The sequence below is a fragment of the Novosphingobium aeonii genome (assembly GCF_052279045.1).
GTDB lineage: Bacteria > Pseudomonadota > Alphaproteobacteria > Sphingomonadales > Sphingomonadaceae > Novosphingobium.
In genome coordinates, this window is record NZ_CP176833.1 from 479109 (window position 1) to 536779 (window position 57671).

Annotated in this window: 52 protein-coding genes (2 of these 52 cut by a window edge); 36 read left to right on the forward strand and 16 right to left on the reverse strand. The window is 60.9% G+C overall.

Annotated elements, in window-relative coordinates; all coding sequences use genetic code 11:
• The 4 genes in view from ACLIMP_RS17830 to ACLIMP_RS17845 are tightly spaced (at most 52 nt apart) and all read right to left on the reverse strand, a layout consistent with a single transcriptional unit that may run on beyond the window.
• A protein-coding gene (locus tag ACLIMP_RS17830; RefSeq protein ID WP_236549401.1) for an SDR family oxidoreductase crosses the window boundary here: on the reverse strand, positions 1–264 show its 5' end (the start). Its footprint begins 489 nt before the window's first position; only the first 264 of its 753 coding nucleotides appear in the window; its start codon is at positions 262–264; the stop codon falls past the left edge of the window.
• Positions 265–284: 20 nt separating this feature from the next.
• Positions 285–1025 carry an alpha/beta fold hydrolase gene (locus ACLIMP_RS17835; protein WP_443478704.1) on the reverse strand — a complete coding sequence of 247 codons (741 nt, stop codon included), beginning with the start codon at positions 1023–1025 and terminating at the stop codon, positions 285–287.
• A 5-nt stretch (positions 1026–1030) separates the two neighbouring features.
• On the reverse strand, positions 1031–1987 hold the full coding sequence (locus ACLIMP_RS17840; RefSeq protein WP_443478705.1) for a VOC family protein: 957 nt from the start codon (positions 1985–1987) through the stop codon (positions 1031–1033).
• 52 nt (positions 1988–2039) lie between these two features.
• Positions 2040–2891: a fumarylacetoacetate hydrolase family protein gene (locus ACLIMP_RS17845; RefSeq protein ID WP_133085045.1), complete on the reverse strand. Its 852-nt coding sequence runs from the start codon at positions 2889–2891 to the stop codon at positions 2040–2042.
• 130 nt (positions 2892–3021) lie between these two features.
• On the opposite strand from ACLIMP_RS17845, the gene ACLIMP_RS17850 reads away from it, so the two are divergent.
• Complete coding sequence (locus ACLIMP_RS17850) at positions 3022–3729, forward strand: GntR family transcriptional regulator (RefSeq protein WP_443478706.1); 708 nt, start codon at positions 3022–3024, stop codon at positions 3727–3729.
• A gap of 7 nt (positions 3730–3736) precedes the next feature.
• On the opposite strand, the gene ACLIMP_RS17855 is transcribed toward ACLIMP_RS17850, so the two are convergent.
• Entirely contained in the window at positions 3737–4519 is a 783-nt protein-coding gene (locus ACLIMP_RS17855) for an SDR family NAD(P)-dependent oxidoreductase (protein WP_443478707.1), read from the reverse strand.
• Between the two features lie 29 nt (positions 4520–4548).
• Positions 4549–6213, reverse strand: coding sequence for a class I adenylate-forming enzyme family protein (locus ACLIMP_RS17860; protein WP_443478708.1), 1665 nt, complete (start codon positions 6211–6213; stop codon positions 4549–4551).
• A gap of 157 nt (positions 6214–6370) precedes the next feature.
• Here ACLIMP_RS17860 and ACLIMP_RS17865 point away from each other — a divergent pair, with 157 nt between their 5' ends.
• Genes ACLIMP_RS17865 through ACLIMP_RS17885 form a run of 5 tightly spaced genes read left to right on the forward strand, consistent with a single transcriptional unit; the run spans position 6371 to position 12654 of the window.
• Positions 6371–7573, forward strand: coding sequence for an acetyl-CoA C-acetyltransferase (locus ACLIMP_RS17865; RefSeq protein ID WP_133085048.1), 1203 nt, complete (start codon positions 6371–6373; stop codon positions 7571–7573).
• 47 nt (positions 7574–7620) lie between these two features.
• The gene (locus ACLIMP_RS17870; protein ID WP_443478901.1) at positions 7621–9780 is read left to right on the forward strand and encodes a 3-hydroxyacyl-CoA dehydrogenase NAD-binding domain-containing protein; all 2160 of its coding nucleotides are present in this window, start codon (positions 7621–7623) and stop codon (positions 9778–9780) included.
• Positions 9777–10934 carry an acyl-CoA dehydrogenase family protein gene (locus ACLIMP_RS17875; protein WP_133085049.1) on the forward strand — a complete coding sequence of 386 codons (1158 nt, stop codon included), beginning with the start codon at positions 9777–9779 and terminating at the stop codon, positions 10932–10934. The genes ACLIMP_RS17870 and ACLIMP_RS17875 overlap by 4 nt, the downstream gene beginning before the upstream one ends.
• A gap of 17 nt (positions 10935–10951) precedes the next feature.
• Positions 10952–11830, forward strand: a complete 879-nt coding sequence (locus tag ACLIMP_RS17880) for a MaoC family dehydratase (protein ID WP_443478709.1) — start codon at positions 10952–10954, stop codon at positions 11828–11830.
• Positions 11827–12654: an SDR family NAD(P)-dependent oxidoreductase gene (locus tag ACLIMP_RS17885; protein WP_133085051.1), complete on the forward strand. Its 828-nt coding sequence runs from the start codon at positions 11827–11829 to the stop codon at positions 12652–12654. Before ACLIMP_RS17880 ends, ACLIMP_RS17885 begins: the two co-directional genes overlap by 4 nt.
• A 131-nt stretch (positions 12655–12785) precedes the next feature.
• On the opposite strand, the gene ACLIMP_RS17890 is transcribed toward ACLIMP_RS17885, so the two are convergent.
• Together ACLIMP_RS17890 and ACLIMP_RS17895 are read right to left on the reverse strand one after the other, a co-directional pair.
• Positions 12786–13562 carry an SDR family oxidoreductase gene (locus ACLIMP_RS17890; RefSeq protein WP_443478710.1) on the reverse strand — a complete coding sequence of 259 codons (777 nt, stop codon included), beginning with the start codon at positions 13560–13562 and terminating at the stop codon, positions 12786–12788.
• Positions 13559–14560, reverse strand: a complete 1002-nt coding sequence (locus tag ACLIMP_RS17895; protein ID WP_133085053.1) for a quinone oxidoreductase family protein — start codon at positions 14558–14560, stop codon at positions 13559–13561. Before ACLIMP_RS17895 ends, ACLIMP_RS17890 begins: the two co-directional genes overlap by 4 nt.
• A gap of 228 nt (positions 14561–14788) precedes the next feature.
• Here ACLIMP_RS17895 and ACLIMP_RS17900 point away from each other — a divergent pair, with 228 nt between their 5' ends.
• From ACLIMP_RS17900 to ACLIMP_RS17960, 13 genes are all read left to right on the forward strand, one after another.
• Positions 14789–17470, forward strand: a complete 2682-nt coding sequence (locus tag ACLIMP_RS17900) for a winged helix-turn-helix domain-containing protein (RefSeq protein WP_443478711.1) — start codon at positions 14789–14791, stop codon at positions 17468–17470.
• 82 nt (positions 17471–17552) lie between these two features.
• The gene (gene kce / locus ACLIMP_RS17905; RefSeq protein ID WP_395335235.1) at positions 17553–18482 is read left to right on the forward strand and encodes a 3,5-dioxohexanoate:acetyl-CoA acetone transferase; all 930 of its coding nucleotides are present in this window, start codon (positions 17553–17555) and stop codon (positions 18480–18482) included.
• Positions 18482–19588, forward strand: coding sequence for a CaiB/BaiF CoA transferase family protein (locus tag ACLIMP_RS17910; protein WP_443478712.1), 1107 nt, complete (start codon positions 18482–18484; stop codon positions 19586–19588). The genes kce and ACLIMP_RS17910 overlap by 1 nt, the downstream gene beginning before the upstream one ends.
• 201 nt (positions 19589–19789) lie before the next feature.
• Entirely contained in the window at positions 19790–22171 is a 2382-nt protein-coding gene (locus tag ACLIMP_RS17915; protein ID WP_443478713.1) for a TonB-dependent receptor, read from the forward strand.
• A gap of 54 nt (positions 22172–22225) precedes the next feature.
• Positions 22226–24565: a 5-amino-6-(D-ribitylamino)uracil--L-tyrosine 4-hydroxyphenyl transferase CofH gene (cofH, locus tag ACLIMP_RS17920; protein ID WP_443478714.1), complete on the forward strand. Its 2340-nt coding sequence runs from the start codon at positions 22226–22228 to the stop codon at positions 24563–24565.
• Positions 24562–25392, forward strand: coding sequence for an SDR family NAD(P)-dependent oxidoreductase (locus ACLIMP_RS17925; protein WP_133085059.1), 831 nt, complete (start codon positions 24562–24564; stop codon positions 25390–25392). The genes cofH and ACLIMP_RS17925 overlap by 4 nt, the downstream gene beginning before the upstream one ends.
• Positions 25389–26048, forward strand: coding sequence for an NADPH-dependent F420 reductase (gene npdG / locus ACLIMP_RS17930; RefSeq protein WP_133085060.1), 660 nt, complete (start codon positions 25389–25391; stop codon positions 26046–26048). Before ACLIMP_RS17925 ends, npdG begins: the two co-directional genes overlap by 4 nt.
• Positions 26049–26057: 9 nt before the next feature.
• Positions 26058–26795, forward strand: a complete 738-nt coding sequence (gene cofE, locus ACLIMP_RS17935) for a coenzyme F420-0:L-glutamate ligase (RefSeq protein ID WP_133085061.1) — start codon at positions 26058–26060, stop codon at positions 26793–26795.
• A gap of 58 nt (positions 26796–26853) precedes the next feature.
• Entirely contained in the window at positions 26854–27429 is a 576-nt protein-coding gene (cofC, locus tag ACLIMP_RS17940) for a 2-phospho-L-lactate guanylyltransferase (protein WP_443478715.1), read from the forward strand.
• 88 nt (positions 27430–27517) lie between these two features.
• A complete protein-coding gene (locus ACLIMP_RS17945) occupies positions 27518–28438 on the forward strand; it encodes a TIGR03619 family F420-dependent LLM class oxidoreductase (protein WP_133085063.1) in 921 nt (306 codons plus the stop codon).
• A gap of 67 nt (positions 28439–28505) precedes the next feature.
• Positions 28506–30164, forward strand: coding sequence for an FAD-dependent oxidoreductase (locus ACLIMP_RS17950; protein WP_443478716.1), 1659 nt, complete (start codon positions 28506–28508; stop codon positions 30162–30164).
• 810 nt (positions 30165–30974) lie between these two features.
• Complete coding sequence (locus ACLIMP_RS17955; protein ID WP_443478717.1) at positions 30975–32129, forward strand: oxidoreductase family protein; 1155 nt, start codon at positions 30975–30977, stop codon at positions 32127–32129.
• 2 nt (positions 32130–32131) lie between these two features.
• On the forward strand, positions 32132–32944 hold the full coding sequence (locus tag ACLIMP_RS17960) for an SDR family NAD(P)-dependent oxidoreductase (protein WP_236549397.1): 813 nt from the start codon (positions 32132–32134) through the stop codon (positions 32942–32944).
• Positions 32945–33030: 86 nt separating this feature from the next.
• On the opposite strand, the gene ACLIMP_RS17965 is transcribed toward ACLIMP_RS17960, so the two are convergent.
• Positions 33031–35469 (reverse strand): TonB-dependent receptor, encoded by a 2439-nt coding sequence (locus tag ACLIMP_RS17965; protein WP_443478718.1) that lies wholly within the window; start codon positions 35467–35469, stop codon positions 33031–33033.
• 384 nt (positions 35470–35853) lie between these two features.
• Here ACLIMP_RS17965 and ACLIMP_RS17970 point away from each other — a divergent pair, with 384 nt between their 5' ends.
• Genes ACLIMP_RS17970 through ACLIMP_RS17980 form a run of 3 tightly spaced genes read left to right on the forward strand, consistent with a single transcriptional unit; the run spans position 35854 to position 38200 of the window.
• A complete protein-coding gene (locus tag ACLIMP_RS17970) occupies positions 35854–37095 on the forward strand; it encodes an acyl-CoA dehydrogenase family protein (RefSeq protein ID WP_443478719.1) in 1242 nt (413 codons plus the stop codon).
• A 22-nt stretch (positions 37096–37117) separates the two neighbouring features.
• Entirely contained in the window at positions 37118–37486 is a 369-nt protein-coding gene (locus tag ACLIMP_RS17975; protein ID WP_443478720.1) for a hypothetical protein, read from the forward strand.
• 6 nt (positions 37487–37492) lie between these two features.
• The gene (locus ACLIMP_RS17980) at positions 37493–38200 is read left to right on the forward strand and encodes a TetR/AcrR family transcriptional regulator (RefSeq protein ID WP_133085066.1); all 708 of its coding nucleotides are present in this window, start codon (positions 37493–37495) and stop codon (positions 38198–38200) included.
• Positions 38201–38552: 352 nt separating this feature from the next.
• Here the strand turns inward: ACLIMP_RS17980 and ACLIMP_RS17985 are convergent, their stop codons facing one another.
• From ACLIMP_RS17985 to ACLIMP_RS17995, 3 genes are all read right to left on the reverse strand, one after another.
• Positions 38553–39632, reverse strand: coding sequence for an LLM class flavin-dependent oxidoreductase (locus ACLIMP_RS17985; protein WP_443478721.1), 1080 nt, complete (start codon positions 39630–39632; stop codon positions 38553–38555).
• A 61-nt stretch (positions 39633–39693) separates the two neighbouring features.
• Complete coding sequence (locus ACLIMP_RS17990) at positions 39694–40773, reverse strand: aromatic ring-hydroxylating oxygenase subunit alpha (protein WP_443478722.1); 1080 nt, start codon at positions 40771–40773, stop codon at positions 39694–39696.
• Between the two features lie 14 nt (positions 40774–40787).
• A complete protein-coding gene (locus ACLIMP_RS17995; RefSeq protein WP_133085068.1) occupies positions 40788–41726 on the reverse strand; it encodes a Rieske 2Fe-2S domain-containing protein in 939 nt (312 codons plus the stop codon).
• Positions 41727–41806: 80 nt separating this feature from the next.
• Between ACLIMP_RS17995 and ACLIMP_RS18000 the strand changes: the two genes are divergently transcribed.
• A complete protein-coding gene (locus tag ACLIMP_RS18000) occupies positions 41807–42460 on the forward strand; it encodes a TetR/AcrR family transcriptional regulator (RefSeq protein WP_236549394.1) in 654 nt (217 codons plus the stop codon).
• A gap of 25 nt (positions 42461–42485) precedes the next feature.
• Here ACLIMP_RS18000 and ACLIMP_RS18005 read toward each other — a convergent pair whose 3' ends face one another.
• The 3 genes from ACLIMP_RS18005 to ACLIMP_RS18015 all read right to left on the reverse strand — a co-directional run bounded on the left by ACLIMP_RS18005 (position 42486) and on the right by ACLIMP_RS18015 (position 44639).
• Complete coding sequence (locus ACLIMP_RS18005; protein ID WP_133085070.1) at positions 42486–42989, reverse strand: ester cyclase; 504 nt, start codon at positions 42987–42989, stop codon at positions 42486–42488.
• A gap of 44 nt (positions 42990–43033) precedes the next feature.
• On the reverse strand, positions 43034–43351 hold the full coding sequence (locus ACLIMP_RS18010) for a 2Fe-2S iron-sulfur cluster-binding protein (RefSeq protein WP_133085071.1): 318 nt from the start codon (positions 43349–43351) through the stop codon (positions 43034–43036).
• 91 nt (positions 43352–43442) lie between these two features.
• Positions 43443–44639, reverse strand: a complete 1197-nt coding sequence (locus ACLIMP_RS18015; RefSeq protein ID WP_443478723.1) for a sulfotransferase family protein — start codon at positions 44637–44639, stop codon at positions 43443–43445.
• Positions 44640–44880: 241 nt separating this feature from the next.
• On the opposite strand from ACLIMP_RS18015, the gene ACLIMP_RS18020 reads away from it, so the two are divergent.
• The 12 genes from ACLIMP_RS18020 (at position 44881) to ACLIMP_RS18075 (ending at position 55900) form a co-directional block, all read left to right on the forward strand.
• The gene (locus ACLIMP_RS18020; protein ID WP_443478724.1) at positions 44881–45750 is read left to right on the forward strand and encodes a helix-turn-helix transcriptional regulator; all 870 of its coding nucleotides are present in this window, start codon (positions 44881–44883) and stop codon (positions 45748–45750) included.
• Between the two features lie 119 nt (positions 45751–45869).
• Complete coding sequence (locus tag ACLIMP_RS18025) at positions 45870–46655, forward strand: SDR family NAD(P)-dependent oxidoreductase (RefSeq protein ID WP_133085074.1); 786 nt, start codon at positions 45870–45872, stop codon at positions 46653–46655.
• A gap of 63 nt (positions 46656–46718) precedes the next feature.
• Entirely contained in the window at positions 46719–47231 is a 513-nt protein-coding gene (locus tag ACLIMP_RS18030) for a VOC family protein (RefSeq protein ID WP_443478725.1), read from the forward strand.
• 4 nt (positions 47232–47235) lie between these two features.
• Complete coding sequence (locus ACLIMP_RS18035; protein ID WP_133085076.1) at positions 47236–48000, forward strand: tyrosine-protein phosphatase; 765 nt, start codon at positions 47236–47238, stop codon at positions 47998–48000.
• Positions 47936–49303, forward strand: coding sequence for a DUF1214 domain-containing protein (locus ACLIMP_RS18040; RefSeq protein ID WP_443478726.1), 1368 nt, complete (start codon positions 47936–47938; stop codon positions 49301–49303). Before ACLIMP_RS18035 ends, ACLIMP_RS18040 begins: the two co-directional genes overlap by 65 nt.
• 12 nt (positions 49304–49315) lie before the next feature.
• Positions 49316–49771: a nuclear transport factor 2 family protein gene (locus ACLIMP_RS18045; protein WP_133085078.1), complete on the forward strand. Its 456-nt coding sequence runs from the start codon at positions 49316–49318 to the stop codon at positions 49769–49771.
• A 61-nt stretch (positions 49772–49832) separates the two neighbouring features.
• Complete coding sequence (locus ACLIMP_RS18050) at positions 49833–50915, forward strand: TIGR03857 family LLM class F420-dependent oxidoreductase (protein ID WP_443478727.1); 1083 nt, start codon at positions 49833–49835, stop codon at positions 50913–50915.
• A gap of 2 nt (positions 50916–50917) precedes the next feature.
• Positions 50918–52045, forward strand: coding sequence for a phosphotransferase family protein (locus ACLIMP_RS18055; protein WP_133085080.1), 1128 nt, complete (start codon positions 50918–50920; stop codon positions 52043–52045).
• A gap of 76 nt (positions 52046–52121) precedes the next feature.
• Entirely contained in the window at positions 52122–53309 is a 1188-nt protein-coding gene (locus ACLIMP_RS18060; RefSeq protein WP_443478728.1) for a sulfotransferase family protein, read from the forward strand.
• Positions 53310–53331: 22 nt separating this feature from the next.
• Positions 53332–54108: an SDR family NAD(P)-dependent oxidoreductase gene (locus ACLIMP_RS18065; protein WP_443478729.1), complete on the forward strand. Its 777-nt coding sequence runs from the start codon at positions 53332–53334 to the stop codon at positions 54106–54108.
• Positions 54105–55370 carry a hypothetical protein gene (locus tag ACLIMP_RS18070; protein WP_443478730.1) on the forward strand — a complete coding sequence of 422 codons (1266 nt, stop codon included), beginning with the start codon at positions 54105–54107 and terminating at the stop codon, positions 55368–55370. The genes ACLIMP_RS18065 and ACLIMP_RS18070 overlap by 4 nt, the downstream gene beginning before the upstream one ends.
• Positions 55370–55900, forward strand: coding sequence for a VOC family protein (locus tag ACLIMP_RS18075; protein WP_443478731.1), 531 nt, complete (start codon positions 55370–55372; stop codon positions 55898–55900). The genes ACLIMP_RS18070 and ACLIMP_RS18075 overlap by 1 nt, the downstream gene beginning before the upstream one ends.
• 74 nt (positions 55901–55974) lie before the next feature.
• Here the strand turns inward: ACLIMP_RS18075 and ACLIMP_RS18080 are convergent, their stop codons facing one another.
• Entirely contained in the window at positions 55975–56247 is a 273-nt protein-coding gene (locus ACLIMP_RS18080; protein ID WP_133085085.1) for a PRC-barrel domain-containing protein, read from the reverse strand.
• Between the two features lie 146 nt (positions 56248–56393).
• On the opposite strand from ACLIMP_RS18080, the gene ACLIMP_RS18085 reads away from it, so the two are divergent.
• Positions 56394–57671, forward strand: partial view of an MFS transporter gene (locus ACLIMP_RS18085; RefSeq protein ID WP_443478732.1) — the 5' portion only. Its footprint extends 42 nt past the window's final position; only the first 1278 of its 1320 coding nucleotides appear in the window; the start codon lies at positions 56394–56396; the stop codon falls past the right edge of the window.

The following is a 57671-nucleotide window of genomic DNA, read 5'->3' on the forward strand; positions in this document are numbered from 1 at the left end:
ATTGTTGACCAGGATATGAAGCGCATTCTCGGCTTCACTCACGCGGGCGACGAGAGCGTCCACTCCCTCCAGGGATGAGACATCAGCGGTTAGCCCGATGCATTGACCCCCGGTCGAGGTGCTGATTTCCCGGGCGGCATCGAGCACTTTGGCCTCGGTCCGCGCGCAGATATAGACCTTGGCGCCGGCGGCCGCGAAGCCGGTCGCTATATGGCGCCCGATGCCGCCGGAGCCGCCCGTCACGACGGCGATGCGGTCCTTCACCGAGAACAGTTCTGCGGGATTCATGCTTCTACCTTCAATCCGGCGATTTTAAGGATCAGGCCGGTGGTGCCTTCGGGATCGCCCACCAGCAGAGCATGGTCGCCGGGATGTTCGTGAATGTTCCAGCCGAGCGCGCGCGCGCGCTCGTGCATCGCCGTCATTACGGTCACGGCGGCGGCGATATAGTCCACCGGTCTTGCGATGGTTTCGCTGCCCTTGGCGATGGCGCCCGCTGTCGCCTTCATTGGCTGGTCAGAAAGGTTGTCGAGCAGCCACTTTTCCCGTGCGGGATCCATGAGGTGCGGATGCTCCTTGGCAGCCGCACGCTGCATCTCGTCGACGCCCGAACCGATCGGTCCCTCGCCGGCTTCAAGCAATGCATCGAGCTGTGCGACTTGTTCCTCGGGTACATAACCCATCAGCGAGGCGATGCGCTCGCCCGAATGGGCGATAATGGCGTCGAGGTAGATGATGCTGGCGATGCGGTCGCCCACCTCTGCTATGATACCCGGCGCCACGGTGCCTGCATAGCTGTGCGCTACCAGCACGACGTCATGCAGATCTTCGAATTTGAAGACGTTGACGATGTCGCGCACGTGGGTCTCGTTGCCCACATCGCGGCCGATGAGATGGCTGCGCTCGCCAAAGCCGGTAAAGGTCGGTGTGTAGACCTTGTGCCCTTGCGCTTCGAGAATCTCCCGGACGTATTTCCAGGTCCAGCCGCCCATGCCGCCGCCGTGAAGAAGAACGAATGTGGTCATGGCAATCAGGCCTCCGCTGGTTCGGTGTTCTGGATAAATTCGGGGAATGGGTCGGGCCCCCAAAGGAACATGCTGTCGTCAGGGGCGTGGTTGGCCGAGGGCCAGTCCACATCCGCAGGAATGAAATCGATGTCGGCGGAATACTCGCTGAAGCTGCCCCAAGGATCGCGCACGTAGTAGAAGTAGTTCGCACCCAGCACGTGCTGGCCGAGGCCCCAGTTGGGTCCGTAGCCGGCGCGCGCCATGCTTGCGCCGCCGAGACCCACTTCCATGACGGAACCCACGTCCCAGCTGTTGTGATGCATACCGCGGCGGTCGGAGAGCACGAGTGCGAGCAAGTGGTGATCGCTCCCATGGACACCATGGAGAAAGGCAACAGCGGGCTCGCTCTTGTCGGAGAGCCGCAGGCCAAGCGTCCGCTCATAAAAGTCGATCGCGGCGTTCACGTCGGTGGTGAAGATCGCAAAGTGCGAAAGACGGCGGGGGTGGACCTTGGGTGCCTTGCTGTTGGGAATTGCGCCGGACTTGCCGGGTTCTGAACTCGTGAAGCTGAAGCGGCTTTTTTCGGCAGGCGTCGCCTTTTCCGCAACGCGCACGTTGATGGGAAGGCCGTCGAAACCTCTGAACCAGATACCCTTGGCTTCTGCGTTGTCAGGTGCCGGGATGAATTCCACACCGGCGCGCTCGAGGTGGCCGCGAAACGTCTCCTCCTCATCCGCGAATATCCCGAAGCTGAGATAACGCAGCCGCTTGGCATCGCCTGCCTGGCTGAGGACTGCCCACCTGTGCGGATGACCCTGCGCATAGAGTTCGAGCCGGCCATCCGCCTCGCGCACGTCCAGACCGAAGAGCGTGTAGAAGCGTCGTGCCTCGTCGAGGTCGGGCACTTCCACCGCAAAGTGATCGATGGAATGGACACCAAGTACATTGGCGCGGCGACTGGCGATGCTTTTCTCGTTCATCCTGTCCTCCATGGCGGCCGAGCGATGTTCTGGCGCATCGCTCGGCCCGAAATCACGCTGCCTTGATGGGATTGACCAGCAAGCCGATTTTTTCGATCTCCACTTCGCACACATCCCCGTCCTTCATGAAGAGCGGAGGATTGCGGGCAAGTCCGATGCCCGACGGCGTGCCCATGACCAGCACGTCGCCTGCTTCCAGCGTGAAGCATGTGGAAAGCAAGGACACCGTATCGACAACGTCGAAGACCATGTCAGAGGTATTGGCGCTCTGAACGACCTGCCCGTTCAGCCTGGTCTCGATCTTGAGCCCAGCGCCGCCCGCGGGCAGTTCATCGGCCGTGACCAGCCATGGGCCGAAGGCACCGGTATCGTCGAAATTCTTGCCCACGGTCCATTGCGGCGTCTTGAGCTGATAGTCGCGCACGGAGCCGTCATTGAACACCGAGTAAGCGACGATGTGGGACAGCGCGTCTTCCTTTCCGATGTTCTTTCCGCCCTTGCCGACGATTGCGACCATTTCAGCCTCGTAATCGAGCTGGTCCGATGTGGCCGGCTTGATGATCGGCGCGCCGTGGCCGATCAGGCTCGAATTGAACCGTCCGAAAACTGTCGGGAATTCGGGAACCTGGAAGCCGCCTTCGGCAGCGTGATCCTTGTAGTTGAGACCAAGGCACAGGATTTTCGGCGCCTTGATAAGCGGCGGCAGAAATTCAAGGTCGTCTTGCGCGACGCTCTCTCCCTGGGCCAGGACTTTGCCGCCCGCCTTTGCGAGCGCTTCGCCGCCCTGAGCGACAAGGTCGTCCAGATCGTAGAGTGCCGCGTCGCCGAAAATCGCCTTGATGCCGGAGCCAGTGTCCACCGCAACGCCGATGCGACCGTCCTTCGAAACTTTTGCCAAGCGCATGATTCGATCCTTTTCCAAACTCGGGCACCGTGGGGTGGCTCGGTCGGCTCGTCAATCTGAAATATATTCTAAGTACTAAAATATACCTCTAACGTTTACCTTGGATTTCGTTGCTGCTATGGAGACTGGGATGACAAAAAAGCTCAGCCTCACCGAGCAGGCCTATCGCCGGCTGCGGGACAATCTCTTGACCTGCCGCCTTGTGCCGGGGGAGCGGATCAACATCAAAGACGTGTCGGACAACCTGGGGTTCAGTCTCGGTGCAGTCCGAGAGGCCTTGTCGCGCCTGACGTCTGAAGGGTTCGTCGTCCTTGACGATGCGCGAGGCTTTCGGGCAGCGCCGATTTCCATCGCCGATCTGACAGACCTCGTCATGGTGAGGAGTGACATTGAGGGACAGTGTCTTCGCCGCGCCATCGAACGCGGCGGCCTCGATTGGGAATCGACGATCGTGAGTGCTGCCCACCGTCTCAGCAAGACGCCGACACGCGATCCCGCCATGCCGGAGCGGCTCAATGAGGACTACGCCGAGGCCCATGGCGACTTCCATCATGCCCTCGTCGATGCTTGCGACAGCCCATGGTTGCTGCGCATGCGCGAATGGCTCTACGCTCAATCCGAACGATATCGCTACCTCACGGTTCCGCTCGCAACCGGCGAGCGGGATCTGGTGCATGAGCATGCCGAAATCGTCGAAGCCACGCTTGCCAGGGATGCGGATCGGGCCGTCGCTCTCCTCAGGAGCCATCTCGAGGCAACAGCCAGGCTTCTGATCGATGGACAGACCGACCCGGCGGGTGAGGCGAACCTGCGTTTCCTGGATGACAAGGCCGCCTGACACCATTTCAGCGTTGCCTTTGCTGGCCCGTGCCGCCCCCGCTGGCCGGCATCAGCATGTTGCTCATGCCGCCGTCGACAAGCACATCTATACCGCTGATGTGGCTGGCCTGCGGACTGGCGAGGAACAGGATGGCGTTGGCGACATCCTCGGCCAGACCGAGTTTACGCAAAGGTATACTGGCTTCCCGCTCTTCCCGGCGCGTCTTGTCACCGTAGCCGGCGGCCGTCATCGGCGTGTAGGTAGGACCGGGAGAGACGGTATTGCAGCGGATGCCATCGGGACCCCATTCAATGCAGAGTTGCCGGATCAGCATCAAAAGCGCCGCCTTGCTGCACGAATAAAATCCGAGCCCCGGCGTAGGCTGGGTGCCCGACATCGAGCCCGTTGCAATGAAGGCACCCTTGCTGGCTCGCAGGTGCGGATGCGCGGCCTTTGCTAGCAGCCAGGTGGAGCGAGTGTTTATCGCGAAGATCCGGTCGAAGTCGGCAAGCGGCTGGTCGACAAGAGCGCCGCCCATGATGATGCCCGCATTGCTGATGACTGCATCGATACCGCCCATGTGGGCGAGTGCAGCCTCGACGATGCGATCGCCGCTGTCGGGCTCGGCAAGGTCAACGACGCAGCCCCCTGTCGCCCCCCCAATTTGGCCCGTCACTGCTCCAAGATTGGCCTCGTCCCTGTCGGCCAGGAGCATTGAGTGCACGCCGGGCAACACTTGTCCCGCCGCCAGCAGTTCAGCACAGGCCCGGCCAATGCCGCTGGCTGCACCAGTAATGACCACACGCATTCCATTCTCCCTTTGCGCGCAGCGCCTCATCAGTCCTCGAGACCAAGCTCGTCCATCAACGCGCTGCGCAGCTTGAACTTCTGTATCTTCGATGCCGACATCGGCCATTCGTCGATGAACCGGATGTGCCGGGGCACCTTGAACGAGGCAAGGCGCGCCTTGGTAAAGGCGATCAATTCCTCCGGCTCGACAATCACGTCGCCGTCCCGCTCGATGTAGGCTGCCGGGATTTCGGCCAGCCGCTCGTCCGGCAGGCCAACGACCTGGGCAAGACGAACAGCCGGATGCGCGGCCAGGACCGCTTCGACTTCTGCCGCCGCGACGTTCTCGCCGCCCACCTTGAGCATGTCCTTGAACCTGCCGTGAAACATCACATGGCCGTGCGCATCGATCGAGCCGATGTCGGCGCTGTGATACCAGCCCTCGCTGTCGAGCGCCTGGGCCGTCTTCTCAGGATCTTTGTAGTATCCGTCGAACAGATTGTAACCGCGGATCAATATCTCGCCCCGTTCGTCGACGGCTTTCTCCAAGCCTGTTTCAGGGTCGATAATTTTCATTTCGATGCCGGCGAGCGGATAACCGAGCTTTCTGAAGCCCATTTCCGGCTCCATCCCGTAGCCGCCCGTGGTCACGATTCCTGTAGCCTCCGTCATGCCCATGGTCCCCACCTGCAACATACCGGGAGCCTTCTCCCGGTACGCCTGACCGACCCGGTCGGGCATGAAGGCAAAGCAGCTGTTCTGGAGCCTGACCGAGGAAAGATCTGACGTTTCCCAATCGGGATGCGCGATCATTGCCTGATGAAATGTGACGAACGGCAGGAACATCATCGTCACGCGCTCCTGCTCGATCTGGCGCAGGCTTTCTCCGGCGTCGAAATGCGGCTGTCCGATGAAGGTACCCCCTACCTCCATCGCGCCGAGCATGCAGAGCATTGCGGCGATATGGAAAAGCGGCAGCGGCGACCATGCTCGCTCGCCGGGCTGGAAGGCCCAGCGATAGTGCGCCAGGTTGTTCGCCTCGCGCGTCACGGCTTCATGGCTTAGCAGACAGCCCTTGGGATTGGCCGAAGTGCCGGAGGTGTACAGAATCATCGCGGTATCACGCACGCGAACAGTGAGGCGCGCCGCATGGATCTCGTCTTCGCTGACCTGTTCGGCGGCTTCATCGAACATCGCCTGATCGATGAAGCCGGGAACCGAACGACCGCCAAGCATGATGATGCGGGAAAGCTTCGGTGCCGCGGCAAGTGACAGGCGAGCAGGATTGTCGGCACTCGCCAGGTCTGCAAACGCCTCGTAAAGCCGCGCACCGAAGTCGACGTGTTCAGAGACAAGATCGTTTGTGACGATGGCTGCAAGGTCGGCGTTCTCCGACACGTACGCCATCTCTGGTGCCTTGTAGCGGGCATTCATGAGAACCGAGACGGCACCGCACATCGCATTTGCGAAAAGCGTTTCGACGAATTCGATGCTGGACGGCAGCAAGATGCCGACATGGTCGCCCCGCCGAATCCCGAGCGCCCTTAGCCCCCTCGCGCGGCGCAGAACACTGGCCACGACTTCGTCATAACTCTTGCGTTCGCCCGGAAAAACCAGGGCCTCCCTGTCCTTGCCCTTGTCCCACCCCGCCAAGAGGTGATCACCCAACGTCGTCGCGGTGATGCGAATTGCGGCGTCGTCTTCACCCGTCATGCTCACAAAAGCTCGTCCTCAAAGTTCGTCCCTGCGCGATGAGTGCGAGATTGCAGCGAACCCGCGATCCTGCGCCTTTCGTTGGATAGGTGCGGACAGGCTGGCCAGACCCAAGAGCAGGATCACGAAAACACCGATCACTGGCCGGGAAATGACGATGGAAGCCTATATCTACGATCATGTTCGCACGCCGCGCGGCAAGGGCCGGCCCGATGGCGCGCTGCATGAGATCACTTCGGTCGAAATGGCGACACAGCTGCTCAAGGCCTTGCAGGAGCGCAACGCACTCGACACCGCCTTGCTCGATGACGTTATCATTGGCATGGCGCAGCCGGTCGGCGAGCAGGGCGGTGTCCTGGCGCGCGCGGCAGTTCTTCAAGCCGGCTATGCGCAATCGGTGGCTGGCCAGCAGATTCACCGATTTTGCGCGACTGGCCTCGATGCTGTCAGTCTCATCGCGGCCCAGGTCCATTCCGGCATGATCCAGGCCGGCATCGGGGGCGGCGTTGAATCCATGAGCCGAACGGTCATGGGCTATGATTCCGGTGCCTGGACGTCGGACCCGGCAGTTGCATTCGGCAACTATTATGCGCCGCAGGGCATCGGCGCGGACATCATCGCGACGCTGGACGGCTACACCCGCGAGGATGTCGATCGTTTCGCGGTCGAGAGCCAGCGCAAGGCGGCCCGTGCCTGGGAAAACGGCTATTTTCGAAATTCCATCGTGCCAGTGAAGGACGTGCTGGGCGAGGTCGTGCTCGATCATGATGAGCACATGCGTCCGGGCACCACGCTGGAGAGCCTGGCAAAGCTCAAGCCCGCATTCGAAGGCTTCGGGAAAGCCGGTTTCGAAGCTGTCGCGAAAGCGCGGTACCCCGAGATCGAGGACCTCGACTACGTCCATCACGGCGGCAACAGCTCCGGTATTGTCGACGGTTCCGGGCTCGTCCTGGTCGGCTCACGGGCGTTCGGCGAGAAAGCGGGCCTCAAGCCCCGCGGGCGCGTCCGTTCCTATGCCAATATCGGTTCTGAACCGACGATCATGCTGACGGCCCCTGCGGAGGTCTCGCGCAAGGCTTTGCGGGCCGGAGGAATGATGCCCAAGGACATTGACCTCTGGGAACTCAACGAGGCCTTCGCCAGCGTAGTTATGCGCTTCCAGCGCGACATGGACATTCCCGACGACCGGATCAACGTGAACGGCGGCGCGATCGCCATGGGACATCCGCTCGGCGCCACCGGCGCGATGATCCTCGGCACCGTGCTCGACGAATTGGAACGCCGCGACGCCGAAACCGGCCTCATCACGCTGTGCGCGGCCAATGGTCTTGGGACCGCCGCTATCATCGAGCGCGTCTGAACGCTGCTCCATTCCTAGAAAAAGATCGGGACACACCCATGAAGACAATGCGACTGGAGAAGGCCGAAGACGGCTTCGCGATCCTGACTCTCGATGCCGAAGGTCCGATGAACGTCGTCAACGACGGCTTCATTGCGGACATGACGCAGGCCACCAGGCAGATCGCGCAGGACGACGCCATCAAGGGCGTTATCCTGACCTCGGGCAAGAAGTCGTTCATGGCCGGCGCGGATCTCAAGCAGCTGGTCAATGGCTTCGATACGCTCACACCGCTCGAGGCCTATGCGTTCTCGAAGCGGGCGACCGACATGCACCGCGCGATCGAGCAGTCGGGTAAGCCGTGGGTTGCAATGATCAATGGTTTGGCGCTGGGCGGAGGTTTCGAACTTGCGCTGGCTTGCCATCATCGCATCCTCGTCGATGATGCAAAGGCCACTGTCGGCCTCCCCGAAGTTACTGTCGGTCTCCTTCCCGGATCTGGAGGCACGGTTCGGCTCGGTATCATCGCCGGCATGAAAACGGCGCTCGACCTGCTTCTGACCGGCCGCGCCGTCGCGCCTGCCGAAGCGCTCAAACTGGGCATCGTGGATCAGGTGGTTCCCGAAGCGGAACTTCTCGATACCGCCCGGACGTGGCTGGCGAGCGGGCCCGACCCTGTCAAGCCGTGGGACGTCAAGGGCTGGGTTCCGCCTCAGAAGAAAGGGCTCACGGTACCGGAAGATTCCGCCGCGTACATGATGGCGACGGGAGGCCTTGCGAAGAGCGGCTATAATCAGCCGGCTCCGCTCGCGATTCTCAATTCGCTGTTTCAGGCATTGCAGTTGCCGTTCGACAAGGCGCTCGCAGTAGAGGGCAAATACTTTGCTAAGCTGCTAACCGATCCGGTCGCCCGCAACATCATTCGCACGACCTTCATCTCGAAGCTGGCAGCAGAAAAGGGCGCTCGCCGCCCCGCAGGCTATCCCAGGTTCGAAGCGCGAAAGGTCGGCGTGCTGGGCGCGGGGATGATGGGTGCGGGAATTGCCTACGTTGCGGCCAATGCCGGCATCGACGTCGTCTTGATCGACCGCGATGTGCCGACGGCACAAAGGGGCAAGGACTATTCAGCCAAGGTACTCGACAAGCTGGTCGAAAAAGGCAAGGTGACGCGGGACAAGGCCGATGCGGTTCTTGCCCGCATTGTCCCGACCGACGATTTCGGCATGCTCCAGGGCTGCGATCTGGTCGTCGAAGCCGTGTTCGAGGATACCGCGATCAAGGCGGAGACCACGAAGAAGGCAGAGGCAGTGCTGCCGCCCGAAGCCATTTTTGCTTCTAACACCTCGACTCTTCCGATTTCGCAGTTGGCGCTGGCTTCGAGAAGCCCGGATCAGTTCATCGGTCTGCATTTCTTCTCGCCGGTCGATCGCATGGGTCTGGTCGAGGTCATCATGGGCAAGCAGACCAGCAAGGAAACGCTGGCCAAGGGTCTCGATTTCATCGCGCAGCTCCGCAAGACGCCGATTGTCGTCAATGACAGCCGCGGCTTTTATACCAGCCGCGTGTTCCAGATGCTGATCCACGAAGGAGCGGCCATGCTGGCGGAAGGCGTGCCACCGGCAGTGATCGAGAATGCCGCCAAGGCAGTTGGCATGCCGGTCGGTCCGCTCGCGCTGCTGGACGAACTCACGCTGGATCTGCCGCTCAAGATCGTCGACCAGGCGATCGCGGAAGAGGGCGAGGCCTATACTCCGCCGGCCGGCGTTGCCGTCATGCGCAAGATGAAGGACGAGATCGGACGCTCCAGCCGCAAGACCGGAGGAGCCTTCTACGACTACCCTGAAGGCGGCAAGAAGCACTTGTGGAAGGGGCTCGTCGAGCACTTCCCTGTCAATGACAGTTGGGACATCGAGGAACTCAAGAAGCGCTTTCTATTTGCCCAGGCGATGGAGACTGCGCGCTGCCTGGAAGAGGGCGTGTTGGAAACACCGCAGGACGCCGATCTCGGCGCGATCTATGGGTGGGGTTTCCCGACGTGGACCGGCGGAACGATCAGCTACATCGATACGATCGGCATCGGCTCGTTCGTCGGGGAAGCGGATATCCTTGCCCAGCGATATGGGCCCCGTTTCCTGCCTTCCGCGTGGCTGCGTGAGAAGGCATCGCGCGGCGAGACCTTCTACACTGCCGAAAGCGCCGACGAGGCCAAGGAGCCCATGCCAGCATGAAGCGCCTGATCTTCGAGCCGGAGCACGAGCAGTTTCGCGACAGCGTCGTCAAGTTCATGAGCGCCAATGTCGGCGCCCATGCCGAACGCTTTCGCGAACAGGGCATGGTCGATCGCGATCTTTACCTCAAGGCAGGCGAGCAGGGATTGCTCTGCACCTGGGCCGAGGAACGGTACGGGGGTGCGGGAATCGACGATTTTCGTTTCGAGCAGATTATCATCGAGGAGAATATGCGCCACGGCGACATAGGCTTCTACATCAATCTCCATAACGATTTGGTCGCGCCCTACATCGCCAAGCTCGGCACACAGGAGCAAAAGGAGCGCTGGATGCCCGGCATCGTCAGCGGCGAGACTATTCTTGCCGTGGCGATGACCGAGCCATCTACGGGCAGCGACCTTGCAGGAATGCGCACGAGCGCGGTCGAGCATGACGATCACTGGGTGCTCAACGGCGCCAAGACATACATTTCCAACGGCATTTTGGGCGATCTGGTTGTTGTCGCGGCACGGACCGATCCGGCCAGCCGCCATGGGCTTGGCCTGTTTGTGGTGGAGCGCGGCTTCGAAGGCTTCGAGCGCGGGCGCAAGCTCGCCAAGATGGGTATGAAGGCGCAGGATACCGCCGAGCTGTTCTTCAGCGATGTCAAAGTGCCCAAGCAAAACGTGCTGGGCGATCCGACGCAGGGCTTCAAGTATCTTGCGCGCTTCCTGGCACAGGAGCGCCTTGTGGCAGCGATCGGTTTCATGGCCACTGCCCAGACTGCCTTCGACCTTACGCTGGACTACGTGAAAGAGCGCAAGGCCTTCGGAAAGCCGATCGGCGCGTTTCAGAATACGCGCTTCAAGATGGCTTCCATGCGCGCGGAGCTCGATGCGATCCAGACGTACGTGGATCAGTGCGTGATCCTGCTCAACGCAGGCGAACTCACTGCCGAAGATGCCTCCGCTGCCAAGTTGCTCACGAGCGAACTGGAGGGCCGCGTGATGGACGAATGCGTCCAGCTCCACGGCGGGGCCGGGTACATGGACGAGTACCGGATCAGCCGGATGTACACCGATGCCCGTGTCAGCCGCATATTCGCCGGCACCAGCGAGATCATGCGCGAGATAATCGGGCGCGGGCTCGGGCTCGACGAGCGCAAGCTGACCTGACCGAAGGGAAACTCGCTATGCTGAACCTTGAGCGCATGCGCGGTTACCAGATCCCGACCGCGCAGGACGTTTGCGATCCGCGTTCCGCCATCCTCTACGCCCTGGGCGTGGGAGCGGGGCTCGCCGCCATCGATGAGAGCCGCTTCCTCTTTGAGCGTGACCTCACCGTTTTGCCGACCATGGCGCTTGTGCTTGGCACGCCGGGGTTCTGGCCGATGGCAGCGGAACTCGGGTGGGACTGGCCGCGAATTCTGCACGGCGAGCAGAGCTTGCGTCTTCATCGACCGCTGCAACTGGGCCAGGTCATTCATGGCCGGATCGAGATCGGAGAGGTCGCCGACAAGGGACCGGGCAAGCCCGCTCTCGTTCGGGCGAAGCGGATACTGACGACGCCGACAGACCAGCTGATTGCGGAGGCAGAGGAAATCTGGGTCCTACGGGGCGAAGGTGGTTTCGGGGGAGACCGATCTCTCGTTCCGCTTGCGGATGGACAATGTCCCGATTTTCCGCCGGATGCAGTGCTTGACCTGCCTACGGCGGCTAACCAGGCGATGCTCTACCGGCTGACCGGCGACCGCAATCCGTTGCACATCGATGCCGGAACGGCGGCGGCGGCGGGGTTCGAGCGCCCGATCCTCCACGGACTGGCGACGATGGGCCTCGTTGGCCGCGCATTGATCCATTTGTGCTGCGGCGGAGACGCGTCGTTGCTGACGCGCATGCATGTCCGTTTCACCGCGCCTGTGTTCCCAGGCGAAACCATTCGGACCGAGATCTGGCGCGATGGAGATGACATTCGCTTTCGCGCGTCTGCGAGAGAACGCGGCGTGGTGGTGATCGACGGGGGCAGTGCCTGCGTTCAAGGATTTGTGAAAGAACAGGAAGAGGTCACGTGAAAATACTGGATGGAAAGGTCGCGCTCGTTTCGGGATCGGGGCGGGGCATCGGCAAGGCGATCGCGCTCAAATTGGCTAGCGCGGGCGCAAATGTCGTGGTCAATGACCTTGACGAAGACGTGGCCCGCGCCACCGCGGCCGAGATCGAAGGACTTGGCGTTCGCGCCGTCGTTTGCGTCGGCGACGTTACTGACCCGACTTTTGGCGATACCTTCGTGTCCGCAGCAGTCGCGGCTTTCGGCACGATCGATATCATCATCAATAATGCCGGCTATGCCTGGGATTCGGTGCTTCAAAAGACCAGCGACGAACAGTGGATCGCGATGCTCGATGTACACCTGAGCGCGCCTTTCCGGATTCTCCGCGCCGCGCAGCCGATCATTTCGTCCGCAGCCAAGGCCGAGATCGAACAGTACGGGCGTGCCAAGCGACGGACAGTCGTAAACATTTCCTCGGTTTCGGGTCTTGGCGGAAACCCGGGGCAGGCCGGTTATGCTGCCGGCAAGGCAGGGATTGTCGGCCTCACCAAGACTGTGATGAAAGAGTGGGGGAGATACAACACCACGGTCAATGCCGTCGCCTTCGGCGCGATCATGACGCGGATGACGGCTGGCGAGGCTGGCAGTTCAACCATCGATATCAAGGGCAAGAAGATCAAGGCCGGGGTCAGCGACGAGATCCTTGAGGCCATGGAGAAAGGAATTCCCCTCGGGCGCGCAGGCACTCCGGAAGAAGCAGCAGGAGCCGTCTATCTCCTTTGCATGCCGGAGGCCGATTACATCACAGGTCAGGTCATAGTCGCGGGGGGCGGCTGGCAGCTCTGACCTGTGGAGCGAGGGAGGAACTATGTCCTCCCTCGCTCAAGTCTTTTCGCTGCCGGAGGAATGCGGCCCTCGGAGGATACGGCATCAGGGATGAGCCTGGCTGGACGCTCGTCCCTCTGCCGGCATCAAGATCACCCGCAGCCGACTACGCCGCCATCGACCGGAATTTGCGCGCCGGTGACATAGGCTCCTGCTCGCGAGCAAAGGAAGACGACAATTCCGGCGATGTCGTCGGCGCGGCCCAGCCTGCGCAGCGGAATATGGCTGAGCAATTTCGGGTCGACTGCATCCTCGTCACGCATGTGAGCGGTCATTTTGGTAGGGAAGAAGCCCGGTATCACGGCATTGACCGTGATGTTCCGGTCGGCAAGGTCGCCGGCGAGATCCCGCGTCATCATGTGGACCGCCGCCTTGCTGGCAGCGTAACTGTAGGCATTGAGCCGTTCGGCCTTCATGCCCGCCACCGAACCGATGTTGATGACCCGCGATGGATCATCGGCCGTGCCCGCCGCGACCAGTTCGGGAAGGAGTTCGCGCACAAGAGTGAAAGGCGTCTGGACATTGACTGCCATCACGCTTGGCCAGGCCTTGTCGGGAAAGGTATCGATAGGGCCGCCCCAGGTCTTGCCGGCGTTGTTGACCAGGATGTCGCATTGGCCCAGCGCGCTGCGATACAGTGCGGCAAGCTCCACCGCGGCTTCCGGAGTAGACAGGTCTGCGGCAAGCGGCAGGCATGGCCCGAGACCCGACATTTCCGCCGCGGCGGTCTCACACACATCGGCCTTGCGCGATGTGATTGCCACGCTAGCGCCTGCGCGCAGAAGACCTTCAGCGATCATCCGCCCCAACCCCTGTGCGCCGCCGGTGACGAGGGCTTTCTTGCCGTGCAGGCTGAACAGATCGCTCACATCGTCACCACGACTTTGCCGAACTTGTGCTGGTCGCGAAGGTGAAGAAGAGCTTCCTTTGCCTTCGCCAGAGGGTAAGTAGCCTCGATGACCGGTTTGATCCGATGCTCGCCGGCGAACGCTAGCATTTCCCGGAAGTCCTGCGGATCGCCGACCTGACTGCCGACGATGCTGGCGCTCTTGAGGAAAATATCCGTCGCATTGAACTTGACCTCGTTCCCGGCGGTCGACCCGTAGATGACTATGCGCGCACCCGGGTTGATGGCGCGGACATAGTTGGCAAAGCTGGGTGACGGTGCACCATCCAGGACCACGTCAATCCCGCCGGTCAGCTTGCCAACCTGCTTTCGCCAATCCGGGTCGGTATAGAGCAGGCCGCCCTTGGCACCCATCTCGATCGCCCGGTCGAGGACTTCCTGGCTCTCACCGGTCACATAGACGTTCGCGCCCTTGGCGACGGCGAATGCGAGGCCGAACGTGGCGACTCCGCCGCCGACCCCGCTGATCAGCACAGTTTCTCCGGCCTGAAGCCGGCCCTTGAACATCAGCGCCCGCCACGATGTCAGCGCTGTGAGCGGCATTGCGCCGGCTTCCTCAAAGCTCATGAAGGAAGGTTTGGGAGCCAGGTTCTCGGCAGGGATACAGATGTATTCGGCGATCGTCCCGGCAAATGGCATGCCCAGCAAACCGAAGTCTGCAGCGGGCGCATGGCGATTGGGGCCCCAATTGCGGGCCGGATAGAGAACGACTTCTGAGCCCACGTCCACGCCGCTAACGTCGGCGCCGACCTTGTCGACAATGCCTGCGCCGTCGCAACCCAGCGTTACCGGCACCACCATGCCGGGATATTGTCCATGAGAAATGAACAGTTCTCGGTGGTTGATCGAGGCGGCTTTGAGTGCGACTCGCACTTCACCGGGACCGGGTTCCGGCGTTTCGACGTCGGCAACGCGGGTGGATTCAGGTCCCTCGGCGTTTTCGAGATACAGGGCCTTCATGGTCAACCTTTCCTAGCTTTTGGCCCCGGCAGCTTCGGGCGGCCTGCTTGTTTCGGGCGTAAAGACGGCAATTTACGAAAATTCCCGGCCATCCGGAGCAGGACAATATCTCCGGCTCGCGAGGACCTATCTGCGGATAGGAAAAAGGATTGCGTTTAGGATTTCACACGTCAGAATATATTTCGGATCAAAAAACAAATTGCCACAAGGCATGTCCAGGAGAGAGCCATGAAAGTCATTCCGACGAGCGCTTTGCCGCATCGGATAACGCCGACATTGATTGAGCGCGCTGCCATGAGAGACCTGACGGCCAAGGTCCGCGATTCCCGATTGACGATGGTGTCAGCGCCCGCTGGAAGCGGAAAGACCACCTCGATGCTCTACTGGGCGGACCTGCTACGCGCGCAAGGCCACCCTCTCCTCTGGGTGGCGACACGTGCGGGGATCTTCAACAAGGCATCTTTCCTCTCTGCCCTCAAGGCAGCAGGCGTTGCGGCCGGCCTTCCTTGGGAGCAACTTTCCCTGGATGGCGACGATGCGCCCTGGCTCGAAGCGTTGTCGATAACGATCGACCCGCGGCCCGTCCTTGTCATCGACGATGCCCATCTGCTCGATCAAGCCGCTCTCGATTTTATCGCACAGCTATCGGCGACAGCTCGGGATGCCCTGTGCATGATCGTTTCTGCCCGCGGCGCGATTGGGCTTCCGCTGGCGCGTATGCGCGCATTGGGTTTCCTCAATGAAGTGGGAAATGCCGATCTCTCACTCACGATCGCGGAAGCGGCTCAGCTGGTAACCCAGAGCATCGGAACGCCGATCGACTCCAAGGATCTTCAGGATATCGTGCGGGACACGCAAGGTTGGGTATCCGGCGTTGTGATCGCTTGCGACTTGTACCGCCGCGGCAAACAGGGGGCCGGCAGTCCCAGGTTGACGGGCTTGCGCCCGGAATTTGCAGAATACTTCCATGAAGAGGTGCTCAGCCGTCAGCCGGAGGACGTTCGCCGCTTCCTGGTCGATACGTCGATCCTGGATGAACTGACCCCTTCTGCCTGCGCGGCGGTCACCGGCGATGAAGATTCTCGCGCGATGCTTGACCATGTGTTCCGCGAGGGGCTCTTCCTGAACGCGATCGATCAGGAACACAGTCGATACGCGTATCACCGCCTGTTTCGTGAGATGGTCCTTGGACGCCTGATGGACAGGGCGCCCGCACGGGCGGGCCTGATGCATTGCCGTGCCAGCGACTACTTCGCCGCCAACGATCAGGCAGTCCTGGCCATCGAGCATGCCCGACTGAGCGGCGATCAAGCATTTCTGGCCCGCCAGCTCGACCAATTGGCGGAACAGCTGACCTATACCGGCTATCTCTATCGCATCGACGAGTTGGGCTCCGCCTTGCCATGGGCGGAACTGGCCCAGCACCCTTATCTGTTGTTGGCTCTGGCATGGCGGCGCATTCGCCAATTGTCTTTCACCGCCGCCCAGCGCTTTATCGACGCAGCGCGCGCTATCCTCGAGACCAAGGTCTCCGAAGGAAGGGTCGCTGCGCACGATGCGGATCAGATCGATCTGATGATCCGTCATCGCCTGGTCATGCTGGCCGCCGCGCGCGACGACATGGTCAAGGTTGAAGCGGACGCGGAGCCGCTTTTGGTCGAGATGGCCGAAAGCCATGCCTATCTCAGCTGTACGTTGCTTGCCCAGCTTATGTCGGCGCGGCGCGAACTCTACCACTTTCAGGACATGCTCAAGCTGGAAGCGGAAACGCGGCGGGCGCTTTCCCGACCGGGTTCGGATTTTGCCTCGATCGCGCTCAAGGCCTCCGTTGCCCCGACATTGATGGCACAAGGCAAGACGCCCCTAGCCCAGCGCTTCCTCGAAGAAGCCTTTACGCTTGCGAAAGGGTTACATGGCGAGGGCTCGGGGCTGGCTGCCTTGCCGGCACTCCCGCTCGCGGAGCTTCTTTACGACGCCGGCGATTTGGATCGTGCGGCTGACTTGGTTGAACGGCACTTGCCCGTCGTGCGACAGTGGGGATTTGCCGACCAGATGGCATCCGGTTACCTCGTCGATGCTCGCCTTCGCGCGGCGCGCGGCGACCTTCCCGGCGCGCTTGTCACTCTCAATGACGCGCATCTCGTTGCGATAGAATGCGGTCTTGATCGCATGCGCGCCTTCATTGTTGCCGAAGAGGTTCGTCTGCTCGTCAAGGCGGGCCAAATCGAGGAAGCTGAGCGGCACTTCCTGGCCGGCGATCCGCAGATCGACGGCGAGCCCATACCGACGCTGCGGCCGACGCGTCGTAACGAGTGCAATGCGATCGCCTGGTTGCGCATCGAAATGCAGCATCACCGATTGACCCGGGCGCGCAAGGTGGCCCATCGCTGGCTGGAGTTCGTAAAGCGCGCCGGGGCCGTCCGCTCGGCCGTAACCTTCGAATTGCTCCTTGCCGAAATCGCGGTGCTCCAGGGCAATCGCTCCGAGGCTCGCCGCGCTGTGCGTGCGGCGGTGGAAATGGCGGAACCTGCCGGCTGGGTGCGCACGTTTATCGACGAGGGCGAAGTCATTTCCGCTCTTCTTACCGAGGCCTATTCCCACGGTCCTGAACTCGAAACACCTGCCGACCGGTTCGCGGTTCACTTGGTCTCCCTGATGCGAAATGGCCCGCAGATCGAGACAGACGAGGACGAGGACGACGATTTCGGACTGACCGGTCACCTAGCCAACCGGGAGGTGGACATTCTTACCATGGTGAGTGGCGGTCTGCGCAACCGGGAAATCGGCGATCGGCTGGGACTGACCGAGGGAACGGTCAAGTGGTACATGCAGCAGATATACGACAAGCTCGGTGTTCGCCGTCGCCCTCAGGCGGTTCTGCGCGCCCGCCAACTCGGAATCCTTCCCTGACGAGCCACCTCACTGCCTATCGAAGGATAGATTGCGGGCGGCGAGGCGGCTGCCATCGAGCGGCTGCGGGAAAGGAAACATCATGGCCAAACGAAAAGTCATCATCAGTTGCGCAATCACCGGAGCGATCCACACACCCTCGATGTCACCCCATCTTCCGGTGACAGCTGACGAGATCGCAGAATCTGCGATTGGCGCGGCCGAAGCGGGCGCAGCGATCATCCACCTTCACGCCCGCAACCCCACTGACGGCCGGCCCGACCAGGATCCCAAGCTTTTCGAACCGTTCCTCAAGGTCATCCGCCAGCGCAGCGATGCTGTGCTGAACCTGACGACCGGGGGACATCCCTCGATGACCGTGCAGGAACGCATCCGTCCCGCCCAGACTTTCGCGCCGGAAGTCGCCAGTCTCAACATGGGCACGATGGGTTTTGGATTGTTCCCGATGCTGGACCGCTTCAAGGAATTCAAACACGCCTGGGAGCCAGCGGCGCTGGAAGCATCGCGGGACTTGGTATTCAAGAATACCTACGCGGATATCGAGCATCTGCTCGGCACGCTTTCGCCTCTCGGTACGCGTTTCGAGTTCGAATGCTACGACACCAGTCACCTCTATAACCTGAAGTACTTCCTGGACCGGGGCCTGGTGAAGGCACCGCTCTTCATACAGACATGCTTCGGCATTCTGGGCGGGATCGGCAGCCATCCCGATGATATCATGCACATGAAACGCACAGCAGATCGGCTGTTCGGCGATCAGTATCAGTGGTCAGTGCTCGGCGCGGGTGCCCGCCAGATGAGTGTCGTCGCGATGGCCGCGTCCATGGGAGGAAACGTGCGCGTCGGATTGGAAGATTCTTTGTGGGGCGGCCCCGGGCGTCTGGCCGAGACCAATGCCGAGCAGGTGCGCAACGCGCGCCAGATCATCGAGGGCATGGGGCTGGAAGTGGCAAGTCCGGACGAAGCTCGTGCCATTCTCGACCTGAAGGGCGCGGACCGGACAAATATCTGATGCCGGAACGGTCAGGGCCGCTGGTCGGCGTGCGTATCATCGAGATCGATGCGATCGGCCCGGTGCCGCTGGCAGCGATGCTGCTGGCCGACATGGGGGCGGACATCGTTCGGGTCGCGCGGCCTCCCTCAGCTGGACCCGGTGACTGGGAGGACGTGGGCGGTGATATCCTTCATCGCAGCCGAACGGTCACTTATCTCGATCTCAAAAACGAGAGGGACCGCAGCAGTCTGCTCGACCTGATCGAGAATGCAGACGGCCTGATCGAAGGCTATCGGCCAGGAGTGATGGAGCGGCTGGGTGTCGGTCCGGATGTCTGTCTTGCCCGTAACCCCGGCCTTGTGTTCGGGAGGATGACCGGCTGGGGGCAGAGCGGGCCCATGGCCATGCGCGCGGGACATGACATCAACTATCTCGCCATCACAGGGGCGCTGCATGCCATGGGCAAGACCGGGGGGCCGCCGCCAGTCCCTCTCAATCTCGTCGGTGATTACGGCGGCGGCGCGATGTTCCTCATATTCGGAATGTTGAGCGCCTTGCTTTCGGCACGGCGGACGGGGACGGGCCAAGTGGTTGATGCCTGCATCACGGACGGCGTCGCGTCGCTCATGAGCCTGTTCTACGCTTGGCAGCCGAAGGGCCTTTGGCATGATGCACCCGCATCCAATCTTCTTGACGGCGGTGCGCCGTTCTATCGATGCTACGCCTGTGCCGACGGCAAATTCGTGGCCGTGGGCTGTCTGGAACCCAAGTTCTTTGCGCAGATGCTCGAGGGTCTGGGCCTTGCAGGTCGCGGTTACGATCAACATGAGCGGGCGGGGTGGCCTGGGATGGAGGCCGATTTCGAAGCGGTCTTCCGGACGCGTACGCGCGACGAATGGGGCGACATCTTTGCGTCGACCGATGCCTGCGTGACGCCGGTCCTAAGCATGGCCGAGGCTCCGGCGAGCCCTCACAACAACGCCCGAAATACATTCGTCACCCTGGCAGGTGTAACGCAGCCGGCGCCATCGCCCCGTCTCACGGGGACTGTCCCGGCAATCACCGCCGGGACTGAGGCCACCATCTCGGACCTCATCCGGGCTTGGGCGCAGCCGCGTTATTGAAACTCGCAGTGACCAAACGCCTCGCAGGTGGCGGTGTTGCGCGTCGGCGGAGCCCGGGCTGCCCAGTCCATAAAACTGAACAGTTTTGCCCTCTTTTATATCATTTCCTCTCCGAAGATAGGTGGTGAAAGACCGTGAATAGCGGCCATTCAGAGTGCTTTGAAAAGCCTGCGAAGAGACAGGCGGCGGGAGAGAAAGTTGATGAAATCGCGTTTGCTGAGACTTGCGCTGTTGTCGGCAGGAACGACCTTGGCCGTCCCGGCGTGGGCGCAGGATGAGAACGCTTCTGCCCCTCAGATGGAAAGCGTGGCGAGCGGTGACATTATTGTCACCGCTCGCCGGCGCGAGGAGCGACTGCAGGATGTTTCCGTCTCCATTTCAGCGTTTTCCGCTGAAGCGCTCGAGCGCAGCACGGTCCAGACAGTGAGCGATGTGAGGACAATTACGCCAGGGTTCACGTTCTCGGCTGAAGGCGGTAAGGACAACGTGGCGCTGACGCTTCGCGGCATTGGCCAGCTCCCACTGGGTGAAGTAACCCCGGGCGTCGTGATCTACGTAAACGATACGCCGCTCCCGGCTGTGGGATCGAACGTACCAACTTACGATATAAGCAGCATTCAGGTTCTGAAAGGCCCCCAAGGCACGCTGTTCGGGCGCAATACGCTCGGCGGTGCGGTGGTGATCGGCACGCAAAAGCCGACATACCGTTTCGAGGGCTTTGGCGAAGGCACATACGGCCGCTTCGACTATCGGGAGCTGCAAGGCGCGATCAACATCCCCATCGTCGAGGACAAGGTCGCGTTTCGCGCCGCGGGTCAGATCCGCCGTCAGGACCCGCGAACTATCGCCTTTGACGAGGGCCCCGGGTTCGACAATATCCATCAGGACGCCTACCGGCTTTCGCTGCTGATTGAACCCTTCGATGGGTTCACCAGCACCACCGTATATGAGTATTTCAAAGGCGACGAGCTGGCTGGCGGACTCTATCTTTTGCGTCAGAATTTTCCTTTCGCGGCGCTGGGCCTCGCGGCCCTCGATCCTCAAGTCGAAGCCGCGTTGGCAACCCAGGCTTCCAATCGGCGCGGATCGTTCGACGGGGGAATCGACGGAGGTGCCTCGTATCGCAAGGCAACTGCGATCACCAACGACACGTCTTACAGTTTCGGCGACCTGACGGTTCGGAACATCTTTGGTTATCGGAAGAACTACAGTTACCAGCTGATCAATACGGGCGGCCTGCCGATACTCCAGATTTCCACCGGCCTGTCCGCCCCGCTTCCGGCATCGGTGCCATTCACGCTGTTTACGGCGTCATCGGTAATCGACCGCCAATATCTCACCAACGAGACACAGCTGCTCGGCAACTTCGGCGCGTTCAATTTTATAGCGGGCGTCTTCTACAACAACGACAAGCCCCACGGGCCCACCGGATCGCAGTTCACCGCGTTCTCGGTGGGCGGGGTTCCCGCTCCTGCGGTCACGTCCCATGTCCGTAACCGAAACTGGGCTATTTATGGGCAGATCGGGTACGACATAACCGACAAGCTGAAATTGAACCTGGGGGGACGCTACAGCTGGGACAAGGTTTCAGCGTGCGGCGGCACTATCGGGACCAGCTATGTGGACGAAGCGACCTGCCTGGCAACCGCGAACACCGGGGCAAATGATGGCGTGGGCACAGTATCGAACAAGGGGCAGGAGCCAAGTTGGACGGTCGGCCTCGACTACAAGGTGACGCCCGATTGGCTGCTCTATATCGTATCGCGTCGCGGCTATCGTGGTGCCAACGTCAACACGCCGAAATTCGAAACCGTCTATACGACTGGTGGAACCGATCCTGCTTGTGTCGCAACCGGAGGTGTTTGCCCAGATCTCCGGCCATTCCAGAAGGCCAACGAAGAGACGATTACCGATCTCGAAGCCGGTTCCAAGTATGACTATCGCGTGGGAACCGCGCGGGGCCACCTCAATATTGCGGCTTACTATAGCAAATACAAGAATGCCCTCCAGTTCCTGAATACGCAGACGACCGTTCCCAACGGAACGCCGGATTCTCCTTCGAATGGTTCGCTCGCGGTCAATGCGGCGAACTTGCGGATCTGGGGCGTCGAACTCGAGGCCTCGATAAGCCCGGCACGCAGTGTAACCGTCGGCTTTAACGCGGCCTATACGAACGTGACGGTCGAAAGCCTTACCCTTCCCGCTGATTTGCCGCCGACGATCGTGCTCGGAAAGGATCAGATCAACAAGTATTCACCGAGCTTTTCCGGTACGGCCAGCTTCAACTGGATCCTCCCGGTGCGGCCCGCGAATGGCGAAGTCAGCTTCAATGCCGACGTATTCATGACCGCCGATTACGGTGGCCAGAACGGCGAGAAGCTGCCCGATTACGAATTGGCGAATGCGCGCCTGGACTGGCGGGGAATTGCGGATACCGGGATCGATCTCGGAATCTTTGTGAAGAACGTTTTCAACGAAAAGTATTTCTCGGCCGCGAGCGTGCTTCTCCCGTCCTTCCCGACGAGTTCCGTTTATGCCGGCGACCCCAGGATTTGGGGCGTGTCGGCAAAGTACACGTTCTAGAGCGGCCGGAGCGACCGGTATGAAAATCGGCCTCGAACTATCACGGAGAATGTTGTGATGCTCGACCAACTGCACCTGAGCCACGATGACGCAAATTGCATTTACAGCGCTCTCAGTACGATTTCCCTCAAAGAAATGATGGCCACGGCGGAGGCGATGACACTCGCCGCCCATGGTCCGCGCATGACATATTCGCGCAAGGTCTTCATCCCGCTGACCAAGCTGTGCCGCGACGTGTGCCACTATTGCACTTTCGCCACCACGCCCGGTCGGATCGACAAAGCCTACCTGGCGGCGGAGGATGTACTGGCGATAGCGCGCGCCGGTGTGGCGGCAGGATGCCGCGAGGCGCTTTTCACGCTCGGGGATCGACCTGAACTTCGCTACGGAGCAGCACGCGACGCCTTGGCCAGATTGGGGCACGACACGACCCTTTCCTATCTCGGCGAAATGGCAGCGCTCGTCCTGAACGAAACCGGGCTGCTTCCGCACCTCAATCCGGGGCTGATGGGTGCTGCCGACTATGCCTCACTGCGTCCGCATGCGGCCTCGATGGGCCTGATGCTTGAAAGTAGCTCGCAGCGCCTTTGCGAGAGAGGAGGGCCGCACTTTGGATCGCCCGACAAGGAGCCGGCGCGGCGGCTTGAGTCGATTGCTCAGGCAGGGCTTGCCAGGGTGCCTTTCACTACCGGCCTGCTGATCGGCATCGGCGAAACGCGCCGCGAGCAGGTTGATGCACTTGTCGCCATCCGCGACCTGCATCGCCAATACGGGCACATACAGGAAGTCATAATCCAGAACTTCCGCGCCAAGCCCGGCACGCAGATGGTAGATTTCCCAGAGCCGACATTGGATGACCATCTCTGGGCCATCGCGGCTGCTCGTATCATCCTCGGCCCCGAGATGACGATTCAGGCTCCGCCAAATCTTCAGGAAAGCCATAATTTCGCTCCGCTGGTTCGCGCGGGCGTCAATGACTGGGGAGGAGTCTCTCCGGTAACGCCTGACCATGTCAATCCGGAAGCGCCTTGGCCGCACCTCGACATGCTCGAACGCGCCACCAATGCCGCCGGGCGCACATTGCACCAGCGCCTTGCGATCGGCCCCCGCTATGCAACGGCCGCAAGGCAATGGGCCGCGCCGCCTGTCGCGGCAACCGTTCTTCGGGCAATCGATGCTCGCGGACTGCCAAAAATCGACGATTGGGCCGCGGGCAGAGGCGATGCTGCGCCGCAGCAGATCTCGGCGGGCGGGTTTGCCGTATCCCCGCGCGTATCGTCGATACTTGACAGCGTGAAAGCCGGCCACGTGCCGGACGAAGCCAATATCGTATCGATGTTCGATGCGGAAGGAGCCGACTTTACAGCGATCCTGAACTTCGCCGATCACCTTCGCAGGGACGTAGTAGGCGAAACGCTGACTTTTGCGGTCAACCGAAACATCAACTACACCAATATCTGCCTCTACAAATGCGGCTTCTGCGCGTTTTCCAAGGGTAGTACCAAGGCCATGCGCGGGCCGGCATATCGGCTCGATTTCGCCGAGATTGGCCGCCGGTCCGCCGAAGCCTGGGATCGCGGGGCCACCGAAGTCTGCCTGCAAGGCGGTATCCACCCCGATTACGACGGTAATACCTATCTGGATGTACTTCGCGCAGTGCGTCAGGCGGCGCCGGATATCCATATCCATGCTTTCTCCCCGCTTGAGGTGACGCATGGCGCGAGAACGTTGGGGCTGCCACTCGAAGACTTTCTGGCGCGGCTGAAAGCAGCCGGGTTGTCGACGCTGCCCGGCACGGCCGCCGAAATCCTCGATCCCGAAATCCGCGACATCATCTGCCCGGACAAAGTTACAGCGGACGAGTGGATCGAGGTCATGCGTGTCGCCCATGGCGTTGGACTGCGCAGCACCGCCACGATCATGTTCGGCCACGTCGAGGGATATCGTCACTGGGCACGTCATCTCCTGTCGATCCGATTGCTTCAGGACGAGACAGGTGGGTTTACCGAATTCGTCCCGCTGCCTTTCGTCCATATGGAAGCGCCGATCTGGCAAAAAGGCCTGGCACGGTCGGGTCCGAGCTACCGCGAGGCGGTGCTGATGCATGCCGTCGCCCGTATCGTGCTGCATCCCGTGATCGCCAATATCCAGGTCTCGTGGGTCAAGATGGGGCCTGAGGGCGCAGCGGCGATCCTGCAGGCAGGTGCAAACGACATGGGCGGCACCCTGATGGACGAGTCGATCACCCGTGCCGCCGGCGGCGTCAACGGGCAAGAATTTGGGCCGACGCAAATGCGGGCGCTCGCCGCTTCCGTCAACCGGCCCGTGCGCCAGCGCACCACTTTGTATGAAGATCCGCCGGTTCGTCACGGCCATTGCATGGAGACGTTATGATCGATCTATCCTTTCCGTTGCGCGACAAGGTGGCTCTCGTCACTGGAGGCGGCAGCGGCATCGGGCGCGCTACCGCCCGCATGTTCGCGCAGCGCGGCGCCATGGTCGCCGTCGCCGGCCTCGACGAGGCGCCGCTGCTTCTGGTTGCCGAGGAAATTGTCGCCGCCGGCGGGCAGGCATTGCCGATTGTCATGGACGTGACGAGCGAAGACGCGATCGCAGGGGGCGTTGCGCGCCTCGCGGATCGCTTCGGCAGGCTGGATATTCTTCACAGCAATGCGGCGCAGACCGGCGAACTGCAGGAGGATGGCCTCATCGATGCAATGGACGCGGACTTTTGGGACCGCACGTTCTCGATCAACCTGCGCGGATCCATGCTTTGCGCCAAGCACGCCATTCCGCTCTTGCTGACGAGCGGGGGGGGCTCGATCATTTTCACCGGCTCCGGCAAGGGTCTCGCCGGCGATCTTGATTACCCGGCTTACGGCACGTCAAAGGCGGCCTTGCTGGGACTTTCGCGCTACATCGCGACCCAGTACGGGAAGCAGGGCATTCGCTCCAATGTCGTTGTCGTGGGCCTAGCCATGACCGAGGCGCTTGACAGGAACATGCCCGAGGCGGCGCAGAAGCTGATGACCGAGCACAATCTGGTCGACCACCTCGGCAGGCCCGAGGACATTGCCGAAGTGGTCGCATTTCTAGCTTCCGAGCAATCCCGCTACATCACGGGAGCAGCGATCGTCGCTGACGGCGGCTTCACTTCGCACTCGGCCGTCTATGCGGACATGCTGCGCTTTGCAGCGATGGATACCGGAGCCAAGGCATGACGCAACCTTCTATTGCCGTCGTTGGCGGCACGGGAAACCTTGGTGCGGCTATTGCCTGGCGGCTTGCCCGAGCAGGTTATGAGGTCGTAATCGGATCGCGAAATGCCCAAAGTGCGCAGGACGCGGCATCGGGGTTGGGGCACGGACTTCGCGGCGCGAGTAATGTCGACGCGGTGGCAGGAGCCGATATCGTGATCGTCACGGTTCCCTTCGCCGCGCAGCAATCGACGCTTGCTGATATTGCGCCGCATGTCGCAGGAAAGCTGGTGGTGGATACTACCGTTCCCCTAGTTCCTCCCAAGGTCATGCGCGTGCAACTGCCCGATGAGGGATCGGCAGCCATGAGAGCGCAAGCGGCTCTTGGCCCCAGTGCCGTGGTCGTGTCGGCGTTCCATAACGTCGCTGCGCACAAGCTCGCCCAGGACGTCGATGTCGGCTGCGACGTCCTCGTCTTCGGAGACGACAAGGAAGCGAGGGGACGGATTGTGGACCTTGCCGATGCCATGGGGCTTCGGGGTCTTCACGGCGGCGCGCTTGTCAATTCCGCCGCAGCCGAGGCGCTGACCTCCATCCTCATTTTCATGAACAAGACGTACCGTGTCGACGGCGCCGGCATTCGGATCACGGGCGAGCTTATCCCGCCAGATCAGCAATAGGCAGCGGCGATGATCGAAATAGTCGAACTGAGCGGCATCGGCGAAATCGCGCCCGGCGACGACCTCGCAGCGATACTTAGAGATGCCCTCCAACGGTGTGGATCGCCGCTTCGCGATGGGGATGTACTCGTGGTAACCCAGAAGATTGTCTCGAAGGCCGAGGGACGGCAGGTCGATCTTGAGCAAGTCGAACCGGGTGAGCCGGCCCGCGAACTATCCCAATTGACGCGCAAGGATCCGCGCATGGTTCAACTGGTGCTCGACGAATCGAGTGAGATTGTGCGAGCGGTTCCCGAAGTGCTGATCACCCGGCACAAATTGGGTCACGTCATGGCCAACGCGGGGATCGATCGTTCCAACATCGGTCCATCACTGGGCGCTCGTGCACTGCTGCTCCCCTTGGATCCTGACGCAACAGCGGCGAATTTGCATAGCGCGCTTGGAGTGCCGGTAGTGATCTCGGACAGCTTTGGAAGGCCCTGGCGCCTTGGCGTGGTCTGTGTTGCCATCGGCGCAGCGGGCCTGCCGGCTCTCCACGATCGCCGCGGTGAACTCGATCGCGACGATCGTCCTCTGGAAGTCACTCAGGTGGCGCTGGCCGACATGATAGCTAGCGCGGCAGGGCTGGTGACGGGTGAAGGGGCAGAAGGCATACCGGCCGTTCTCGTTCGTGGATGCCGCCTTGAGGGGATGCCGCGCAAAGCCGCCGAACTGGTACGCCCGAGGCGCGAAGACCTGTTTGCATGAACGGGGCGCCTGCGCGCGCCTTCGTATTTGCAATTAGCTCCGCCGCAGGACTTGCACGATGAGAAACTGGATCGCTGTGGTTCCCTGGAAGCAGGGGAGGGAAACGAAGTCGCGACTGGCACCGAGCCTGAGTGCGAGAAAGCGGCAGGCGTTGGCCTGCACAATGGCGGCGCACGTCGTCGGCTGCCTTTCCGGGCTCGAGGCAATCGAAGCGACTTTCGTCCTGGCGCCTGCCAGCGTGGAAGGTTGGCCGGTGCAATGGCTGCGCGACAGCGGCTTTGGCCTTAACGGCGAACTGAACAGGATCCGTGAACATTTCGGCAGCCGACCGCTCCTTGTTATCCATGCCGACCTGCCTGCGTTGGTCGGTGAAGACGTGGAGGCCCTGCTTGCCGCGGCGCGGGGGACAGGACGCGCATTCGCCCCCGACCGGCATGGCAAAGGCACCAATGCAATCGCTCTTGCGGACTCGGGCTCTTTCACCTTCGCATTCGGTCCTGGCAGTCTAGCACATCACCGGGCGCAGTCGCCTGCTGCCGCCATAGTCGAAAGGGCGGGCCTGGGTTTCGATCTCGATACTCCGGCCGATCTCGAACACGCAGTTTCCCGACGCCTGATCAGGCAAGCCGCATGAGCCTTCGCCGCTCGCTCCCCTTCCTAAGGAAAGGTGCGAGCACGCCGCCGCGCTTCACTATTCGCCCGACATCGTGAGAGGACAGCAGATGAAACTGAACGTCAGTGTGCCCAACAGCATGCACGTGGCTGCGATGACCCAGCCCTGGGAGCATGCCCTGACGGGCGACGATATTGGGCATGCGCTGAAAATTGCAGACGATCTCGGCTTCAACAAGTGCATGCTGGGCGAGCATTTCATAATTCCCCGTGAGCACATCGAACTGTCAGGCGACCATTACGTTCATGGAACAGTGGCTCTCGCATTCCTTGCCGGCCGAACCTCCAGGATGAAAGTCAGCTCTTCGGTCACGATCCTGCCCCTCCAAAACCCGATCGTCCAGGCCAAGGCATGGTCTACGCTCGACTGGTTGAGCGGTGGGCGGGCGACCGCGCTGTTCGGCGTGGGATGGCTCAAGGAAGAGTTCGACATGCTGGGAGTGGATTTCCATAACCGGGGACGAATGGCCGACGAGTACGTGGCTGCGATCATCGAGCTGTGGACCGCTGACAATCCGGAATTCGACGGCGAGTTCGTGAAATTCAGCAATGTCGGGTTCGCACCGAAGCCGGTCCAAAAGCCGGGCCTGCCGATCTGGTTCGGCGGCGACGCGGAAGCTGTTCTCAAGCGCGTGGCAAAGTTTGGCGACGGTTGGTCTCCGTTCAGGACACCGCCCGAAAAATTCCCGGAGTGCCTGGATTTCATCCGGTCCCAGCCCGAATATGACGGGCGCCCCATCGACTTGTTCTTCGCGCTCGAAATGCTCAATGTCGGTGCGCATCACGAAATCATGGACGACCCGCGCGCGCCAGGAACTCGCGACGCGCAGAAGATCATCGACCAGATCGGATGGCTTCGCGACCTGGGTGTCAACGAGACGATCGTCCCTCTGCCGCCAGGGATTGGTGGAATGGATGAATACGTCGAGCGGCTGCAGTGGGTCGCGCAAGAGATCATGCCGAAAATCTGAACTGGGCCGTCGGAACGACGGGTTTGGTGAGCGCCGTTCCATCCAAATCGAAAAACGGGAGGTAGCAATGACCCAGTATGATGTGGTCGTGGTGGGTTCGGGCGCGGCAGGCATGACTGCCGCGCTGCGCGCGGCGGCGGCGGGGAAGTCGGTGATCGTTCTCGAGAAGGCATCGCATTTTGGGGGAACGACCTCGATCTCGGGCGGCGGTATCTGGGTTCCGGTAAGCCCGCAGGCGCGGGCCGCCGGGGTCGACGACAGCAAGGACAGGGCGCGGCAATACGTCCTGGATGTCATAGGTCCCTCGGCCGAGCCGGCGCTCATTGATGCCTACCTCGATGCAGGGCCCCGGATGGTGGAGTGGCTGGAAAAAAACAGCCGGGTCGAATTCCTGCTCTCGCCGCCGAGCAGCGATTGGTATCCCGAAGTTGACGGCGCAGCCGATCACGGTCGTTTGCTCGCCCCTAAGGTGTACGATGGCAAGAAGCTGGGCGAACACTTCGCGCAGCTGAGGCCCGCGCGGGAAGAGTTCAACGCGCCGGGAGGCTTCATGATCGACCTGTTCGATCTGCCATATCTTGCGCAAATGCCCTCGGCAAAATCGCTCGTGCACTTCGGCAAGCTGGCTGCCAAATTCGGGTTCGACAAGCTTCGCCGCTATCCTCGCGGCACGCGTCTCACGATGGGAAATGCACTGGCGGCCCGTCTCCTTCGCTCCGCGCTCGACGCGGGGATTACGCTGCGCACCAATGCGCCGGTCGATCATTTGCTGGTGCAGTCCGGCCGGGTGACCGGCGTTCGGGTAGGTGACGAAGAGATCGGTGCAAGGCTGGGCGTCCTGCTGGCATCGGGTGGATTTTCCGCCAGCGAGCAGCTTCGCAAGGCTTATATCCCTTTTGCCGAAAACCATGTCTCGATCCTCCCCTACGAAAACACGGGCGACGGCATGAACATGGGATTGGAGGCAGGCGGCGCGCTTGCCGAGGAAAATCTGGTCAACGCGGTATGGGCGGTGGTCTCCAAGCTCACGCGGCCCGACGGATACGTGGCACGCTATGCCCATCTCATCGATATGTCGAAGCCCGGATGCATAGCGGTCAACGCCAAGGGCGAGCGCTTCGGTAATGAAGCATCTGTGCATTTCGTTGAAGCGATGCACCGTGACGGAGCTGTTCCGGCCCACATCATCTGCGATGCCGATTTCATCAAGAAGTACGGCATGGGCATGGTCTATCCCGGCGGCGGCGGTCTCAAGAAGCTTATCGCAGCAGGCTATGTGACCGAGGGGCGCAGTCTTCGCGAACTCGCAGAGAAAATCGGCGTAGAACCGGACGGCCTTGTCGCCAGCGTGGCCAAGATCAACCGCTATGCGGAGATCGGGCATGACGCCGACTTCGGAAAGGGAGAGACACAGATCGACATCGAGATCGGCGATCCCCGGAACAAGCCCAATCCCTGCCTGGGGCGCGTCGAGCGGGCTCCATTCTATGCGATCAAGATCTACCCCGGCGATGGCTCGACGACCGTGGGCCTCAAGGTCGACGCGCAGTTTCGCGTGGTAGGGGGAGACGGCACACCTGTTCCCGGTCTTTATGCTGCCGGGTTGGATGCCAATTCGATCTGGCGAGGCAAATCGCCTGCGCATGGGTGCAACGTAGGTCCTGCCATGGTCACCGGCTTTATTGCGGGCAATTCGATGGCGCAGGCCCTGACACTCGCAAACTAGCTCTCAAGTCACATACACGGCGCTTCTCGTCCCGGCGGGAAGCGCCCTGTGCTGTGCATTGCCGGAGGGCAGCGGCAATAAGGCTGCCGAGGCGGCCCCCGCGACGCATCGGTTGATTGACCATAATCGCCGCCATCCGGGGCGGAGCGCGCAGCAAGGAACGTGACGAAGGTCGACGGCTACCGCGCTACGCGGCAACGCCGCTTCATTCGGCACAGAATTTGGGCCGCATCGCCGCACCGTGAACGCTCCCCAGCCTCGTGCCGTCGGACGCGTCCCAATACCCACGCCAGAACCAGACCCGCCCATCGAAGTCCAGATCGAACACCGCCGCGACGAGCGCTGCCGAGCGCCGTCAATCCCAAAGCCGGCGCGCTGTGCCTAACCATTCCGTAGAGACGGGGCCGGCGTCGTGATTTCCCGGACCACGCAGTAACACTCATCGTACAGCTCACTTCGTCGCGCCAGCTCTCGGCAGATCGGATCGGCACCTTGGCGCAGCGGGGCGACTGGAAGGGCCGATTGATAGTTGGCCCTCGGTGGCAAGCGCCACGCGCAATTGGCTTAGGTCGAGATGGGGACCATGGATGAGCGCCAAAACCTGCAAAAAGCCGTATCCCAGGTCTCCGTCGAAGGTCGGGGTGGTCCCTCTCTTCGGGCAGGTTGCGCTTCGGTTGCGCCTGCGATGCTCGGTATCCCGGATGCAGCGTAAAATCGGTCCGCAAAGCCGGCAAGCTCCCTCGGCCCAGGTTCGAGGGCCTTCGCCGGGACGGACGACGCTGTAACACAAGAACACATCAGGAGAGTTCGATGGACCCACAAGCCCAACCGCAATACCGCAATGCGACGGTCGATCCTGATTGTGTGCCTCGTCCTTATCCCACCCGAACTGGTCATCTGCCGACCTCGATGGAGGGGATCGATGCCGCGTGGTTGGGATCGATTATGGCCCACAAGTATTCCGGCGTCGCGGCACGCAGCATGGAAACGGTCCAGCTGCTGAACAGCCACACGACCAAGTGGCGCGTCAAAGTGGATTGGAACGAAGCGGGGCTTGCCGCCGGGCTCCCCGCGAACCTGTGCCTGAAGGCCAACTGGTCGGGCAGCTTCGACAATGTCGATATCCATGCCGTCGAGGCCCGGTTCTATCATTTCCTCGCCAAGGAAATGAAGGTTCCCACCGCGCAGTGCTATTACGCCGACTGGGACGACGATGGCAGCGCTCACGGCCTGCTCGTGCTGGAAGACCTCAATGATCGCGGTGGACACTTTGGTCACAGTACGCAGCACTCCGGCATCGACATGATCGCCTCCAACCTCGAGGGACTGGCTGGTCTTCACGCCAGTCTCTGGGGAAGCGAAAAAATCTCCAAGGCCAATGCCCCGTGGCTGCAGACGCAGATGGATACTCCGGTCGACAGCGACCAGGTCCGCATCATGTGGCAGTGGATCGACGACAATCTGAAGGATCCGAATTTCCGCGCGATCGCGCCAAAGCACTATCTTGACGATCCGCGCCGCGTCGAGCGCGCATTCGACCGGCTGGGCGAACTTGAGCGTGCCTATGACGCGCCCTATTGCATCGCACTGGGTGATTGCCACCAGGGGAACACCTATATCCTGCCTGGCGGGGAAAGGCTTTGGTTGGATTGGCAACTGGTGCGACGTGGACGTCCGTGGCGTGATCTTACTTATTTCCTAGTCGGATCGCTGACCATCGAAGAGCGGCGCGCCCATCACAAGGATCTGCTCAAGCAGTATCTGTCTTACCTGACCGCGACGGGCGTTCCCGGAATTCCCAGTTTCGAGGAGGTCTGGGAGCAGACGCGCTTGTGGGTGATGTACGGAATTCAGGCGTGGGTCGCCAACCACGACTCCTGGGGCCAGAACGGGTTGCCTATGAACGAGCGGTTCTTCGTCGCGGGCGAGGAACTGGGGACCTGGAAGATACTGCTGGGAGAGTGAGGATGGGACTGGTTCAGGGAAAAATCGCCGTCGTCACGGGATCGGGATCCAACATCGGGGAAGCATGCGCTCGCAAGCTCGCTTGCGAGGGCGCTAAAGTGGTTCTGGCAGACATTAATCTGGCGGGAGCAGAGCGCGTGGCGAAGAGCATCCGCGCCGCCGGTGGGGAGGCGATGGCATGTCCGCTCGATCTTGCAGAAGAGGCGAGTATCGCTGCATTGGTCTACGCAGTGATCACGGCTCATGGCCGGATTGATGTCCTGCACAACAATGCCGCCAACACCGCCGTCAACCAAATGGCCGCTGACGGTGCTCTGGTCGATATGGACGCAGCGGTTTGGGATGCAGCGTTTCGTATCAACACGCGCGGCACGATGCTGATGATCAAACACGTCGCTCCCCACATGATCGCCGCGGGCGGTGGGTCGATCATCAATACAAGCACGGGCGTTTCGATCCTCGGGGATGTCTTCAACCCGGCCTATTCTTCCTCGAAAGGAGCGGTGAACAGTCTTACGCGCAACACTGCCGCCCAGTTGGGCCGCCAGAACATCCGCTGCAACGCAGTGATGCCCGGTTTGGTTCTTACACCGCAGGCGCGCGAAATGATGCCTGCAGAACAACTGCGCATGATCCAGCGGCATGTCCTGTTGCCACGAGAAAGCGTGCCTGACGATATCGCCGGGGCCGTGCTGTTCCTTGCCTCGGATCTTTCGGCATTCGTCACGGGCCAAGTCTTCTCGGTCGATGGCGGTATTTGCCACCACACTCCATATTTCGGCGATGTCATGGATATGCAAGCGGCCGCACACTAATGAAAACGGAGCGGTCAGTCGCAGACTGACCGCTCCCCACAAGATTACCTGATCGGCTCCGCGGATAACGCGGAGCCGAATTGATTTCAGAACTGGACCTTGGCAACGACCCCGTAAGTGCGCGGATCGCCTACAGCTACCGAATTGACCGGGAAGCTCTTGAGCAGGACATCCGCAGCCGCGAAATATCGCTCCTTGGTCAGATTGCGGACGAAGAAGCTGAGATCGACGCCAGTATGAGCGATGTTCTCCCAGTCCAGGCGCATGTTGACGAGATTGTAGCCTGGCAGCTTTTCACCATATTGACCACCGAAGTCCGCAGTCATGAACAGGTCACCGCTCAGCACCAGATCACCGTCCGCCGGACGGACAGGCAAAGTCCAGTTCGCGCTGAAAGTGCCGGAAAAGGTCGGCGCGTATTTGTTTACGTCGGAAGAGGTGAAGGAAATTCCCTCCACGTCGGGCAGCGTGAGCTTGTCTACCCTCATGTGCGTATAAGCGCCGTTGAAGGAGACCGTCAGGTTTCTGCTGGGGCTGACGGCGGCATCCAGTTCCACGCCATAGATCGACAGGTCTGCAGCGTTCACGCCGAACGAACCGTTGGTGGGACTGTCCGGGGCGGAAGCGGGAATCAATGTTTGCGCGTTCAGAAATTGCAACGCGTTTTTATACTTGCTGTAATAGGCTGCTGTGTTGATGTGACCGTGGGCACCGGCGATGTTGAACGTCCATTTCTCGCCGATCTCGATATCGGTAAGCGTCTCTTTCCCGGTTTTCTGGAATGGCCGCAAATCAACGCATTGACCCGAGCCGGATCCGCAGGCGGGGTCGGTTCCCCCGGTCGTAAAGCGCGTTTCGAACAGCGGCGTGTTTACATTGACACCGCGGTAGCCGCGACGGCTTACCACATAAAGCAGGAGGTCAGGCGCGGCCTTCCAATCCGCACCAATCGTCCAACTGGGCGCGGAGCCGCGATTGGATACCACGCCGATGCCGTCGGGAAGATTGAGCTCTGCAAGCGACCGGCAGGTCGAATCCTCGGCATAGGAAGTTCCGATGGCGCCGCCGCAAGCCGACACACGGTCCCAGCTGTAGCGCAGGCCGGCGTTGAGCGTGACGGCGTCCGTCACCTTGTAGGAGATCTGTCCGAACGCAGCGTAGTTGGTGTTCCTGACATTGGCGGTGACGACTGCGGCAGGTGTTCCGGGCGTGGTGAATGCGGAGAATGTCGAACCGGAGGGACCATCGGGTGTGTCATGGCTATAGAAGCCGCCGACAATGAAATTGAATCGGTCGAAGCTGCCAAGGAACTGCACTTCGTCGGTCAGATACTGGCGCTGAATCAGCGCAGCCGCATGGAATACCGTGAAGGGAACATCCACCGGACTGCCCAGTGCGGCGCCCGGCAGGTACATTGGGCCGAGAGCAGAAGTGTTGATCAATTGGTCGCTGCGATTCTTGCGATAACCGAAAATGTTTCGCAGCGTGAATTGGCCGAAACTTGCGGATGTGTCGTTCGAAATGCCCCAGTTGCGACGATTGGCACGGCCGGATCCCGAATCGTCCGTGAACGCACCGTAGAAATTCTGCTTCTGCAACGCGAGATACTGCGCTGTCTGAGCATCAAGGGAAGCGCCGATCAGTGACCCCGCAGCCGCGCCGACCGACGGGGCGAACAGGTCCGTAAAGCTGAAGTTCTGGCGAAGCAGATAATACCCTGAAGCAGATTCCCTGGCTTTGAAGTAGTCGAAAATGGTCGTGCTCTTCAGCCAGTCGGCGGGCGTGAAGAGTACCGAGGCTCGTGCGCTGTCCTGATGGACGTCATTGAACCCATCGCCGCCGTTGATCGAATATGTCATCGGATCGCGCCGTCTGATCTGTCCTGCAACGCGGATGGCCAGAACGTCCGCGATGACCGGGACGTTGAGGGCGCCCTGAACTTCGCGATAGTCGTAATTGCCGTAAGTCCCCTGCAGATAACCGCCAAAGTCCTGGCCAGGTGATTGCGGGGATATCAGAACTGCACCGCCAAGGGTGTTGCGGCCGAACAAAGTGCCCTGCGGGCCCTTGAGGACCTGGATGTTGCCGATATCGAACGTCGGCACGTTCGAGCCGAGCGAGGCAAGGGGCACGTTCGCGAAATAGGTAACTACACCGGGCGTGACTTCGCCAGTCGGTATCTGCCCGATCCCGCGAAGTGAAACCGAGGTGTTGTCCTTGCCGCCCTCCGAACTGAATGTAAGACCGGGCGAGATAGTCCGAATATCGGCAATCGTCTGGACGCTGCTACGTTCAAGGGCGGTATCGGAGAATGCTACGACCGATACAGGCACGTCCTGAAGCCGCTCCTCACGCCGCCGCGCTGTGACGACGATCTCGCCGGTCAGGGACGGGGCGGCGGAGGACTGCGCTTCAGCGGTCCGGTCGGGCGTGGGCGGGCCATCGGCGGCCCATGCCTGAACAGGAAGCACGCTCATTGCACAGAGCCCGGTCCCCGCTACGATGCGGACGAATTTAGTTTTCATGTATCGCCTCCCACTTGCGTCCGGCTTCTTGCGCCGCGCGTAGATATTCCCCGCCGCTAAAGAACGGGCAGACGGCGGGAGCTATAGAGATCTATCTCGTTTCGATTCCTATCTTCGGAGGGGGTGAGGCCCAAATTGGTTTCGGTTTTTCTGGTGCAAGGATCTGCCTTCGAAACAAGCAGATTCTGGTCGGTGACGAACATTGAGCAGAACGTGGCTTTGCTGGCTTTCGCTCAGTCTCGGCACTTCGCGCTTCACGGAATATCGGCATTCTTCCCCGTCGAGGTTATGCGCGGCGAGAATTCTTAGCCCGTTCTTTGACAACGCTGTTTGCAAATCGCCCGAAATTGAATAATGACGAATTTGTCATTATAGGAGGCAGGGATGCAAATCGGCACGTTTCACACTGGCAAATTGACTGTCGCCTGCGTCGAGAATCCTGTGAACGCGGCTCGCGCATTACGCCCATTGCTTGCAGCAAATGCCGACAGATGCGAAAAGGAACGCCGCATCGTCGCGCCGGTGATGGAGGCTTTGCGCAACTCCGGCTTGTTTCACATTACTGCACCCCGGCGCGCTGGAGGGCCGGGGCATAAACTGATCACCCATATTGAAACGGTGGCGGAACTCGCTCGTGCCTGCCCGGGCACCGGCTGGGCCTACGGTTTGCTGAGCGGAATAACCGGTACTGCTCTTGGATTAGGGCCGTCGATGACAGAGCTGCTTTTTCGTCATGGGGGTGAACTGTTCTGCAGCGCATCGGCGCCCAGCGGCAACGCGACGGGAGTACCCGGCGGTTACCTCGTCTCGGGACGGTGGGGATACGGTTCCGGATGCCTTCATGCCGATTGGGCGCTGAACGGCATCATGCTTGATACAGCGGTTGGCGCGCAGCCAGCCATGGCATTCTTGGACCTTCATGATCCGGCATGTTCCATCGAGGACAACTGGCATGTTGCAGGTATGGCCGGCTCGGGGAGCAACATGATCGTTGCCGAAAACGTGTTCGTGCCGGAAGAGTTGATCCTGAAACCCAGTGATACACCTCCACCAGAAGTGCTCCTCGAGATGGAAGGTCTCGAGGCGCGGGACCGCTGGCCGATGGAGCCGTTGTTCCCGCTGGGCGTGTTGGCGCCGATGCTCGGCGCAGCAATGGCGATGCTGGAGCACGTAGTAGAGGTGATGGACCGGCGGCCGGTCGTAGGCTGGACTTTTACCACTCAGACTGCCTCCGAAGCCTTGATCGGAATGACAGGACGCGCGGCAATGGAAATCGACTCGGCCTGGCTGCACGTCCGTCAAGCTGCCGCGATGCTGGACGAGGCGGCACAGCAACGGGTCTTGACTGGATACGACAAGGCGCGGATCCAGGCGGACTGTGGTTATGCCATGGAACTACTGCGTGGGGCAGGCGAGCGGCTGATGGACGTGGCCGGACCTGGTGCCTTCGCGTTGTCCAATCCCTTGCAGCGCTTCTGGCGCGACCTCAGCGTGGGCACGCGCCACAACGCGCTCAATAGCCATTTGTCCCTGGAGCTTTACGGGCGGGCAATCACGGGCCGTGCATCGAACATCCGCCTCATTCCCGACATCGGGCCGGTGCCTGTCCTTTCAAACGACCGATAACCCTTTCACCACAGGAGAGAAAATGATGCCCATTCCAACACCTCAGGCAATCGCGACCTTCCTCAAAGAGCAAGCCGAGATGTTCACCGCCGGGCGGCTCGACGATTTTCTGGCGGCGTTCAGGGCTATCGCGCCTGGAGGGTTTAGGGTGCAGGATCCAGCAACAGGTCCGATCCAGGAAGGGTGGGACAAGCTGGAGGCACTATGCCGTGAATATGCGGGCTGGAAGCTTTTCGTGGAAGATGTGAAAGTCAGCGGCAACGAAGCCGTAATCTACGTCCGCAACGAAGGGGAATATCAGGGGCAAGCCATCACTGCGTATAGCATCGAACAGTATGTGTTCAGCGATGATGGCAGCCTGCTTGCGCGCTATTTCCATCCCATGCAATAGGACAGCATGTCCTCGGTTGCCTCCCACCTTCAAGAGCCGGATCCGCGCAGCAAGGCAGCAGCGCTGCGGCGCGAGCGGATGCGGCAGAGGCTGATTGAGGCGGTACTTGAACTCTACCAGCCAGGCCAGGCCGCGCAGCATGTCCTCATCGACGACGTGATCAAGCTGGCGGACGTCTCGCGTGGGAGTTTCTACAAGTATTTCGAATCCATCGATGCGGTAGTCGAGGAGTTGGCAGAGGCGATGACGGTGGGCATGATCGCCGATTATCGCCGCTTGTTCGAGGATATTTCTGATCCACTGGTGCGGGCCGTGGGCGGTGCGATGATGGTGATGCTGCGCGCGCTACACGATCCGCGGTGGGGAGGCTTTACCTGCCGCATCGACTTTGTGGATTATTTTGCGCGCGAGCGAGCGTTTGACCTCATGGTTCGCGATGCGCTGGAGGGTGCCAGGGATGGTGGCCAGATAATGTTCACATCGGCGGACGCCGCCGTAGACCTCATCGTGGGAATGACTGTCGAAGCTCGGCGGCGCCTCGTTCGCGGAATAAGCGATCCGCATGACTATATGGACGAGATGATCCGATGCACATTCTGCGGGCTGGCGGCAGCCCCCGACGTAGTGGCTCTCGCATGCGAGCAAGTACGGTTTCGCATTTTCCAGGAGGCAACCGAGTTGGACTGGTGGTCAAGTTCGATCGCACATGGGTGATCTGCCTTATTCGATCGCCGTCGGCCGTTCTTGAACCAGGCGTTGGCGAGCCGCACATCCATTCAGTATTTTCGCGTTGAGAGTACGCTTTGCGTCGCCAAAATCCGGTCGCTCCGTCGCCGCCAGCAAACCGCAATCGAGCCTTCATCGCACCAAAGCCGGCCAATCTGATGGTCCGGATTCCGCAGCAGGCAGCGATGACAAGGTGGGCAGCGCACACATCCGCTGCTTCCATGGCCCGGTGGCACCAATTTCGCGTTTCGCCTGCACGGGCATGCGCGGGGGCAATCTTAATCCCCGACGCCGGCCCGTGGCATTCTTTCTCGGCAAATGGTGCAATAGGCTACGCTGATCAGGCCGGCGCCGGAATTGCCGTGCCTGCTCGTGTCTTAGCGGCAGCGACCAATTGGAAGAGGCCTGAATTGTACTGGGTCAACTGTTCCAGCGTTAGATCGCGGTAAGGCGTCATCGGGCAAAGCGAATCGACCACCTCCCAGAAGGGTTCGATCTTCTCAAGCACCTCATCGACGGGTCCGCAGGTGACGAAGGCCTCCACCATCTCGTCGGAGACATTGCCGATCACTTTTGCAATGTCTCCATGTTCGCCGAGGCTCAGTTGGCAGGCCCGTGCCTGATCTCCAAAGCCGATCGCCTCGAAGAATGGCTCATATTCCTTGTAGCCGGAATAGGCGGCAACCGTAGCACGGCTGTCGTTGATCGCCTGCTGTTTGTCGTCGTTGACCGCGATCCAGGGCCACGCATTAATCTCGATATCCTGACGTCTGCGGCCGTGCTTTGCCAGTGTCTCATTTATGAAGGGCAATTTGCTCCTGGTGTAGGCCGCAGACCAAAGGGCGTGCACCATGAGCCCGTCGCCGATTTCGAGCGCCAGCGCGGTCATCTTGTCCTGGAGCGCCGCGATCCAGATCGGAACGCGCTCGCGAACCGGCGGCGGGGTCAGCATCATTTCCTCGAAATCGGCGGTGAAGTATTCGCCCTTGATCGGATCGAGGCCCTTATGCGCATTGGCGATCACGTAACGGATGACGCCGACGCTCTCCCGCAGGTGCGTCAACAGCTTGCGTTCCGGCTCTCCGTACATGCCGGTCACGCAGCTCTTGATGCTGGAGCCAAGGCCCAGCACGAAGCGCCCTTCGGAGATTCGGTCAACTTCTATCGCCGCATAGGCCGTTTCGAGAGGACTGCGCGTGCCGACGATAGCCACGCCAGTGCCGACCTTGAGGCTACGGGTCAGTGCGGCAGTCGCCGTCATCGGAATGAACGGAGGGCCGTAAATCTGCAGAGCGAAGCAGCCTTCGAATCCGACCTGCTCCATTTGCTGGCCAATGCCGGCCATGATCGGGGCGGAAAGAGTGGGCATGACGCCCCACCAGCGGCGCTCCGCGCCAACGGCATTGACAAGCTCGGGCATGAGTACTCCGAAGATAAAAAAAAGGGCGGACACTAATGTCCGCCCAAGGGGAGAGGTCAGGTCAGAACCGGAAGAGTTCCTTGCGAAGTCCGATGATCTCGCTGCAATCTGCGCTGACGTTGTCGCGATAGGCGAAATCGCCGTTGGCTTGCCGATCGGCTAACTCCATCATCGCCATGCGGTAACGCTGACCAGCCTGGTCGAACTTGCTGTGGAGGTCCTTGCGGTCGGTATGACGCATGTAGCGCGGGCTTTGCGGGGAGGTCATGTAGCTGTCCTGGCGCGAAACCTTGTAGCCAGCTTTGGGCATGACATGACGGAACATGAGCCCGGCATTGGTCGTGTTCATCACCATTTCCATGCGCGTGCGATCCCGCGTTTCGGGCGTACACGGATGGAAAAGAGGGACGTCGTCCCCTGGGCTGAACCGGCCATAGGCGATCGCGCAGTGCGAGCGGAGGTAGATGCGAATGACTTGGCGCACGTTTTGCGTGGGCTGCCTGATGCCGCTGAAGAACTTCATTACCGGCGCGACCGACTTGTTCACGCAGGTGCGAACCATAGTGACCGTTTCGCTGTCGTAGAAGGTTTCCACTGTCTCGCTGTCCGATCGCTCATCCCCCACGACATCGGCATGAAGGAAATCGGCGTGCGTAAGGTCGATCAGGTTTTCGAGGCTGATTGGTGCAGCGCTCTCAAAGCGTACCGTCGCGGTCATGTGCCGCGGAAGTCCGCCGTCCGGCGGCAGGAACGGCAGGCTCGGAAGGTGTACCGGATCTGCTGCGAGCGGATTGCCGAACCAGACCCACACGACGCCGTAGTGCTCCATCACCGGATAGCACCCGCGGGCGTCGGTATATTCGCTCTTGTCGCGCGCTATCCGTTCGTTCGGATGGAATTCACTGGCGATCACGGTGCCGTTCTCGCGCCAGAGAAAAACCGGATGGGAATAGACCGCACGTCGGACGGGCTTGGCCGTCACAGAATAATTGTGCGCGACTGGAAACCACGTATCGCGCATGACGATATTGTGGGGCACCCAGCGATTGATCGCATTCAGCGCGATCTGACCGGAGCCGGTGCCGGTGCCGGAAGGGGGACTTCCGTCGTGTTCGGCGGAACGATCAGCGACTTCAAGCATCTCTAGTTTCTCCTTCAGGCCGCTTCGGTCTTGTCGCGCACGAGCGGTGTCTGTTCGAGCATTGCGCTGCGCAGGTCCTCGCCGTGCAGTGAGACGGTGGGTTTCGTGGCACGCAGCCTTGATCCGTCTACCGATGACAGTACCGAAAGCGGATTGATTCCCCGCAGAATTGCGCCGTGCAGGCCGGGTTGGCGCACACCCAGTGCAGATCTCCAACGCACAGCCGTGACGCCCCGCGCCGAGGGAACGGGACACAGCATCGCTCGCATTAGCTCGTTGAATTGATCGTCCCGCAGGATGAGCGTGGTTTGACCGGTCTGCGGGTGCGTTCGCGTCAGCAACGTCAGCGGAAATTCCGACACAAAGTGCGATGGCCAGTGCGGCGTGCTCCACTGACAATTGCGCTCCATCACCAGCATGCCATCTTCTTCATGAAGTTCAGACATGAGATATGGCGTGAAGCGGACTCCCCTGATCTTGAGGATCAGGCTGGGATCGTCATAGAGAGCATTGAGATACTCCTGATGGCTGCAACTCACGTTTGCAGTGCCGCAGTAGTTATACTTGTCCTCGGCTATTAGTGGAACTTTCGCCTTCGGGTCCAGGCACACACGTACAAAGCCGCCTTGTTCGAACACGCCGAACGCGTTGGCCTTGTAGACCGGCGGAAACTTCTGCTGGTCCTTCATGTTCGGGATTTCCTTCAGGCGCCCGGTCTCGCCGTCATAGCTCCATCCGTGATAGCCGCACTGAATCCAGCCATTGTCGCGGATGCAGCCGAGCGAGAGAGGAGCCCTGCGGTGCGGGCAGCGATCCTCGAGCGCGCGCGCAATGCCCTGGTTATCCCGCCACAGCACGAGCGGCTGATCGCCAATATCGACCGACAGGGGCTTCTGGGAGGTCACTTCCTCGGAACGGGCTACCGCCCACCAGAGATCATTCTCGAGACTCATAACGTCTATCCACTCTCCCTTTTGATTAAATTGACGCGTGACAATTTATAAGTCAATGACTTTTGAATATGTCCTTCCTGATGCTCGATAGACCTCAGCGCGCCCGCGGCCGTCCTGCCCAGAATGCCGACCTGGCGCTGGATGAGGACAAGCTTCTGGGCCTTGCGTTCGCCACATTTGCAGAGCGCGGATACGAGGCAACGACCTTGCGCGACCTCTCGAAGCGGCTGGGCGTCAGCCACAATCTCCTGAATGTACGTTTCGGACGAAAGGAGGATCTGTGGGTCCGTGCGGTCGATTGGCGGATGGCCCAGGCCTCTCCCTTCGTTGAAATTGCTTTCGACGAGCAGGCTGACGCCGAAGTGCGTCTGCGGCACCTGGTGGAGCGGTTCTGTCTGTGGGCGGCGAGAAACGGCGACATAGTCGCGCTTACCAACGTCGAAGGTTGCCGTTCGACCTGGCGACTGGATCACATCGTCGAGCACTTCGTGCGGCCATTCCAGCGAAGGCTGGACGATCTTCTCGATGCGGTTAGGCGCCAGCGGCCCGTCCACGGCCTTTCGACGGCTGCCCTGATGGCCCTGCTTGTGCAGGGCGTTGGATACTATTTCTGCGCGGTCCCGATGCAGCAACGACTGGGCGCCGGGCATGAGGTCGACGCGGACCACGCCGACCAGCAGGCAGCCCATTTGGCCACTTTTCTGCTTGCGGCCTTGCTCCCGCCTGTCGAGTGAACAACGCGGCGGGAGCAAGTGCAAATCACTTGTAGGGGTCGACGGGCTGCGGCACGTCGATCACACCGATGTCCTTGAGCATCGAGAGAACGTCCGAAATGCTGAAGATGCTGACGATCTTTTCGTCCTTGAACTTGACGATCGAGAACCAGTTCACCTGGAACTCGTTGCCGGTCGGTTGCACGCCCATGTACGGGCCGCCTACGTGCTTGCAGTAGTGGGTCGCATAGATCCAGATCTCGTCGTCGCCCTTGCCTACCGCGTCGATGGTCTTGTAGGCGGCGGGGAAGAAGGTCTTGTACAGCGCAACCGGCGAGGTCTTCCACTGATCGTAAGTGCCAAGATCCGGCCGGTTGGGGTTTCCATACCGAAAGTCGGAATGGAAAAAGCGGTCCATGCCATCGAAGTCACCCGCGTTCAGGGTTTCCTGAAGGTCGGTCCAGTGCTTGACCATCTTCTTCTGGGCATCGGTGAGCAACGGGGAAGCGGACACGTCCAGTTGTTCGCGAATTGATTCTTTCCAGGCCACGTTTGTCCTCTCTCTCTCTTTCTCTGTTCAGTCTATTGGTATTATCAATCCTCGGGCGCGATAGTCACGGTAAGACCGGACAACGCATCCGTCATCATCAGCTGACACGACAGTCGTGACCTGTCGCCGCGGTGAGGCGACCCATCCAGCAAGTCGCTTTCATCCTCCGTCACCGGAGGCAGCGTCGCTGCAAACGAGGGATCGACGTAGACATGGCATGTCGCACAGGAGCAGCAGCCGCCGCAAAGAGCCAGAAGTTCGTCGAGGCCGGAATCGCGAATGGCTTCCATTACCGATGCATTCGCGGAAGCCGCGATCGTCTGCTGCGAGCCGTCACGGGTAATGACATTCAATTCAGGCATGGCATTCCTCTGCTGGAGTCTGGTCGATGCATGGCTGTTAGCGAGCGCGCCTCGGCTCACGACCTGCCGAAAGACAGGTCGCGGAAGGAAGTTACGTCACTTCAACCTCGACATCGAAGCGGTCGAAATAGAACCCGAACGGCCGGCGCAGCTCTTCCGCTGTGACAAGGAAATCTCGTTCCAGGTCGTAGACGATCTTTCCTTTCGATTGTTCGCCGTGCTCGGCGAGATAGCGATGGAGTTCAGCCAACGCTTCGTCCGTCAGCTCAACGCCTGCGATGCGATAAATCTCTCTCAGTATCCGGTCCGGGGCTTGCGTCCATTCATCGAAATAGACATCGATTGTCTGGTCCGCTGGCAGGACATCGCGGTCCCTGACGCAGGCACGCAGCAACCTCTGATACCGATCGGGCCAGTAGCCGAGCGGTTCCGCGATATCGACGGTCTTGCGCAGCATCCGGGCAGCGTAAGTGTACATCGTAAGCTGCGAGCGGATTGAGCCGACGGGATCGCGATGGGTCAGCACGAAAGTCGCATCCGGGAATGTCTTGTAGAGGGCCGGTAGCTGTTCCATGTGCTGCGGGCACTTGATGACCCACCGATTAGGGCCGTTAAGAAACGTCAGGATTTGCATGCATTTGCGCAAATAGGCGTAAGTTCCGGACTGATCGTGGCTGAGATAATAGTCCCGCCAGCGCGGCACGAGGGCAAGCCATTCTATGAGATAGGAGGAGAAATCGACTGCCTGCAGCTCGATGTCCTCGCTGATGTGGTCGGGCGAGAATTCGTGCATGATCGCCATGTAGGGCAGTATCGATTCCATTGTGCGCCAACCTTGTTCGGCCTTTGTCCAGCGCGGGTTGGAATCTTGGGGTGTGGGCGTTTCATCGGGCGCTGCTACCGGCGCGATTGCCTCCCACCAAGGCAGGGAACGGAACCGGCGGTCTGCCGCAAGCAGCCCCAGCAAGTGCGTCGTACCGGACCTTGGAAGGCCGGCAACAATGATCGGCCTCTCGATCGGTATTTCGAGAATCTCGGGGTGTCGCTTCACGATATCCTCGACGCGCAGACGTGTTGCTGCATAGCGGATCATCATCTGGAACAGATTTGCCCGTGTCACGGCAGAGGCGTTTTCGTCCTCGTCGATGGACTGGCACCAGACCGCCAGACGTTCCTGAAAGTCCTGGGCGCCGAAATCCGAAAGGCCCGTCTGCGCCATGGCGGCTGCCAGAATGACCTGCGGCTCGAACACAATATGCGCAGCGGCAGCTTCGGCGCCGGCGAGCACCTGCTTCTGGATTTCGTCGAGCACGGGGTGATGAAGGTCGGTGATATCTATAACGTTGGGGTGCGTTGCCCCCTTCTGAGCGGAATCGACCATGTCACTCTCCCTTGGCCTTTACCGCATTTAAGGAGATGGACCCTGTCCTAGGCAAGGTGATCGGGCATCGCAGCTCTGCCAAATCCTGCTTCATAACGCCAGTCGCCGTGCGCGGCGGATTTCGGGAAAGGGCGCCTGGGAGAGTTTGATGGACACTGTTTCACAAATCTACGACCTGCCAGCCACTCCGGAGATGGAGTGCAGGGTCGAAGGGCGCATCGAACTTCCTGGCGTGGTGATGAAACTCCATCGCTACCGTTTTTTCGGGCGGCAGGAAGGCATCTTCACTTCGCATCGCGGGTTTCTGGATCTTGCCTTGTCGCCGCGGCCAGGCCGTCCGCGTGGCGGCTTTGAAAGCGGCGGGGAGGGAGCGCTGGGCGAAATTATCTTCGTTCCAGAGGGAAGCAGGTTGCATACGCGCTGGGGTGACGGTGAGCAGAAATCCATCTGTTGCGGATTTGACGGAGCCGGTTTCGATCTCGCGGACGCGCGCCGTCCAACAGCCGATTTGGGTTTGGCATTGCTCGACGTTCGCAGCGCGGCGGTGCGCGCAGCTCTGAGGCGTATTGCGGGTGAAATTGCACAGCCCGGGTTTTGCAGCGAATTGCTGGTGCAGGCAATGTGGCTCGAGGCGGCTATAGAGTTGCAGCGGTATTTGCGGCTGAATACGGGGGATCGAAGCGCGCGCAGCCCACTCTCGCGCCGTCAAATGGAGCGAATTAACGAGCGGATCGAAATGCCTGGAAAGCCGCCCTCAATTGCCGAAATGGCAAAAGATTGCGGTCTTTCCACGCGTCATTTCTTCCGATCGTTCCGAGCTGCCACCGGCGAAACGCTCACCAGCTACGTCACCGAGCGCAAAATCTTCAGAGCCAAGGAGAGGCTCAGCCAGACCGAGATGGCTATCAAGGTCATCGCGTGGGAATGCGGTTTCGATAGTCCCGCGGCGTTCTCCGCCGCATTTCGCAAGGCGACCGGAGTGATCCCGCGGCAGTTCCGGGATGCCCTGATGCACTAAGGCCGTTTGGCGATGGCTTTGGCAGGGCTGCGAAAGTTCCGATTGTTGATGTGAAGACCGCAACGGGCAATCTTTCGCCGAGCGGGCCAGACTTCAAAGCGGTCACTGGGAGATAGAGCGTGCCGGAGAACCTGTTCGACCTCAGCGGCAAAGTGGCACTGGTCACAGGGGCAAATTCCGGGCTTGGCTTCGGCTTCGCGCGGGGGCTTGCCCGTGCAGGCAGCGACATCGTGATCTGGGGACGCCGGCGGGAGAAGAACGAGGAGGCGGCTGCGGCCCTGCGCGCCTATGGAGTCCGGGTCTTTGCTGACAGTGTGGATGTGGCCAGTGAGCCGGCCATCGTCGCCGGGTTCTCACGCGCGCTCGAAGCCATGGGGCGGATCGACACGCTTGTTGCCAACGCAGGCATCGCAAGCCAGGTGCCGTTCACCGAAATGGACGTCACACGGTATCGCCAGCTGATCGACGTCAATCTCGACGGTGCGGTCTTCACGCTGCGCGAAGGTGCACGCCACATGAAGGCCCGCGCCGAGGCTGGCGATCCGGGGGGCTCCCTGATCATCTGCGGCAGCGGCTCGATCTTCCAGGGTGTGCCGACTATGGCGCATTACGGTATTGCCAAAGGGGCGCTCAATGCGCTTGCGAAGGCGCTGGCAGCGGAGCTCGGCCACTTCGGTGTGCGCTGCAATGTCATAGCGCCCGGCTTCATCGAGACGGAAATGACGTTCGCGGACCCGGAGATCGGCCGAAAGATCGCCGATATCGTCGCATCGAAAGCGCCGCTTGGAAGGGCAGGAACCCCGGCCGACCTGGAAGGCGCTGTGGTCTATCTGGCGAGCGACATGGCAGCATACCACACCGGTGACACGCTCGTCGTCGATGGCGGGAAGATGTCGGCCAACTGACCGGACGGCAGGTGCGAGAGGGTATTTCGCCGCCAGTCTGGAGCCTAACATCAGGAGGATTGCATGTTCGCCCGGCCAAACAGCCTGCACAGTCAGGTCGCCTACGTCACCAATGACCTGCCCGCTGCCATGGCGAGGCTCAAGCAGGAATACGGTACGCCCGGCTTCTTCGAGATGTGCAACATCCAGCCAGGGGAAGATCCCACAGGCAAGCCGGTGCTCAAGATCGCCATTGCGGTCGTGGGGGGCGTCGAAATCGAACTGATCGAGCCGGTGGGCGACACTGCGCCGCTGTTCAGGGATTTCCTGCCGCAAGGGGATGAGCTTGCTATCCGCTTCCATCATATCGCGACCCGGATCGGCGGGCCAATGGCGAATTGGGAAGCGCATCTGGGCTCGATCGATCAGGAGCGCCACTCGGTGGTGTTCGAAGGCGCGGTCGGAGACATGCTGCGCTATGTCTATACCGACGAGCGCCCAACGCTCGGGCATTTCGTTGAACATGTCTGGATGTCTCCAGAATTGCTTGCACAAATGCGAACGCTGATCCCGAGCTTCCCCCCGGTGGAGGGCTGAGACGATGACCCTCGCGCTATCCCGCCTGAACTTTCGCGATATCGGCGGAACGCCTACCTCAGACGGCCGAAGGGTTCGGCACGGCATTCTTTTCCGGTCCGAGGGGCCGGCCAGTTTCGTGGAAGATCACCGCGAAGAACTGGTGAGGCTTGGTTTTCGCAGCGTTGCGGATCTGCGCTCGGACATTGAACGTCAATCGGCACCACACGATTGGTGCGGACCGGATTGCAGGCTTCTCAATCTCGACATGAATACCGACCTGCGCGCGCAAGGGGAGGATATGTGGGCATCGCTCGGGCAGGAGCCGAGTGCCTCGCGCGCGTCGGAAGTAATGGCGCATAACTATGGCCTGATGCCCCAGGCTTTCCTGCGCCATTTGCCGACAATGGTTGAGGCACTTCTTTCCCGCGAAACACCGATGCTGGTTCATTGTACGGCCGGCAAGGACAGGACCGGGGTCGTCGTGGGACTACTCTTGGAACTTCTGGGCGTTCCGCGAGCGGTGATTGCCGAAGATTACCGCAAGTCCGATGTCTTCGGGGAAAATCTGCGCATGTCGGATCATCTCAAGCGTGACCTTGAAAAGACGTTCGGCTTCGTGCCGCCCGACGAAATGGTCGCGGTGCTGATCGGCGTTCAGGACAGTTTCCTCGCGCGCGCCTTTGACGAGATGGAGAGCCGGTGGGGCGGCGTCGACGGTTATTTTGCCGCTGCCGGAATCGATGAGGAACAGCGCGCGGCGCTGCGCGCGCTGCTTGTCACTGACTAGGCGCGAGGTTTGTGCGGGCATGACGACAATCGCGGCCTTGACGACGATGCCGGGAAGCGGAGCGACCCAAGGTGCAGCATGGATCGGTCGCAGAAAGGTGGAGAGCGATATGAGCGATAACGGCGTATTCGAATGGGAAGACCTTCTCGACCAGCTTCGTCCGCTGGGTCAGCAGATGCGCGATCGCATTCCCGAGCGTCTCCGCAGCGATCCGCATGTCATGCAGGAATCGATGCGGCTCTTGCTCTCCGGAGTGCTCAGGACCGCGAACGATGCGATCATGCACGATCGTAGTCATCCGATCTTCGTCCCCGAACTCAATATCTGCCAGAACATCTTCCAGCCCAACGCAGACACCATTTACAAGGCGGCGCTGATCGAGAAGGGCGGCACTTACCGCATTCGCGGCGATCGCGGCACCACGCGAATGATGATCCTGGCCCAGCTCGGTCCCGACACGCTCCGCACGGGGAAGCATCATCCCGCCCAGGATGCGAATGATTTCGACGACCTGCGGATTGCGCCTGACGGCAGTTTCGACGTTATCCTCTCGCCGCAGCGTCCCGCCGATTATGACGGCGACTGGTGGGAGCTCAAGCCCGAGACGGAAAAGTTGATGGTGAGGATCGTGGCCTGCGACTGGGGTTGTGAGCGCGAGCCTCGCTTCGGCATCGTCCGCCTGGATGCCGAACATGCCGCCAAGGGAAGACCAAGTCTCGCCCAGCTCGCGCACCGGTTCGCGGAGATTCCCATGACGGCGGCGGTATGTGCGATGGCATTTCCCGACAAGGTCCAGAAGCTGCGGGACGAAGGGCTGATCAACACTCTGAAAGTGGCTGATTTCTCGCAGATGACGGGTCTTGCTCGGCAGTCGTACTATGAAGGCGCCTACGAACTCGCCGAGGACGAGGCCCTCATAACCGAAGTGCGGATCCCGAAGGAGGTCGGGTACTGGTCCTTGATCCTGACCAACGAGCTCTACGAAACGACTGACTGGTATCACAATCAGTCCAGCCTCAATGCTGCGCAGGCCGTGGTCGACGTCGACGGCGTCTTTCGGGCTGTTATTTCCGCGCGCGACCCGGGCGTGCACAACTGGCTCGATACCTCGGGCTATTCCAGCGGCGCGGTGCAGGGACGGTGGTTCAACACTGACGAGCGTCCAACCCCCAGCATGAAGAAGGTGAAATTGAACGAGGTCCGCCAGTATTTGCCGGCAGGCACCGTTTTGGTGGCACCGCGCGAACGCGCCGAGGCAATCCGCGAGCGGGCGCTGCGAGCGCATACCCGCATCATCTGGTGAAGGACGGATGCGATGAACGATGCACTCTCGATGCTGCTCGATTACGAGGCGATCCGCAACGTCAAGGCGCGCTACTGCCGCATGCTCGATACCAAGGACTGGGAGGGGTTCATCGACCTTTTTACCAGCGACGCGGTGATGGACGTACAGGAGGATACCGGACACGCGCCGATCACCGGCCATGAGGCGATACTCGACCAGGTGCGGTTTGCAGTGGCGGATGCCCGGTCGGCCCATCAGGTTCATTCCTCGGAGATCGATCTCAAAGGGGATGAGGCGAACGTCGTGACTGCTATGCAGGACCGCGTCGTCTGGGCGCCGGGCAAGAGCCCAATACCCGGCGCGCAATCCATCACCGGATTTGGTCATTACACGGAGCGTTACGTCCGCCAGGCCGGGACATGGAGGATCGCCTCGCTCAAGCTGACACGTCTTTATGTCGAGGTTCATCCCGAGCCTGTCTTTTGACAGGTTGCAATCAAAGTCGCGGCCGCAAATCTGCGGCGCATAACGAACTGAGAGGATTTCAATGACGCTGGCGGTGGAACCGGGAGCACAGGCGCTTTTCGACAGGTTCGGCACGTATATTCTGCCGGGGCGTGTCAACGACCCGCGGCGCGGCATCGAAGAAGCCCGGGAAGCCGAGCGGATCGGCCTGGGGTGCGTGTGGATCTCCGAACGCTATGCGCTCAAGGAACCGGCTGTGCTCGCGGGCGCTGTGGCTGAGGCCACATCGAAGATCCGCATAACGGGAACCATGTATGCGACGATGCGCCATCCGCTGGTGACTGCAAGCGTTGCGGACATGATGCAAGCGATGAGCGGGGAACGCTTCCGCCTCATGTTCGCCCGCGCGGTACCGGCCTATATGAAGATGCTCGGATCCCCGCCCATCACGATGGAGCGGCTTGCCGATCTGATCACGATCTGTCGCCGGCTCTGGGCCGGTGAAAAGGTCGATTACGACGGCATACTCGGCAAGTTTCCGGCCATCAACCTGACCGATCGCCACGGAGGAACGCCCCCGCCGATCATTTTCACGGCGATCGGGCCAAAAAGCCTCGAATTTGCAGGCGAGCACTGCGACGGCGTGCTGCTTCACCCCTTCGTTTCGGCGCAGGGCGTGAAGAACAGCGCCAGAATCGTCCGCGAGGCCGCGGAAAAGGCAGGGCGCGACCCGATGTCAGTGCGCATCTACCATAATATCATTGTCGCTCCCGATCTGCCCAAGGACGAGGAAGAGGCCGTCGTCGGCGGGCGCGCGATCACCTATTTCGAACTCCCCGGTTTTGGCGACCTGATCGTCGACATCAACGGCTGGGACAAGAAGGTGCTCGACGACATCCGCGCCCACCCCAAGATTGCAGGGCTCAACGGAAAGCCCGCCGACCAGGCCTATACGCGTCAGGAACTCGTCGATGTAAGCCGTCTCATACCCCAGCAGTGGCTGGACGAGGGGGCTGCAGTGGGAACGGCAGCGCAGTGCGCCGATCAGCTGATGTCCTTCCTTGATGCAGGCGCCGACGAAATCCTACTGCACGGCTCCTCCCCCAAGGACATGGGTCCTCTCACGAGCGAACTGAAGCGCGCATTGGCTGCAAAGGGACTGTGATCATGGACGTGCTGACCCCCGATCGCATTACCGTCCAGTTGCAGGATTGGCTGGCCGGGCAGAAACCGCAATGGCGCCAGATCCATGTTCGCCCCCTCGACGTGACATTGGGGGCGGGCTTCTCTGCCGACATCTTCTTCGTGGAGGTCGACTATGTCGACGAGGCAGGCCCCCAGGCGCAGACACTTGTGGTGCGCCGCCAGCCGATGGACCTGGAAGTCGTCTTCGGCAGCAGTCTGGCCCTTCAGGGGAAAATGATGGCCGCGCTCGATGCGCGCGGAGATCTCCCCGTTCCGCCATGGATCGGGATGCACCTCGATCCCGAGATTCTCGGCCTGCCTTTCCTCGTGATGGGCAAAGTGGCGGGTGAATGCGCCAAGCAGACCCCGAACTACAATCTTGAAGGGTGGCTGGTCGACATGGCGCCGGAGCAGCGGCGCGCGGCCTTTACCAATGCCATATCGGCGTTTGCCAGCCTGGCGAGTATTGACTGGCGCGACGGGTTCGAATTCCTCGCACAACCCGAAAACGGTGAGCCGGGCCTCGATCAATACGTCGGTGCATTGGAGGCGTGGCACAAGGCCGCAGGACGCGGGCGGGCAATGCCCATTGTCGATACGGCGATGGCTTATGTGCGCGCCAACATGCCGCAAGATGCGGCCGTCAACGTACTGTGGGGCGATCCCACACCGTCCAACGTCATGTTCGCGCCCGATGGCCGCGTCAACGCGCTGATCGACTGGGAACTGGCGGCGTTGGGACCGGCCGAGCTCGACCTTGCATGGTGGCTTTACTTCGACGACCTGTTCGGTCGCCGGTTCGGCATTACCCGGCTTGAAGGGCTGCCCAGCAAGCAAGAAACGATCGCGATCTGGGAGGAGACCACCCGGCAGACGGCGAGAAACCTTGAATACTACGATATCGTCGTCGCACTGCGCATGGCGCTGGTGGCGATCGGCGCGTTCGACCGCCAGGTTGGTATCGGCAATATCCCTGAGACCAACAAGTCGCTGAACGACAACTTCATGACGCTCTACCTCGCGGAACGTCTGGGTTTGCCAATCCCGGAATTGGGTCCGGATTTCGTTGCTTTCATGAAGAACCTGACGCCGGTCGAAGACAAGGCCTGAGCGACCGGATTCCATACCGGATCGCGGCACCTGGGAGAAGTACGGCAATGGCGCAGCACCGTGAAAAGCGGCCTGCATGAACGCGGGCTCTTGTGAACCGGCGGTTTTGGAACCGCAAACCCTGATCGCGCGCGCGCGCGATCTCACGGGCCTTACGGATTTCGGAAGCGACCTTTCGTTCATGGCCGGCTTTCACCGTCTGGTCGAAGCGGTGGAGGCGATGGATCCGCCGCCGCAACTGCGCCAGACAGCAAGTGAGAAGATTGTCAGCCTGCTGGCGACCCGGCTGCGCTACATCGAGGATGAGAAACGCCACCCGGAGATTACGCAGCAGGATCTCGGCGACCCTCTCATAGTCTGCGGTCTGCCGCGCACAGGGACAACGATCACCTACGATCTGCTCTGTCTCGATCCGTCCGCGAGGGCGCCGCGCGAGTGGGAATGGTATATTCCCTGGCCCGCTCCTGAAGAAGCAAATTTCGAGAGTGATCCGCGCATCGGCCAGGTCCAGGCGATCTACGAGAATTGGCTTAAGCATGCCCCGCAGCTAGCCGACATCCAACGCATGGATTGTACCCAGCCCGGCGAATGCAATCATGGGATGATGCTGCATTTCGCCAGCACCAATTTTCCGGCCGAGCTCGGTGTTCCCGATTTTGCGCGCTGGCTGCAGGAAACCGTGCCCGAGGGACAATATCGCACGCACCGGAGAATGCTGCAGCAATTCCAGTGGAAAGGCCCGAAGGGACGGTGGACGCTGAAGTCGCCGCAGCATCTGATGGACCTGCCTGGCCTGCTGCAGGCCTATCCCGGTGCAATGCTGGTCTGGACGCACCGCGATCCGGTTCTCACCTTCTCCTCGCTCTCGAGCATGATTGCAGGTTTCCTTGCTGCTGTGGGCGGCGCAAACGACCTGGCGGCGATCGGGCGATCGGTCGTCGACACCTGGTGTGCGGCGATGGCGCGCGCGACAGAGGCGCGGTCGGGCGATCCGGCGTTGGAAGGGCGCATCCTTGACCTTGCTCACCGCGATGTCGTCAGCGATCCAATGGCTGCAATCGAACACATCTACAGCCGGTTCGATCTGCCATTTTCGGTGCAGCACCGCGATCGCATCGCCCGCTTTCTTGCCGAGAATCCCGCTGCGAACCGCTTGGGGAGGCATCGGCACAGTCCGGAGCAGTTCGGGATTGATCCGGCCGAGGTACACACGCGCCTTGCCGGATACTACGCGCGCTACGGCCATCTTTTCGACCATTCATAGGCCTGACCTGGGGAACGAGACCATGGGCATTCTCGACCGTTTCCGCCTTGACGGGCGCACTGCAATCCTGACGGGCGTTGGTCCGGGAGTGGGGGAACATGTTGCACGGGCTTACGCCGAACTGGGGGCGAATGTAGTGATCTCCGCCCGTTCGGGGGATCGTCTCGAACGGCTGGCAGGAGAGATCAATGCGGCCGGCGGCGGCCGCGCTGCCGCCATTATAGCGGACGCCGGGAAAAGGAGTGATCTTGAGCGGCTCGTGGCCTGCGCACGCGAAGCCTTCGGTCCGATCCACATCATCTTCAACAATGCTGCAGCCGGGGTCGTATATGCCGCCGATGGCGGGCTTTGGGCGAACACCGACGAAGTGTGGCGCACCGCATTCGACGTCAACGTCATGGCGACCTGGTGGCTGGCTGAACTGACCGAAGCCGACATGAAGGCACATGGGAAGGGTAGTATCATCTCGGTGCAAAGCTGCGGCGGTTTCACGCCCATCCCGCCGGCTGTCGCCTATGGAGTATCGAAAGCAGCGCTCCACTTTCTGGTGCGGGAACTCGCCAAGTCGCAGGCCCCGCACACGCGCGTGAACTGTCTGTGCGTCGGTTCCATGAGCCCCGATGGCCAGGAAGCGGCCATCCACAAGGGTCTGGGGCTGGCAGAGCGGAACGCCATCAAGCGCTTCGGTGCCGCGGACGAAGCTGTCGGGGCGGCCATCCTGCTTGCTAGCGATGCCTCCAGTTACACTACGGGAAGCACGATCTTCGCTGAAGGCGGTAGAGTGGGAACGATATCATGACGGTCAATCCGCTATGGACGGAAGATCAGGCTTCAGCCGAGCGGCTGGCCCTGCGCCTCATCGAACGGCCTGACGTTCGCGCTACACGCGAAAGCGCACGGCAGATTCTGCTTGGCGATCCGCTATCAAAGACGCTCGATGGACGAATTGGCCTCGATCGTGCGCTGGATCAATGGGTCCTCGGCCTTGCTATGCGGGAAGCTAACGGCGATCCCGCCGATCCCAAGGTCGTGTGGAATATCAGCAATGCGCCTCGGAATTGGTTCGGTCACATCTTTCCCGGCGCGGCCGTCGCGATCGATAATCCGGATAATATCAATCGCGAGATTCCGATCGATGGCGATGGCGGGTACGCGGTTCAAATCCGCTTCTCGTCTGATCCGCCCCAATTCAGCATCGTTGCAGAGGTCGAGCCCGAACACCATGCCGGCCTCGGTCGAAATCTCGGTGCGCTCACTCTTCAAGACCTGTTGCCGCTCTGCGATTCAAGTCGGCGCGTGACGGTCACGGTGGGCCCTGGGGACGGCGGGCCGGCCCATCTGAAAACCGAGCGCGGTGCGCGCATCCAGGTCTACACGCGCGACAGCCAATGCGGCTGGGAACAGGTACCCGCCGAAGTCAGGGTCAGTCGTCTTGACCAATTGCATGCATCGATGCCACGCAGCGAGGAGGATATCGCCCGCGCCATCATCGCCGACATGCCAGCCTGGGTGACATTCTGGTCGCGCTTCAAGGACGACTTTCTCGGGTATCCGCAACCCAATCGGCTGGTCGGACCTCAGGGGCGGGATGGTGGCTGGGGTTATCTTGCAGGAGGTCGTTTCGCGCTCGGGGACGGCGAGGGGCTGCTCATCACCATTGATCCGGCAGGAAGCCGTTACACGGGTATCCAGGTTGCCGACCCCTGGACAATATCGCCCGATCCAATGCTGCGCACGGTAAGTCTTGCTGGCTCACAGGTTGCGCCCTCCGCCGACGGCACGATCACTTATGTCCTCGCCAGCGTGGATGCCGGTATCGCCAACTGGATCGATACCGCAGGACTTGGGGAAGGCTGGGTATTGCTGCGCTGGCAAGGCGTGCCGGAGGGAAGCGATCCTGCGGCATTCATCCGCGACGTGCGCGTCGTCGATCTTGCGACGCTTGGGGATGGTGAAGGACGGCTGCCGCCCTCGGATATCGCGCTGCGGCGCAGGCAATTGGTTGACCGGGCCCGCAGTCACGGGCTGCGGACCGCCGCAGCGAAGTGGAGTAAGGGCTGATGCAACCCAATGGCTCGATTCTCGAACTATGCCAGGTCGTACGCGTCATGGACCGTGCGCTCGACCACTGGACGAGGGTCATCAAGGCAGGACCTTTTTTTGTCTTCGACGTGCCGGTGTTACCGGGCCAGATCTATCGAGGCGAGCCAACGCAAGTTGCACTGAAGGTCGCCTTCGGATTTTCCGGCGGCCTGCTGATCGAACTTCTTCAGCAGACGAACGAGAGACCATCCGTCTTCACCGAGATGCTGGATCGCAGCGGAGAGGGCTACCATCACGTCATGCTGCGGATTCCCTACGAGGAGGGCGTTCAGCGGCTCTCGGCCGAAGGTCATGAAATCGCTTTCAGCGGCACGATGCCTTCGGGTGAGCGCTTTGCATTGTTCGATACTCTGGCCGCCAACGGGGGGTTCATCGAATTGATGGAACTGTCGGGAGCCATGGAAGCATCGCTGCAGAGGATGCATGCAGCCCATCTCGAATGGGACGGCATCAGCCGGCCCATTCGCGCCATCGCCGATCTTGCGTGAACCTGCTGGCAAGAGCCTCGGCCCCTTCGCCTCGAAAAGTCATGGCTCGCGGCGAGACCGGCCGGTAAATCCGTCTAGAGCTTCTTGATGTCGTCGGTCGACATGCTCGTTGTGACGCCCTTTTCACCGGCGGTCAGCGTGGCGACAGGGATCGTGATGAACTTGCCGCGGAAGATGATGCGCACAGCGGTCGCGGTACCGTCGCTATCCGTCAGGACCCGCTCAACTTTGCCGATCCGTGTGCCGTTCGCGGAATAGACCGCGTCGTTCCGCTTTACCGCTGCTCCGTCGGCAAGCGCAGGAACGGACAGGCCAAGTGCCATGAGTGCGATGATTATCTTCTTCATGCAATAAGATCCCCCCAATCAAGGTTGGCGGCGTGGTGGCGCAGGTCTTGCCGTCGATCAAGTGAAAAATGATACACTTGAGAGAAAAAGTGTTCTACCTGTCTCATGCGAGGCAAAAAGTCCGCCTAGGGAGAGCTGCCAAACCTATGCCCAGTTTCACGATGCGTGACCGTTGGTTTCTGCTGCTTCTGGGCGGAATCTACATGCTCAATTTCATCGATCGCACCATTATCGCGGTGGTTGGCGAGGCGATCCGCCGCGATCTCAAGCTCACCGATCTCCAGCTTGGAATGCTTGGAGGATTGGCCTTCTCGCTCTTCTACGCAGTCCTCGGAATTCCACTTGCCCGTCTTGCCGAGCGGTATAGCAGAGTGAAGATCATCTCGGCCGTCACTGTCATCTGGTCGCTGATGACGGCTCTTTCCGGCATGGCGGGGAGCTACGTTCAGCTCCTGATCTGCCGCATGGGAGTAGGGGTAGGAGAGGCAGGATTCACGCCGGCCCTCGTTTCCATGATTTCCGACAGGTTTGAGGCCAGCCGCAGGGCGGTCGTGTTCTCGCTCATTGCGCTGGGGGTCCCTATCGGCGGCGCGGTTGCCGCAATTGCGGGAGGGGCGGTCGCCCAGACATTTGGCTGGCGCCTTGCCCTGGTCTGCGTTGGATTGCCCGGGATTCTTCTGGCGGGCATGCTGATCACTACGATCCCTGAGCCCGCTCGGATCGATGCCGGCAAGAGCGCCGATACGCCAAAATTCGGCGCTGTTCTGCGCAGGCTGGGTCTTTCGCCCGCTTTCCTCTTCCTTACCGCCGGGAGCGGATTTGTAGGAATGGTCGGCTTCGGTACCAACCTCTTCCTGATTCCGCTGCTTGTACGGCGATATGAATTGTCCTTGTCGCAAGCCGGGCTCGTCTTTGCATTGTCGTTCAGCCTTGCCACGATGGTGGGACAGGCAAGCGGCGGATATGTCATCGCGAGCCTTCTTCGCCGCGACCTGCGTTGGGGAGGCTGGGCACCGGCGGCGGCCGTTGCTCTAGCCTTTCCACTATATCTGCTCGCTATCTATCAGGACGACTGGCGCTGGCTCGTGGGCTTCCTGTTTGGTGCGACGGCCCTGCTTTATGCCTTCACGCCCGCAATCATGACAATAACCCAATCCCTCGTCGAACCCAGGATGCGCGCTTCGGCAGCGGCACTTCATTCCTTCGGCCAGACCGTGGCGGGGCTTGGACTGGGGTCGGTGCTCCTGGGCTATCTCAGCGATCACCTTGCCGCCTGGCGCTATGGGGCCGGTTACGCGAGCGATTGCGTGGGCGCCGCGGGAGGTTCGATGACTCGAGCCTGCCTTCAGGCTGCGGCCGGCGGGTTGCAGCTCAGCATGGCGGCAACAGCATTTGTGCTGGTTTTGGCGGTCTTTCTATATTTG

What these genes read in the sequence shown, in the direction of transcription:
- ACLIMP_RS17835 (WP_443478704.1), bottom strand. Translation starts at nt 1,025, where the DNA reads ATGACCACATTCGTTCTTCTTCACGGCGGCGGCATGGGCGGCTGGACC.
- ACLIMP_RS17840 (WP_443478705.1), bottom strand. Translation starts at nt 1,987, where the DNA reads ATGAACGAGAAAAGCATCGCCAGTCGCCGCGCCAATGTACTTGGTGTC.
- ACLIMP_RS17845 (WP_133085045.1), bottom strand. Translation starts at nt 2,891, where the DNA reads ATGCGCTTGGCAAAAGTTTCGAAGGACGGTCGCATCGGCGTTGCGGTG.
- ACLIMP_RS17850 (WP_443478706.1), top strand. Translation starts at nt 3,022, where the DNA reads ATGACAAAAAAGCTCAGCCTCACCGAGCAGGCCTATCGCCGGCTGCGG.
- ACLIMP_RS17855 (WP_443478707.1), bottom strand. Translation starts at nt 4,519, where the DNA reads ATGCGTGTGGTCATTACTGGTGCAGCCAGCGGCATTGGCCGGGCCTGT.
- ACLIMP_RS17860 (WP_443478708.1), bottom strand. Translation starts at nt 6,213, where the DNA reads ATGACGGGTGAAGACGACGCCGCAATTCGCATCACCGCGACGACGTTG.
- ACLIMP_RS17865 (WP_133085048.1), top strand. Translation starts at nt 6,371, where the DNA reads ATGGAAGCCTATATCTACGATCATGTTCGCACGCCGCGCGGCAAGGGC.
- ACLIMP_RS17870 (WP_443478901.1), top strand. Translation starts at nt 7,621, where the DNA reads ATGCGACTGGAGAAGGCCGAAGACGGCTTCGCGATCCTGACTCTCGAT.
- ACLIMP_RS17875 (WP_133085049.1), top strand. Translation starts at nt 9,777, where the DNA reads ATGAAGCGCCTGATCTTCGAGCCGGAGCACGAGCAGTTTCGCGACAGC.
- ACLIMP_RS17880 (WP_443478709.1), top strand. Translation starts at nt 10,952, where the DNA reads ATGCTGAACCTTGAGCGCATGCGCGGTTACCAGATCCCGACCGCGCAG.
- ACLIMP_RS17895 (WP_133085053.1), bottom strand. Translation starts at nt 14,560, where the DNA reads ATGAAGGCCCTGTATCTCGAAAACGCCGAGGGACCTGAATCCACCCGC.
- ACLIMP_RS17900 (WP_443478711.1), top strand. Translation starts at nt 14,789, where the DNA reads ATGAAAGTCATTCCGACGAGCGCTTTGCCGCATCGGATAACGCCGACA.
- kce (WP_395335235.1), top strand. Translation starts at nt 17,553, where the DNA reads ATGGCCAAACGAAAAGTCATCATCAGTTGCGCAATCACCGGAGCGATC.
- ACLIMP_RS17910 (WP_443478712.1), top strand. Translation starts at nt 18,482, where the DNA reads ATGCCGGAACGGTCAGGGCCGCTGGTCGGCGTGCGTATCATCGAGATC.
- ACLIMP_RS17915 (WP_443478713.1), top strand. Translation starts at nt 19,790, where the DNA reads ATGAAATCGCGTTTGCTGAGACTTGCGCTGTTGTCGGCAGGAACGACC.
- ACLIMP_RS17925 (WP_133085059.1), top strand. Translation starts at nt 24,562, where the DNA reads ATGATCGATCTATCCTTTCCGTTGCGCGACAAGGTGGCTCTCGTCACT.
- npdG (WP_133085060.1), top strand. Translation starts at nt 25,389, where the DNA reads ATGACGCAACCTTCTATTGCCGTCGTTGGCGGCACGGGAAACCTTGGT.
- cofE (WP_133085061.1), top strand. Translation starts at nt 26,058, where the DNA reads ATGATCGAAATAGTCGAACTGAGCGGCATCGGCGAAATCGCGCCCGGC.
- cofC (WP_443478715.1), top strand. Translation starts at nt 26,854, where the DNA reads ATGAGAAACTGGATCGCTGTGGTTCCCTGGAAGCAGGGGAGGGAAACG.
- ACLIMP_RS17945 (WP_133085063.1), top strand. Translation starts at nt 27,518, where the DNA reads ATGAAACTGAACGTCAGTGTGCCCAACAGCATGCACGTGGCTGCGATG.
- ACLIMP_RS17950 (WP_443478716.1), top strand. Translation starts at nt 28,506, where the DNA reads ATGACCCAGTATGATGTGGTCGTGGTGGGTTCGGGCGCGGCAGGCATG.
- ACLIMP_RS17955 (WP_443478717.1), top strand. Translation starts at nt 30,975, where the DNA reads ATGGACCCACAAGCCCAACCGCAATACCGCAATGCGACGGTCGATCCT.
- ACLIMP_RS17960 (WP_236549397.1), top strand. Translation starts at nt 32,132, where the DNA reads ATGGGACTGGTTCAGGGAAAAATCGCCGTCGTCACGGGATCGGGATCC.
- ACLIMP_RS17965 (WP_443478718.1), bottom strand. Translation starts at nt 35,469, where the DNA reads ATGAAAACTAAATTCGTCCGCATCGTAGCGGGGACCGGGCTCTGTGCA.
- ACLIMP_RS17970 (WP_443478719.1), top strand. Translation starts at nt 35,854, where the DNA reads ATGCAAATCGGCACGTTTCACACTGGCAAATTGACTGTCGCCTGCGTC.
- ACLIMP_RS17975 (WP_443478720.1), top strand. Translation starts at nt 37,118, where the DNA reads ATGATGCCCATTCCAACACCTCAGGCAATCGCGACCTTCCTCAAAGAG.
- ACLIMP_RS17980 (WP_133085066.1), top strand. Translation starts at nt 37,493, where the DNA reads ATGTCCTCGGTTGCCTCCCACCTTCAAGAGCCGGATCCGCGCAGCAAG.
- ACLIMP_RS17985 (WP_443478721.1), bottom strand. Translation starts at nt 39,632, where the DNA reads ATGCCCGAGCTTGTCAATGCCGTTGGCGCGGAGCGCCGCTGGTGGGGC.
- ACLIMP_RS17990 (WP_443478722.1), bottom strand. Translation starts at nt 40,773, where the DNA reads ATGCTTGAAGTCGCTGATCGTTCCGCCGAACACGACGGAAGTCCCCCT.
- ACLIMP_RS17995 (WP_133085068.1), bottom strand. Translation starts at nt 41,726, where the DNA reads ATGAGTCTCGAGAATGATCTCTGGTGGGCGGTAGCCCGTTCCGAGGAA.
- ACLIMP_RS18000 (WP_236549394.1), top strand. Translation starts at nt 41,807, where the DNA reads ATGCTCGATAGACCTCAGCGCGCCCGCGGCCGTCCTGCCCAGAATGCC.
- ACLIMP_RS18010 (WP_133085071.1), bottom strand. Translation starts at nt 43,351, where the DNA reads ATGCCTGAATTGAATGTCATTACCCGTGACGGCTCGCAGCAGACGATC.
- ACLIMP_RS18020 (WP_443478724.1), top strand. Translation starts at nt 44,881, where the DNA reads ATGGACACTGTTTCACAAATCTACGACCTGCCAGCCACTCCGGAGATG.
- ACLIMP_RS18030 (WP_443478725.1), top strand. Translation starts at nt 46,719, where the DNA reads ATGTTCGCCCGGCCAAACAGCCTGCACAGTCAGGTCGCCTACGTCACC.
- ACLIMP_RS18035 (WP_133085076.1), top strand. Translation starts at nt 47,236, where the DNA reads ATGACCCTCGCGCTATCCCGCCTGAACTTTCGCGATATCGGCGGAACG.
- ACLIMP_RS18045 (WP_133085078.1), top strand. Translation starts at nt 49,316, where the DNA reads ATGAACGATGCACTCTCGATGCTGCTCGATTACGAGGCGATCCGCAAC.
- ACLIMP_RS18050 (WP_443478727.1), top strand. Translation starts at nt 49,833, where the DNA reads ATGACGCTGGCGGTGGAACCGGGAGCACAGGCGCTTTTCGACAGGTTC.
- ACLIMP_RS18055 (WP_133085080.1), top strand. Translation starts at nt 50,918, where the DNA reads ATGGACGTGCTGACCCCCGATCGCATTACCGTCCAGTTGCAGGATTGG.
- ACLIMP_RS18060 (WP_443478728.1), top strand. Translation starts at nt 52,122, where the DNA reads ATGAACGCGGGCTCTTGTGAACCGGCGGTTTTGGAACCGCAAACCCTG.
- ACLIMP_RS18065 (WP_443478729.1), top strand. Translation starts at nt 53,332, where the DNA reads ATGGGCATTCTCGACCGTTTCCGCCTTGACGGGCGCACTGCAATCCTG.
- ACLIMP_RS18070 (WP_443478730.1), top strand. Translation starts at nt 54,105, where the DNA reads ATGACGGTCAATCCGCTATGGACGGAAGATCAGGCTTCAGCCGAGCGG.
- ACLIMP_RS18075 (WP_443478731.1), top strand. Translation starts at nt 55,370, where the DNA reads ATGCAACCCAATGGCTCGATTCTCGAACTATGCCAGGTCGTACGCGTC.
- ACLIMP_RS18080 (WP_133085085.1), bottom strand. Translation starts at nt 56,247, where the DNA reads ATGAAGAAGATAATCATCGCACTCATGGCACTTGGCCTGTCCGTTCCT.